The organism is Acinetobacter johnsonii ANC 3681 (assembly GCF_000368805.1).
GTDB lineage: Bacteria > Pseudomonadota > Gammaproteobacteria > Pseudomonadales > Moraxellaceae > Acinetobacter > Acinetobacter johnsonii.
Genome location: NZ_KB849705.1, coordinates 1,672,575 through 1,730,245, shown reverse-complemented (window position 1 = coordinate 1,730,245; position 57,671 = coordinate 1,672,575). Strand labels below are relative to the sequence as shown.

Annotated in this window: 54 protein-coding genes, 6 tRNA genes, 1 other RNA gene and 1 riboswitch (2 of these 62 cut by a window edge); of the genes, 32 read left to right on the top strand and 29 right to left on the bottom strand. The window is 41.3% G+C overall.

Annotation, left to right across the window (positions count from 1 at the left end; all coding sequences use genetic code 11):
* The 3 genes from F946_RS12495 to trhO form a co-directional block, all read right to left on the bottom strand.
* On the bottom strand, positions 1–238 hold the 5' end (the start) of the coding sequence (locus F946_RS12495; protein ID WP_035326997.1) for a DedA family protein. Its footprint begins 377 nt before the window's first position; 238 of the gene's 615 nt are visible here — the first part of the coding sequence; its start codon is at positions 236–238; its stop codon lies beyond the left edge, outside the window.
* Positions 239–316: 78 nt separating this feature from the next.
* On the bottom strand, positions 317–616 hold the full coding sequence (locus F946_RS12490; protein WP_004982809.1) for a hypothetical protein: 300 nt from the start codon (positions 614–616) through the stop codon (positions 317–319).
* Between the two features lie 214 nt (positions 617–830).
* Positions 831–1,763, bottom strand: coding sequence for an oxygen-dependent tRNA uridine(34) hydroxylase TrhO (trhO, locus tag F946_RS12485; protein WP_004982807.1), 933 nt, complete (start codon positions 1,761–1,763; stop codon positions 831–833).
* A 180-nt stretch (positions 1,764–1,943) separates the two neighbouring features.
* On the opposite strand from trhO, the gene F946_RS12480 reads away from it, so the two are divergent.
* Both F946_RS12480 and F946_RS12475 read left to right on the top strand, forming a co-directional pair.
* Positions 1,944–2,429, top strand: coding sequence for a DUF1289 domain-containing protein (locus F946_RS12480; protein WP_004982805.1), 486 nt, complete (start codon positions 1,944–1,946; stop codon positions 2,427–2,429).
* Between the two features lie 79 nt (positions 2,430–2,508).
* Entirely contained in the window at positions 2,509–3,123 is a 615-nt protein-coding gene (locus F946_RS12475) for a LysE family translocator (protein WP_004982804.1), read from the top strand.
* Positions 3,124–3,185: 62 nt separating this feature from the next.
* Here the strand turns inward: F946_RS12475 and ribB are convergent, their stop codons facing one another.
* Entirely contained in the window at positions 3,186–3,845 is a 660-nt protein-coding gene (gene ribB, locus F946_RS12470) for a 3,4-dihydroxy-2-butanone-4-phosphate synthase (RefSeq protein WP_004982801.1), read from the bottom strand.
* Positions 3,846–3,950: 105 nt separating this feature from the next.
* Positions 3,951–4,113: riboswitch (FMN riboswitch) on the bottom strand.
* 264 nt (positions 4,114–4,377) lie between these two features.
* Here ribB and F946_RS12465 point away from each other — a divergent pair.
* The gene (locus F946_RS12465) at positions 4,378–6,162 is read left to right on the top strand and encodes a DUF2157 domain-containing protein (RefSeq protein ID WP_004982800.1); all 1,785 of its coding nucleotides are present in this window, start codon (positions 4,378–4,380) and stop codon (positions 6,160–6,162) included.
* A complete protein-coding gene (locus F946_RS12460) occupies positions 6,159–6,761 on the top strand; it encodes a GDYXXLXY domain-containing protein (RefSeq protein WP_004982797.1) in 603 nt (200 codons plus the stop codon). Before F946_RS12465 ends, F946_RS12460 begins: the two co-directional genes overlap by 4 nt.
* A 64-nt stretch (positions 6,762–6,825) precedes the next feature.
* Here the strand turns inward: F946_RS12460 and panD are convergent, their stop codons facing one another.
* From panD to F946_RS12405, 11 genes are all read right to left on the bottom strand, one after another.
* Entirely contained in the window at positions 6,826–7,206 is a 381-nt protein-coding gene (panD, locus tag F946_RS12455; RefSeq protein WP_004695506.1) for an aspartate 1-decarboxylase, read from the bottom strand.
* A 143-nt stretch (positions 7,207–7,349) separates the two neighbouring features.
* Entirely contained in the window at positions 7,350–7,931 is a 582-nt protein-coding gene (gene pth / locus F946_RS12450; RefSeq protein ID WP_004982795.1) for an aminoacyl-tRNA hydrolase, read from the bottom strand.
* Positions 7,932–7,949: 18 nt separating this feature from the next.
* A complete protein-coding gene (gene rplY / locus F946_RS12445; RefSeq protein ID WP_004695511.1) occupies positions 7,950–8,246 on the bottom strand; it encodes a 50S ribosomal protein L25 in 297 nt (98 codons plus the stop codon).
* 101 nt (positions 8,247–8,347) lie between these two features.
* Complete coding sequence (locus F946_RS12440; RefSeq protein ID WP_004695513.1) at positions 8,348–9,301, bottom strand: ribose-phosphate pyrophosphokinase; 954 nt, start codon at positions 9,299–9,301, stop codon at positions 8,348–8,350.
* Between the two features lie 36 nt (positions 9,302–9,337).
* Positions 9,338–9,412, bottom strand: a tRNA-Gln gene (locus F946_RS12435).
* A 90-nt stretch (positions 9,413–9,502) separates the two neighbouring features.
* A tRNA-Gln gene (locus F946_RS12430) sits at positions 9,503–9,577 on the bottom strand.
* Positions 9,578–9,596: 19 nt separating this feature from the next.
* Positions 9,597–9,671: transfer RNA gene (locus F946_RS12425), tRNA-Gln, on the bottom strand.
* Positions 9,672–9,699: 28 nt separating this feature from the next.
* A tRNA-Gln gene (locus tag F946_RS12420) sits at positions 9,700–9,774 on the bottom strand.
* A 1-nt stretch (position 9,775) separates the two neighbouring features.
* Positions 9,776–10,606: a 4-(cytidine 5'-diphospho)-2-C-methyl-D-erythritol kinase gene (gene ispE, locus F946_RS12415; RefSeq protein ID WP_004982792.1), complete on the bottom strand. Its 831-nt coding sequence runs from the start codon at positions 10,604–10,606 to the stop codon at positions 9,776–9,778.
* Positions 10,607–10,617: 11 nt separating this feature from the next.
* A complete protein-coding gene (gene lolB, locus F946_RS12410; protein ID WP_004982790.1) occupies positions 10,618–11,199 on the bottom strand; it encodes a lipoprotein insertase outer membrane protein LolB in 582 nt (193 codons plus the stop codon).
* A gap of 5 nt (positions 11,200–11,204) precedes the next feature.
* Entirely contained in the window at positions 11,205–12,914 is a 1,710-nt protein-coding gene (locus F946_RS12405; RefSeq protein ID WP_035326991.1) for a tetratricopeptide repeat protein, read from the bottom strand.
* Between the two features lie 78 nt (positions 12,915–12,992).
* Here F946_RS12405 and hemA point away from each other — a divergent pair, with 78 nt between their 5' ends.
* On the top strand, positions 12,993–14,276 hold the full coding sequence (gene hemA / locus F946_RS12400; protein ID WP_004982785.1) for a glutamyl-tRNA reductase: 1,284 nt from the start codon (positions 12,993–12,995) through the stop codon (positions 14,274–14,276).
* Between the two features lie 24 nt (positions 14,277–14,300).
* On the opposite strand, the gene F946_RS12395 is transcribed toward hemA, so the two are convergent.
* Both F946_RS12395 and F946_RS12390 read right to left on the bottom strand, forming a co-directional pair.
* Positions 14,301–16,196 (bottom strand): DNA primase, encoded by a 1,896-nt coding sequence (locus F946_RS12395; RefSeq protein WP_004982784.1) that lies wholly within the window; start codon positions 16,194–16,196, stop codon positions 14,301–14,303.
* A 193-nt stretch (positions 16,197–16,389) separates the two neighbouring features.
* On the bottom strand, positions 16,390–17,373 hold the full coding sequence (locus F946_RS12390; RefSeq protein WP_004695525.1) for an outer membrane protein assembly factor BamD: 984 nt from the start codon (positions 17,371–17,373) through the stop codon (positions 16,390–16,392).
* Positions 17,374–17,444: 71 nt separating this feature from the next.
* Between F946_RS12390 and rluD the strand changes: the two genes are divergently transcribed.
* The 3 genes from rluD to F946_RS12375 all read left to right on the top strand — a co-directional run bounded on the left by rluD (position 17,445) and on the right by F946_RS12375 (position 19,940).
* Positions 17,445–18,497, top strand: coding sequence for a 23S rRNA pseudouridine(1911/1915/1917) synthase RluD (rluD, locus tag F946_RS12385; protein WP_004982781.1), 1,053 nt, complete (start codon positions 17,445–17,447; stop codon positions 18,495–18,497).
* A gap of 30 nt (positions 18,498–18,527) precedes the next feature.
* A complete protein-coding gene (gene pgeF / locus F946_RS12380) occupies positions 18,528–19,268 on the top strand; it encodes a peptidoglycan editing factor PgeF (RefSeq protein WP_004982779.1) in 741 nt (246 codons plus the stop codon).
* Positions 19,269–19,373: 105 nt separating this feature from the next.
* A complete protein-coding gene (locus F946_RS12375) occupies positions 19,374–19,940 on the top strand; it encodes a flavodoxin family protein (RefSeq protein WP_004982777.1) in 567 nt (188 codons plus the stop codon).
* A 32-nt stretch (positions 19,941–19,972) separates the two neighbouring features.
* On the opposite strand, the gene smpB is transcribed toward F946_RS12375, so the two are convergent.
* A complete protein-coding gene (smpB, locus tag F946_RS12370) occupies positions 19,973–20,449 on the bottom strand; it encodes an SsrA-binding protein SmpB (protein ID WP_004695532.1) in 477 nt (158 codons plus the stop codon).
* Between the two features lie 141 nt (positions 20,450–20,590).
* On the opposite strand from smpB, the gene coaD reads away from it, so the two are divergent.
* The 4 genes from coaD (at position 20,591) to F946_RS12355 (ending at position 21,901) form a co-directional block, all read left to right on the top strand.
* Positions 20,591–21,082 (top strand): pantetheine-phosphate adenylyltransferase, encoded by a 492-nt coding sequence (coaD, locus tag F946_RS12365; protein ID WP_004695534.1) that lies wholly within the window; start codon positions 20,591–20,593, stop codon positions 21,080–21,082.
* Position 21,083: 1 nt separating this feature from the next.
* On the top strand, positions 21,084–21,347 hold the full coding sequence (locus F946_RS12360) for a YfhL family 4Fe-4S dicluster ferredoxin (RefSeq protein WP_004695536.1): 264 nt from the start codon (positions 21,084–21,086) through the stop codon (positions 21,345–21,347).
* A gap of 26 nt (positions 21,348–21,373) precedes the next feature.
* Positions 21,374–21,751: RNase P RNA component class A (gene rnpB, locus F946_RS16910), an RNA gene on the top strand.
* Between the two features lie 73 nt (positions 21,752–21,824).
* Positions 21,825–21,901, top strand: a tRNA-Met gene (locus F946_RS12355).
* Positions 21,902–21,953: 52 nt separating this feature from the next.
* Here F946_RS12355 and F946_RS12350 read toward each other — a convergent pair.
* Entirely contained in the window at positions 21,954–22,946 is a 993-nt protein-coding gene (locus F946_RS12350; RefSeq protein ID WP_004982773.1) for an RDD family protein, read from the bottom strand.
* Positions 22,947–23,638: 692 nt separating this feature from the next.
* Here F946_RS12350 and F946_RS12345 point away from each other — a divergent pair.
* Positions 23,639–23,715: transfer RNA gene (locus F946_RS12345), tRNA-Met, on the top strand.
* Between the two features lie 117 nt (positions 23,716–23,832).
* On the opposite strand, the gene F946_RS12340 is transcribed toward F946_RS12345, so the two are convergent.
* Complete coding sequence (locus tag F946_RS12340) at positions 23,833–25,458, bottom strand: NAD+ synthase (RefSeq protein ID WP_004982772.1); 1,626 nt, start codon at positions 25,456–25,458, stop codon at positions 23,833–23,835.
* 203 nt (positions 25,459–25,661) lie between these two features.
* Between F946_RS12340 and F946_RS12335 the strand changes: the two genes are divergently transcribed.
* From F946_RS12335 to F946_RS12320, 4 genes are all read left to right on the top strand, one after another.
* Positions 25,662–26,168, top strand: a complete 507-nt coding sequence (locus tag F946_RS12335) for a hypothetical protein (protein WP_004982770.1) — start codon at positions 25,662–25,664, stop codon at positions 26,166–26,168.
* Between the two features lie 183 nt (positions 26,169–26,351).
* A complete protein-coding gene (locus F946_RS12330; protein ID WP_004982756.1) occupies positions 26,352–27,308 on the top strand; it encodes a metal-dependent hydrolase in 957 nt (318 codons plus the stop codon).
* Positions 27,309–27,323: 15 nt separating this feature from the next.
* A complete protein-coding gene (locus F946_RS12325) occupies positions 27,324–28,169 on the top strand; it encodes an SDR family NAD(P)-dependent oxidoreductase (RefSeq protein WP_004982752.1) in 846 nt (281 codons plus the stop codon).
* 18 nt (positions 28,170–28,187) lie between these two features.
* Positions 28,188–29,780: a flavin-containing monooxygenase gene (locus F946_RS12320; protein ID WP_004982747.1), complete on the top strand. Its 1,593-nt coding sequence runs from the start codon at positions 28,188–28,190 to the stop codon at positions 29,778–29,780.
* A gap of 148 nt (positions 29,781–29,928) precedes the next feature.
* Here F946_RS12320 and gltA read toward each other — a convergent pair whose 3' ends face one another.
* Positions 29,929–31,203, bottom strand: coding sequence for a citrate synthase (gene gltA, locus F946_RS12315; RefSeq protein ID WP_004695551.1), 1,275 nt, complete (start codon positions 31,201–31,203; stop codon positions 29,929–29,931).
* Positions 31,204–32,230: 1,027 nt separating this feature from the next.
* Between gltA and sdhC the strand changes: the two genes are divergently transcribed.
* The 10 genes from sdhC to F946_RS12265 all read left to right on the top strand — a co-directional run bounded on the left by sdhC (position 32,231) and on the right by F946_RS12265 (position 44,973).
* On the top strand, positions 32,231–32,629 hold the full coding sequence (gene sdhC / locus F946_RS12310) for a succinate dehydrogenase, cytochrome b556 subunit (protein ID WP_005400408.1): 399 nt from the start codon (positions 32,231–32,233) through the stop codon (positions 32,627–32,629).
* Positions 32,629–32,994 (top strand): succinate dehydrogenase, hydrophobic membrane anchor protein, encoded by a 366-nt coding sequence (gene sdhD / locus F946_RS12305; protein WP_004695554.1) that lies wholly within the window; start codon positions 32,629–32,631, stop codon positions 32,992–32,994. Before sdhC ends, sdhD begins: the two co-directional genes overlap by 1 nt.
* Before the next feature lie 12 nt (positions 32,995–33,006).
* Complete coding sequence (locus tag F946_RS12300; protein ID WP_004695556.1) at positions 33,007–34,905, top strand: FAD-binding protein; 1,899 nt, start codon at positions 33,007–33,009, stop codon at positions 34,903–34,905.
* Between the two features lie 14 nt (positions 34,906–34,919).
* On the top strand, positions 34,920–35,630 hold the full coding sequence (locus F946_RS12295) for a succinate dehydrogenase iron-sulfur subunit (protein WP_004982744.1): 711 nt from the start codon (positions 34,920–34,922) through the stop codon (positions 35,628–35,630).
* Positions 35,631–36,433: 803 nt separating this feature from the next.
* On the top strand, positions 36,434–39,256 hold the full coding sequence (locus tag F946_RS12290; protein WP_004982741.1) for a 2-oxoglutarate dehydrogenase E1 component: 2,823 nt from the start codon (positions 36,434–36,436) through the stop codon (positions 39,254–39,256).
* 16 nt (positions 39,257–39,272) lie between these two features.
* Positions 39,273–40,487 (top strand): 2-oxoglutarate dehydrogenase complex dihydrolipoyllysine-residue succinyltransferase, encoded by a 1,215-nt coding sequence (gene odhB, locus F946_RS12285; RefSeq protein ID WP_004982740.1) that lies wholly within the window; start codon positions 39,273–39,275, stop codon positions 40,485–40,487.
* 59 nt (positions 40,488–40,546) lie between these two features.
* The gene (lpdA, locus tag F946_RS12280) at positions 40,547–41,980 is read left to right on the top strand and encodes a dihydrolipoyl dehydrogenase (protein WP_004982738.1); all 1,434 of its coding nucleotides are present in this window, start codon (positions 40,547–40,549) and stop codon (positions 41,978–41,980) included.
* A gap of 172 nt (positions 41,981–42,152) precedes the next feature.
* Positions 42,153–43,319: an ADP-forming succinate--CoA ligase subunit beta gene (sucC, locus tag F946_RS12275; RefSeq protein ID WP_004982737.1), complete on the top strand. Its 1,167-nt coding sequence runs from the start codon at positions 42,153–42,155 to the stop codon at positions 43,317–43,319.
* A gap of 11 nt (positions 43,320–43,330) precedes the next feature.
* On the top strand, positions 43,331–44,221 hold the full coding sequence (sucD, locus tag F946_RS12270; RefSeq protein WP_004982733.1) for a succinate--CoA ligase subunit alpha: 891 nt from the start codon (positions 43,331–43,333) through the stop codon (positions 44,219–44,221).
* 377 nt (positions 44,222–44,598) lie between these two features.
* Positions 44,599–44,973, top strand: a complete 375-nt coding sequence (locus F946_RS12265; RefSeq protein WP_228128110.1) for a hypothetical protein — start codon at positions 44,599–44,601, stop codon at positions 44,971–44,973.
* A 299-nt stretch (positions 44,974–45,272) separates the two neighbouring features.
* Here F946_RS12265 and F946_RS12260 read toward each other — a convergent pair whose 3' ends face one another.
* From F946_RS12260 to trpS, 3 genes are all read right to left on the bottom strand, one after another.
* Positions 45,273–46,985, bottom strand: a complete 1,713-nt coding sequence (locus F946_RS12260) for a flotillin family protein (protein WP_004982727.1) — start codon at positions 46,983–46,985, stop codon at positions 45,273–45,275.
* 45 nt (positions 46,986–47,030) lie between these two features.
* Complete coding sequence (locus F946_RS12255) at positions 47,031–47,675, bottom strand: YqiJ family protein (protein ID WP_004982725.1); 645 nt, start codon at positions 47,673–47,675, stop codon at positions 47,031–47,033.
* A gap of 460 nt (positions 47,676–48,135) precedes the next feature.
* Complete coding sequence (trpS, locus tag F946_RS12250; protein WP_004695576.1) at positions 48,136–49,149, bottom strand: tryptophan--tRNA ligase; 1,014 nt, start codon at positions 49,147–49,149, stop codon at positions 48,136–48,138.
* Between the two features lie 197 nt (positions 49,150–49,346).
* Between trpS and F946_RS12245 the strand changes: the two genes are divergently transcribed.
* Both F946_RS12245 and ypfJ read left to right on the top strand, forming a co-directional pair.
* Positions 49,347–50,273: a DUF808 domain-containing protein gene (locus F946_RS12245; RefSeq protein WP_004695578.1), complete on the top strand. Its 927-nt coding sequence runs from the start codon at positions 49,347–49,349 to the stop codon at positions 50,271–50,273.
* Positions 50,274–50,314: 41 nt separating this feature from the next.
* Positions 50,315–51,220, top strand: a complete 906-nt coding sequence (gene ypfJ, locus F946_RS12240) for a KPN_02809 family neutral zinc metallopeptidase (protein WP_004695581.1) — start codon at positions 50,315–50,317, stop codon at positions 51,218–51,220.
* A gap of 50 nt (positions 51,221–51,270) precedes the next feature.
* Here ypfJ and F946_RS12235 read toward each other — a convergent pair whose 3' ends face one another.
* Positions 51,271–51,828: a hypothetical protein gene (locus F946_RS12235; RefSeq protein ID WP_004982721.1), complete on the bottom strand. Its 558-nt coding sequence runs from the start codon at positions 51,826–51,828 to the stop codon at positions 51,271–51,273.
* Between the two features lie 223 nt (positions 51,829–52,051).
* Here F946_RS12235 and F946_RS12230 point away from each other — a divergent pair, with 223 nt between their 5' ends.
* A complete protein-coding gene (locus tag F946_RS12230; RefSeq protein ID WP_004982717.1) occupies positions 52,052–53,551 on the top strand; it encodes a cation:proton antiporter in 1,500 nt (499 codons plus the stop codon).
* A 115-nt stretch (positions 53,552–53,666) separates the two neighbouring features.
* The gene (locus F946_RS12225) at positions 53,667–53,990 is read left to right on the top strand and encodes an MGMT family protein (protein WP_004982714.1); all 324 of its coding nucleotides are present in this window, start codon (positions 53,667–53,669) and stop codon (positions 53,988–53,990) included.
* Between the two features lie 43 nt (positions 53,991–54,033).
* On the opposite strand, the gene F946_RS12220 is transcribed toward F946_RS12225, so the two are convergent.
* Positions 54,034–54,474: a universal stress protein gene (locus tag F946_RS12220; protein ID WP_004982711.1), complete on the bottom strand. Its 441-nt coding sequence runs from the start codon at positions 54,472–54,474 to the stop codon at positions 54,034–54,036.
* A gap of 434 nt (positions 54,475–54,908) precedes the next feature.
* Between F946_RS12220 and F946_RS12215 the strand changes: the two genes are divergently transcribed.
* The gene (locus F946_RS12215) at positions 54,909–56,147 is read left to right on the top strand and encodes a coiled-coil domain-containing protein (RefSeq protein ID WP_004982709.1); all 1,239 of its coding nucleotides are present in this window, start codon (positions 54,909–54,911) and stop codon (positions 56,145–56,147) included.
* Here the strand turns inward: F946_RS12215 and F946_RS12210 are convergent.
* The 3 genes from F946_RS12210 to carB all read right to left on the bottom strand — a co-directional run.
* Positions 56,084–56,764, bottom strand: coding sequence for a CatB-related O-acetyltransferase (locus tag F946_RS12210; protein ID WP_004982707.1), 681 nt, complete (start codon positions 56,762–56,764; stop codon positions 56,084–56,086). The two genes, F946_RS12215 and F946_RS12210, sit on opposite strands and share 64 nt — an antisense overlap.
* Before the next feature lie 253 nt (positions 56,765–57,017).
* Complete coding sequence (greA, locus tag F946_RS12205) at positions 57,018–57,494, bottom strand: transcription elongation factor GreA (RefSeq protein WP_004695598.1); 477 nt, start codon at positions 57,492–57,494, stop codon at positions 57,018–57,020.
* 93 nt (positions 57,495–57,587) lie between these two features.
* Positions 57,588–57,671, bottom strand: partial view of a carbamoyl-phosphate synthase large subunit gene (carB, locus tag F946_RS12200; RefSeq protein ID WP_004982705.1) — the 3' end only. Its footprint extends 3,150 nt past the window's final position; 84 of the gene's 3,234 nt are visible here — the last part of the coding sequence; the start codon falls outside the window, past its right edge; the stop codon is at positions 57,588–57,590.

Genomic DNA, 57,671 nt, shown 5'->3' with positions numbered 1-57,671 from the left:
CTTGTTTAAATTGATAGCCGATCCAATACAGCACTGCCGCGGCAAAGAGTGAACCAATACATCCTGCAATAATGACCCCAACTAACACCAACTCACCTTGTGATGCGGCATAACCTGCAGAAGGCATAATAATTTCAGAAGGAATAGGCGGAAAAACATTATCAAGAAACATCAGAAAGGCTATTCCCCAATAACCCAGTTGTTCCATGACGGAGATGATCCATGCAGTGAGGTTCATATAGACCATAAAAATAAATGCGATAAGTTATCTTAAGGACTTATCGCATGTGGGTAAAGAATTGAAATGTATTGTTTTCTATTCGTCGAAACGAGTGTGGGTCAGCGTGTGAATATAGACTTTACGTAAGCTATAGGCCAGCGCAATCGGGATTAAACTAAGCAACGTATAATTTAAAATATTTGAGCTTAAATGGTAACCAATGCCGAGCGCGATACTTGAACCGATCAACATGCCTAAAACCACGATAAACAAATGCGTGCGTTGTTCAAGCTTGGCTTTGATTTGGTTGAAGCTGGTATTGTGATATTGCTCGATCCGGTTTGCTGCGGCATTGCGAATCAGTGTGCGATGGCGTGGCATGATTATTTTATGCATGGCAATCATCCTATTTTCGTCGTTTAGGCATGTCATTTTTATTGTTATGTGGAGACCTTCAGGGCACCACTTTAGCTTATTATTTATACAGTATGACTCAGATTGAGTTCAATGTTGTGACAAAATTGTTAAATATTTTTAAAAAACGCGAACTGGATAAAAGAATAAGCCCTCATTTGAGGGCTTATTCTTGACTTAAATAATCTGAATGATTTTAAAGGCGTTTACGTTTAGCCGCAGCAATCTGTGATTGGCGCATACGGAAGCCTTCTTTTTGTTTTTCTGTGGTGTTGTCGATACAGTATTTGCATGACACACCATGTTCATAGCTAGCTTCTTCTGCTTCAGCAGGAAGAAGTGGCCAACCACAAGCATGACACTTAATGTTAAGGCCTTCTTCAACACCATGAGTGACTGCAGTACGGCCATCAAAAACGAAACATTCACCTTCCCACATGCTTTGTTCAACAGGGGTTTCTTCTAAGTATTTTAAGATGCCACCTTTCAGATGATAAACCTCGTTGAAACCTTCTTGAAGAAGAAGAGAGGTCGATTTTTCACAGCGGATACCACCTGTACAGAACATCGCAATTTTTTTATCTTTGTGCTGTTCAAGGTTTTGTTTAACGTATTCTGGAAATTCGCGGAAACTTTCTGTTTTTGGGTCAATGGCACCCTTAAATGTTCCGGCTTTGTATTCATAATCATTACGAGTATCGATCAAAATGACGTCATCACGAGCAATCAGGTCATTCCATTCTTTCGGATCAAGGTAGTGACCGACTAAATCACGTGGCTTTACTTCAACGCCTAAAGTCACGATCTCTTTTTTAAGTTTAATCTTCATTTTACGAAATGGTTTGTCTGCACTGTCAGACTCTTTGTATTCCATTTCTTTAAAACCTTCATTCAGAAGGAATTGATGAATCATATCGATCGCGGCACGGTCGCCTGCAACCGTACCATTAATGCCTTCGCCCGCTACAATCAGAGTACCACATAGGTTGATGGTTTTTACCAAGTCTAAAAGACGTTGTTGAAGATCAGCAGGATCTTGAACTTCTTTGAATTGATAAAGTGCGGCAACAACCCAACCAGTCGTCGCTTGCTGTTCTACAGGTGCAAGCTGTTCTACAGTAGCGTTCATGGAGTACTCCAATGTATTTTGATAGATAATTTTAAGGCGCACATTTTACATGGAATTGAATCAAGATGCGAGATAAGTAAACATTTTAAATGGCTTCTCAAGTGGTAGGGGAGCGTGTATATTCAGTTGCCCAAGACAAAATCCGTTTTGTTTTGGTGCGTTTATTAACAGGAGTATGTTTTGAGTACAGATCGTCGAATTGCCTCTTTGACCCCATGTGCAGGGCGTTGTTCAACGGTATTTGGTGATTCTGTGTGTCGTGGTTGTCGTCGTTTTAATCATGAAGTGATTCAGTGGAATACCTACACTTCGGAGCAGCATCGTTCAGTTTGGCAACGCTTAGATGCACAACTAGATCAAATTTTAGTACCAATGTTGCCTTTTGCTGATGTGCAGCAGGTCGAAGCTTTTGTTTTATCTAAACGCGTTCGTTTACGTCCCGATGCATCAAAAGGGCGGAAGCTTTATCATGCGTTAAAAGTATGTGAAAAAAATAAGAACTTTACCGAAGAAAGTGGTTTAGGTATTCAAGCGCACCAAGTGAAACCGATTTGGCAAGAGTTTGAGCGCCGTGTTCTTGCACTTGCTACAGCCAGTTATGATTTGGCATTTTTGCGTGCTGACGCAATTCGACAACATCTCATCCATATGGAAGAGGACGAATAAGTCCTCTTGGTTTGAATAAAAAGAATACTCCGCATACCTAAGCTATTTGCGAGAGTGACTGGGGGAAAAGGGTTTTTCGATGGTGAATGTATTTGAACTGGCGTTGTACTGTACGGCTGTGGTAGTCATGATTGCAACACCTGGCCCAGTGATGTTGTTGGTTGCTAGTGCAGGTCTAAAAGGTGGGTATAAGCAAGCCTTAAAAACCATTTTTGGGACGAATTTAGCCTCTTTGGTTCTTATTGTATTGTCTGTACTTATCTTAAAAGGCTTTTTAAACATTGCAGAGCATTGGTTAAATGCGATTAAGATTTTAGGCTGCGTATATATTGCCTATCTTGGTTTTCAAATTTTAAAAGAAGCCATTGCTCAAGGAACAGAAACATCGCCTGTGCAACTAAAGGCGGTGCAGGGGGGCTTTAAGCAAGGTTTCTTGGTGGGTATTTCGAATCCGAAGGATATTATTTTCTTTGCCTCATTTTTCCCACAGTTTATTGAAGTAACCAGTGATGTCGATGTCAGCCTTGTACTGTTGACCATTCTCTGGATTATTCTAGACTTCAGCACGTTGTCTTTGGTTTATTTGGGTTTTAATAAACTATCGCAGTCCGCTTTGTACAATAAGTTATTAGGCGTTTGTGGTGCGATATTGGTCAGCATTGCGCTCTATGGTATTTATACTGTCTTTGTTTGATGCTGATGGTATTGCATCAAAAAGCCTCCAACATGGAGGCTTTTTGATTAGGAGCCTAAAAATCAAACCCCGTGTTTAATGCGATATTGCACCAATTCTTCAATGGTGATCACAGTCAACTGATGCGTTTGCGCATATGCCAACACTTGAATGCCAGAGGCCATAGTTCCATCGGCATTGGTCAGTTCACACAATACACCTGCTGGTTTTAAGCCTGCTAAACGAGCTAAATCAATCGTTCCTTCGGTATGACCGCGACGGGTGAGCACACCGCCTTGGCGTGCACGAAGAGGGAATACATGACCAGGGCGGTTTAAGTCGCTGGCAACAGCCCGATCTTTAATTGCTGCTTTGACTGTGGTGGTGCGATCTTGCGCAGACACACCTGTGGTCACGCCAGTTGCAGCTTCAATGGTCACCGTGAATGCAGTTTTAAACTGACTTGAGTTATCTGACACCATAGGCATAAGCTCTAAGTGATCGGCCAGTTCATCGGTCAGGCATAAACAGACAATGCCAGAGCCATCACGAATCATGCGTGCCATCGTTTCGACGGTGAGAGTTTCGGCAGCTACAATGAGGTCGGCTTCGTTTTCACGGTCAAAGTCATCCATCACCAAAACAGGTTTGCCTTGGCGGATATCTTCTAAAGCTTGTTGGATACGTTGTTCAGCTGGAGAAAGGGCTGAAAAGAAAATTTCGGGTTGAATCAAACTAGACATTGAAACGCTCGCGTAAAATTGAAGTACGGTTGAACATTTCAGGACTTTGAAAAATTGGCGTAGCAATAAATCCTCACAGGTTTGTACCTGAGATTCTATTGGTCACGTCGTCTTCTTTCATCCGGACTATACCGTCGGCTTTGGAATTGAACCAAATCTGCGAGCCAAACAGATGTTTTTTGCTTGGCTGGCTCGTGGGCTGATTCAGTCTGAGTCATTCAACTGAACTTACCACCGGTGGGGAATTGCACCCCGCCCTGAAGCGATGTAACTCCATTATAGTGCTAAATATTTAGAAAAACAGGGGGAGTTTTAGAATGATCAGTTTTATACATAGAACAATTTTTGCTATAGGGTTGTTTATGTTATTGGTTTGCTAAAGACCAACACTCTCTGTGCATGATTTCATTTAGTATGAGTTTAATGTTCAAAAATGAATATCTGAGAAAAACCATAAACATGAATAAGAAGTTTTTCTATAGTTTGAATGGTTTGAAATGATCAAGATAAAAATAAGAGTGAGGAGTTAGAATTGATCAAAATTCAACAATATGATTATCCTTGGAATGCTGAATCCTTCATAAAGCATCTGCAAGTTTTTGGTTTTACACTCATCGCGGTCAGTATGTTGTATTTGGTTGCTGCTAATTGGTTTATGTTGCCACAGAATATTCAGCTGGCTATTCCTCAGTTGTTATTATTACTTAGTGCGGTTTGCAGCTTGTGGCTGACAAAACATGATTTTCTAGTGCAGTGTTTACATAGTGTCTGTGCTTTGATGATTGGTTTAAGTCTGGCTGTAATTGGTCAAATTTATCAAACGGGTGCTGACAGCTATTTATTATTTCTACTTTGGTCTGTGCTGCTTTTACCGTGGTTATATCGTCCGAATATCGGTGTATTTTTCCTTTTATGTATTACCAGCCAATTGGCGTTGTTTCTGTTTTTTATACAAACCTTTTGGGGGGATCAATATTCAGATCTCTTTTTAATCAGTATTCATGTATTTGCACTGATTCAATTCTATTTCTGCAATAAATATTATTCGAAACTTCGTTATTTATTCTTACTATGGTTTGCCATTCTCTCGATTTGGCATATGGCGATGTATCTCTATGCGGATAAAAGCATTCTTTATTTCATCGTGTCTTTTATCTTGTTGGGCATTTCACTGGCTTACTATTATCAAAATAAAGATCAGTTGTGTAGTGCACTTTCAGCCGTGGGCTTAGGCATTAGCTTTACCTTGATCATTGTGAAGGCGGTAACGGAGTGGTTTGGTCAGAATGAAATTTTTGAATTATTTTTTATCGCACTGATTATTTTTGCGTGGTTTGCTTTCATCACTTACATGTTGATTAAATTTATTCCACATAGTCGGTTCAATGCTATTCCCCTTGCTGTGGGAGCTTGGATTGCGGGTATCGTCTTTGCAACGTTGATGCTGACCTTTTGGGGGAATTTCTCCTTGATTATGGGCATTGTCTTTGTAGTGTTGGCAGCTTATCTGTTAAAAGCCAAACAAAGTTTATTTTTAAGACAATTCGCTTATTGTCTCTGGGTTGCAGGACAAATTGCGGTGATCTTTCACACCGTTGATTTAATGAATCAAATTCTTCCGATTCTATTTTTACAATTGGCGATGCTAGCACTCGCTTATTTCATGCGAACACATTGGTTCTTTATTTTTGTTCAAATTTTCGGTTTATATGCAGCAGGTGTGGCGTGCATTTGGGATATTAATGCACATCTCAGTTGGCGTAATATTGTTGAAAATTTTGTTTATTTAGCACTTTGGAATTATGTTTTCTATCTGGGAATTCTGGCTATAAAATTCATACAGCCAACTGAATATCAACGCAGTTTATTACTTTCTGCACTTGGGATTATTCTATTTTCTATGGGCTTTTATACTTTATTTGGAAAATATGAATTAGCGAAAATTGAGCACATTCAGATATTGGCTTTTGGCTTACCGATTTTATGGTTTGTACTTTTTGTCTTTTTACATATTCAAAAGCAGTTTCATTTATTTGCGCATTTTATTTTGACTGCTTTTGCAGTAGGGCTGTTTTTTTATGGTTATTTCGATATTTTTATTTGTTTGGCCATCATTTCATGGGCATTAAAAACACAAGATAAAGTGATCTATGGATTTGCGCTGGCAACTTTCGCTGTAATTTTAGGGTTTTTATATTATTCCCTTGATGTGACCTTTCTGATTAAAAGTTTAAGCATGTTCTTGTCAGGTCTGATGTTGCTCTTGCTGACATTGAGCTTGATGCTATTTAAGCAAAAAGAGGAGTTCGGCATATGAAGAAAATGATTCCTCTTGCTTTTGCATTACTCTGCATCGCGGTATTTTTAGGCTTAATTTTTAAAAATGAATGGCACTTAAACCATAGTCAAACCATGTATGTGCGTTTGCAACCTGTAGACCCGCGTTCGATTATTCAGGGGGATTATATGGCGCTGAATTATCAACTTTATTTTGCGCCTCAGCATTTGAGTCCAGAAAGTACTAACCAAGCCAACAGCAATCAAGAAGATCAGATTTTTTCAGGTCATTATTTGGATGAAGTGATTAAGAACAAATCTTCGGTACTCACTTATGTTGAACTCGATTCACAGAGGCGCGTGATACATAGCTATTTTGAGTTGCCGAAAAATGTTCGTACAGCTCGACTGATTTTACAAAACCCGAATAATCGCTATAGCGAGCTTTATCCTGCATCGAGAAGTTTTTTGTTTGCAGAAGGTTTAGCGGATTGTTATCAGCAGGCAGAATATGCTGAGTTTAAAGTCGATGAGCAGGGCAATGCGATACTCACGGCATTGAAAGGTAATCAGCTACAAGATTTAGGCTGTGAAAGCAAACGAGATTGGTTGAGTGGGTTTCATACTGCTCAGAATTGATCCAATGGCATTATTCTGCTCATAAAAAAATCCGCACGCAGCGGATTTTTTTAATTTATTGAGCTTAAGCCACTTGTACTGGAATGCAGTTTGCCATGTGACTTACAGTATTGTCTGGATTTGCATAAACTAAACGTGGTTTATGTGCATTTGCTTCAGCTTCTGTAAAATCACCAAAGGTAGCAATAATCATTAAATCGCCTACATCGGCCTGATGTGCTGCACCACCATTGACTGAAATGATGCCAGAACCTTCTTCACCACGAATTGCATAGGTACTGAAACGCTTACCATTAGTCACGTTCCACATGTGAATTTCTTCATATTCGCGGATACCGGCTAAATCTAATAAAAGACCATCGATTGCACATGAACCTTCATAATGAAGTTCAGCTTGGGTAACAACACAACGGTGGATTTTTGCTTTTAATAAACGAGATAGCATGGCTAGCGTCTCCTGAGTGGACCTAAGATCGTTATCTTATGGTTGAATCAATCTGAACTTGCTGGATAAGCAATCAGGCAAGCGCATTTTGCCTTTAAAATGACAGTATGGCAAGCAACATGGTTCAACATTTTTTTGACTTATCAGTTTGGTTTGTAAGCATTGATTTGATTCATGGCAGGCTGAATCTCACCATTCACCAGCATTTTAGTGCGAGCTAATGCGTGATGGATTGCGTCATCCATTAAATTTTGTTCATTGCTTGGTGCTTTGCTTAAGACATGTCCTGAAACACGTTCTTTTGAACCGGGGTGACCAATACCAATGCGTAAGCGATGGAAGTTTGAACCGATATGAGGAACTATGTCACGTAAACCATTATGACCACCATGACCACCACCTGTTTTTAGGCGAATGACACCAGGGTTCATATCCAGTTCATCGTGAGCAATCAGTATTGCTTCTGGAGCAATATTGTAGAATTTTGCGAAGGGAACAACACTTTTACCAACAAGATTCATAAAGGTTGTGGGTAATAGCAGACGGACGTCTTGACCTTCGATATTACCACGCCCACTCATTCCATTGAATTTTGGGTCTTTTTTAAGCGTAATGCCATATTGTTCTGCAAGGCGTTCAACAAACCAAAAGCCTGCATTATGGCGGGTTTGGGCATACTCAGAACCTGGGTTGCCCAAACCAACAATCAGTGAAATATTTGACACTAATTACACCAATAACACTTATGCGCGAACGAAGTCAGCGTGCATAGGCGTGTTTTTAGCTGGGTGACGTTGTAACGCTTTGATTTTAACGCTTTCAACTTTGTCGCCAACTTTGATTTCAACAACTTCTTCGAAGAAAGCGTTGTTTTCTAAAGCTTTAACAAGCTCACGAAGTTCTAAAGTAACAGCTACAGGTTCAGCAGCACCACCGTAGATGATAGCTGGAACTTGAGCAGCGTGACGAAGGCGGCGGCTCGCACCTTTCCCTTGGTTAGCTGCTTCACGCGCTTGAGCGTTTAATACGAAGTTTGCCATGATAGACATCCTTAATTTAAGTTTTAAATAAACTAGATCTGCGACCGACCTAGTGAGACAAAGCCCTGCACTGGGCAGGGCTTTTAAAATTCAGCACTATATTATAGATAAGAATCAAACATTGCGCTAATAGATTCTTCGTTGTTAATACGACGAATTGTTTCAGCAACCATACTCGCAACTGAAACTTGGCGAATCTTACCAAGAGCTTGAGCTTCTTCAGAAAGAGGAATGGTGTCTGTAACAACCAATTCATCAATCACAGAGTTTTTCAAGTTTTCGATAGCTTTACCTGATAAAACAGGGTGAGTTGCATAAGCAACCACTTTGCGCGCACCAAATGTTTTCAATGCATCAGCAGCTTTACATAACGTACCTGCAGTATCCACCATGTCATCTACGATGACGCAGTCACGGCCTTTAACATCACCAATCAAGTGCATGACTTGTGATTCGTTTGCCTTTTGACGACGTTTGTCGATGATAGCAAGGTCAATATCGCCCATTTGTTTAGCAACAGCACGTGCACGAACGACACCGCCAACGTCAGGAGAAACCACCATGAGGTTATCATGTGATTGTTGACGAAGGTCAGCTAAAAGTGCTGGTGTACCGTAGATGTTGTCTACAGGGATATCGAAGAAACCTTGGATTTGGTCAGCGTGAAGGTCGATCATTACCACACGGTCAATTCCTACAGTTGTCAGCATATCTGCGACAACTTTTGCAGTAATTGGAACACGTGATGAACGAGGACGACGGTCTTGACGCGCATAACCGAAATAAGGAATCACTGCGGTAATACGACCAGCACTTGCACGACGCAAAGCATCAGCCATAACGAGGATTTCCATCAGGTTATCATTCGTTGGGGCACAAGTAGGTTGTACGATAAATACGTCTTTACCACGAACATTTTCAGTAATTTCGACAGCAATTTCACCGTCAGAAAATTGACCAATAGATGCAGCACCTAAAGGGATGTGCAAGTGGCTTACGACTTTTTGGGCGAATTGTGGATGTGCAGATCCACTAAAAACGACAAGATTGGGCATGAAGCACCCTTGGCGGTTGGCAATTTAGGAATTAGATGGCAGGGGTAGCTGGATTCGAACCAACGGATGCCGATATCAAAAACCGGTGCCTTACCACTTGGCGATACCCCTAATGCGGCAGAACTTTAATATTTTTGCGTCATTCTGTCAAGGTAAATTAACAGTAGAACAGCAAAGTGTTGTTCTGTCTTTTTTGGAAAATGGCAGGGGTAGCTGGATTCGAACCAACGGATGCCGATATCAAAAACCGGTGCCTTACCACTTGGCGATACCCCTAAATTTGATTACTGTAAAATGGCAGGGGTAGCTGGATTCGAACCAACGGATGCCGATATCAAAAACCGGTGCCTTACCACTTGGCGATACCCCTAGTACAGTCATCTACAGGTGAAATAAAATGGCAGGGGTAGCTGGATTCGAACCAACGGATGCCGATATCAAAAACCGGTGCCTTACCACTTGGCGATACCCCTATCAGGTAACGTGGAAATGTCTTATTGGTGATTCATTCAAGCTGTTGACCAAGTAAGCTTTACATGGTGCATTTGCAAGAATATCATCAATGTTCATATCACTCGTTACTTCAGCAAAAACACAAGCACCTGTACCTGTAAGTTTTGCAACACCGAACTGGTCGAGATATTGCATCGCTTCATCTACTTGTGGATATAAACTTCTTGCCAAAGGCTCAAAATTATTTCCAAAATCAGATGGCTTTAACTGATAGGCGCAAAATTTAGAGCTCTTCGTGTTTCTTGTCAATGTTTTTTGTGAAAAAAGCAATTGAGTGCTGATAAAACAATCAGGTTTTAGCACAATGTATTGTTTTTGATCTAAGTCTATGAATGTTAAGTGCTCACCTATACCTTCAGCCCATGCATTGCGACCATGGACAAAGATGGGAACGTCTGCGCCTAACTGAACACCCAAGTCTGCTAATTGCTCAGTATTTAGCCCGCATTGCCACAGTTGATTGACCACGATTAATGTCGTCGCGGCATCCGATGAACCGCCACCTAAGCCTGCACCCATCGGAACATTTTTTTCAAGACGAATGGATAAACCGGTGGCTGTTTGTGCATACGGCTTAAGTATCTGTGTCGCTTTATAAATCAGATTTTGACTCAAATCGACACTGTTTAAACCTTCAATATGAATCTCTTGATCCGTACGAGGCTCAAATTCCAACCAATCACACAGATCGATCAACTGAAAAATACTTTGCAGTTCGTGGTAGCCGTTTTCACGGCGACCCGTAATGTGTAAAAACAAATTCAGCTTTGATGGGGCAGGGACACGGATCATAACGAGATAAACTAGCGGTTTTGAATGACCATTGTAATACGGTTTTCTGCACCATTTTCAAGTGCTTGTTTTAAAATTAACCGATTTGGCATATGGGCTTGTTCGTTATAGCTCAGCTCAACGCTCCAACCATCTTCAATGATCTGTACTGCTCGTTTGGCACTGTCACGTTGGATTTGTGCTTGAACTGTTGCGGGTTTGGCCTGAACCCAATTGACTAAATGGGTGATGGGTGCCTGCCAACCAGTTGCTGTTTTTAAAAGTTCTTCAGGAGTTTCTGCTTGAATCAACCCAGTTTTAGCACTATTCAGGCTAACTTCACCTGGACGACCGGTAATTTGCGTTTTACCAACGCCTAAAATTCCACTGAGTTCAATATCAAATTCTTGTTGCTGTTGTACCCATGTAAAAAAAGCACTGCCTGTTTGTTCAGGTGTACGCACCCCAATTTTACCCTGTAAGCTAAATTGTTGATCAGATTCGGTTTGTATGGTGTTTGGGTCAAGCTGTGGTTTGGTAAACTGTTGACAGCCTGTTAGTGCCAAGCTACTTGCAGCAAGTAAGCTTAAGCTCAGATTTGAGAAAATACGCATAAAAACTATGAGCTCTTTTTCAGTTGTTGGGGTAACAATAAAGTATTGAGTTGATCCAATTGAGGATCATTTGGATGTTTTTGTTTGAGTTGTTGTAACACAGTGGAGAATTTTTGCAGATCACCGAGCATATAGACTGAACGCGCATAACGCACGCCAATATTGACACTACCACTGATGATGTAGGCTTTTTCTAAGACTTTGGCTGAAGTGCTAAAGTCATTTTGTAAGTAACAAATAAAGCCTAAGGTATCTAAGATGGAGGCTTGTTCGGGGGCATATTCTAAAGCATGTTCAACAAATCTACGTGCATCATCTAAGCGTCTGTTTTGCAAGGCTAGAGTGTATGCATAAGCATTGAGATAGGTTGGGCTATTAGGCTCGATGCTTAACAGTTGATTCAGCAACTTCTCTAGTTTGTCTTTATCCGTATGTGGATCCAACATTAGCACTTCAGAATAGATCAGTTCAGGATCATCCGGTAAGTTTTTAATCGCCTCATCTAACAGTCGCATGGCTGCAGCTTTGTTATTCATGCGCTTTAAAATATCGGCTTGCGCCTGATACAAAAAGCTTGCATGTTGTGGGTAGTTCACGCGTTCTTGGGTTAGGAAGCGTAAAGCATCGTTGGGTTTGTTTTGCTGGGTATAGATACTGATGAGGCTACGACGCGATACGGTATACAGGCTACCATCGACCAGACGATAGTAGGCTTTTGCTGTTTCAAAATGCTGTTTTCGCTCAGCATTCACTGCTAGATAGTAATAGGCTTCATTTTGATATTCGGCCGAATTACGTAGTTCAACCAGATATTTTTCCGCTTTTTCGTACTTCTTTAAGTCAATACTGGTTAACCCCGCAATAAACAAGGCTTCTTCTTGTTTAGGCCATTTTTTAATCAAGCTCTCAAGCTTGGTTAAGGCCTCATTTGACGCATTAATTTTTATTAGATATTTGGCTTCGGCTAAACGGACATCGACATTGTCGCGGTGTTTACGACTCGATTTTGAATACCAATTACGGGTTTCTTCCTCTTGGCCGAGTGCGCTGAGTAAGTTGGCCTTCATCAAAATGTAGCCTGTGACTTTTCCGCGCTTTTTTAGGGCTTTATTAATGGTGGTTAGGGCTTGGTCAAGCTGGCCATTTTGAGCCTCTAAACCTGCAATCAACGCCAAAATAGAGGGATTGTTCCGCTCCTTACTCGAACGTAACGCTTGAATGAGAATTTCTTGATCTTCAGGTTCTTCAGGGGCAATTCCAGCAAGGATTTGCTCTAAATCAGCATTGGCATCAATGTTGAGAATTTTATCGAGCGTTTCAGCCGCGAGTTCATATTCATGTGCTTTGAGTGCAATGTGCGACAAATAAAATAAGGCTGGAACATCGGTAGGCTCTTGCACCACCCAATGCGTTGCAATGTCGAGTGCGGCATGCAAATCATTTTGTTCAAGGGCAATATTTAAAGCGCGTTGTTTAATGGTGGTGGAATTACTTTTAATCGCCAGCACAGTATAGTTGTGCAAGGCAGTCGCGCTGTCTTGGTAAGCCAGTGCAAATTCGGCAATCATACTTTGTTGAATTGCATCATAATTAGATAGCGAAAAATCTCCAGCTGCTCTAAGATGAGCACTAGATGCCATGCTACCGACGAGTAAGAATGTGGTAGAATATTGCTTAATTCTCGCGCCGCTCAGTCGACAATGTGTTTGACGCAATTTTTCTTGATCCAAGTAATGCTTTTTATGACACCGTTATTGCACAATAGCATAAATTTAGCGAAATGATGATCTGATATGTCTTTCTTTGCATTGGGTGTCAACCATCAAACCGCCTCCGTAGAATTGCGTGAGCAAATTGCATTTAACCCTGAAAAGTTAACGCAACTGCTTGAGCAACAAGGCCAAAACCAAGACTTAAATGAAATGGTGGTGGTGTCTACGTGTAACAGAACAGAAGTGTATGCCATGTCTGAAAATTCAGATATGGTATTGAACTGGCTCGCCCAAGCAAATGGCATAGATGTTAAACAATTGTTGAATCATGTATACCGTTATGAAAATGCGCAGGCTGTCACTCACTTGATGCGTGTTGCAAGCGGTTTAGATTCACTCATGCTTGGTGAACCGCAAATTTTGGGGCAGGTTAAATCTGCACTATCTCTAGCGAAGACGGCTCATACTGTTTCTCCTCATTTAAACCGAATTTTTGAATATGCTTTCTATGCGGCGAAACGCGTCCGCTCTGAAACGGCTGTGGGTAGTCATGCTGTATCGATGGGTTACGCGGTGGCTCAGCTTGCATTACAAGTGTTTAGTAAGCCTGAAAAGTTGACAGTCATGGTGGTCGCTGCGGGCGAAATGAATAGCTTGGTGGCGAAGCATTTGGCTGAAATGGGAGTCGCAAAAATCCTCATTTGTAACCGTACCCGTGAACGGGCTGAAGCTTTGGCTCAAGAAATAGCCCATCGTGTAGATGTTGAAATTATTGAGTTTGATCAGTTGGCCAATAACTTAGCGCGTGCAGATGTCATTTCCAGTTGTACGGGAAGTTTACATCAGGTGATTCATTATCCAGATGTAAAAGCTGCCTTAAAAAAGCGTCGTTATCAACAAATGTTGATGGTGGATTTGGCTGTTCCGCGTGATATCGACCCGAAAGTGGAAAGTTTGGATGGCGTCTATTTATATGGCGTAGATGACTTACAGTCGGTGATTGATGAAAACCTTGCTCAGCGTCGTCAGGCGGCGGTTGAAGCAGAGGTGATGGTTAACCAACTAGCAACGGAGTTAGTGACCCAGCAAAAGGTCAATCTGGCGGGTGAAACCATCCATGCTTACCGTCAGCAAGGTGAACAGCTAAGACAAGAAGAATTAGATCTAGCGTTGGCACGAATTGCAAAAGGAGAACAGGCCGAGCAGGTGATGCAAGAATTTGCACATCGTTTGACGCAGAAATTGCTACATCCGACCTCGATTCTGCTGCGTGAAGCAGCCAAGTCAGAAGATCCGAGTCATTTTGAGCAAATGCAAACGTGTTTAAATGAGACTTTTGCTAAACGTCGTAAAACTAAAAAGTAAACCCAGATAAAAAATGCAATAGGTTTAAGTAATCAGTCTTAAGCCTATTTTTTTGGTCAGTTCAAAGAGTTTATGTTTTAAATTTCGTGTCTCAATTAATGAATTTGGGGCTTTAAGTTTAAGTTTTAAATATTTTTCTTCAAGCGAAAGGGCATATTCACTGGCCAGTTTATCCGCCAGTTCTGGTGTTTTAGTTAGTTCTTCAATATTTGTGCGCTGCATAATATCAGCAATTGCGTTGGCATAACGGCTACATGCACCCAAAACATAATAGGTTGCCAGTTCTTGGTCATCAGGTAAATCATCAAAGATGCCATCTAAGACTTGTAGCACATGCGCTAAAAGTTCATCTTCAGGTAGATAGGCGCGTAGAGTTTCAAAGTGAATATACAAAAACGGATGATGGATCAGAACGGCGAGGGCGAAGTCTTCATCTTTGGTACGAATATTAAAAGACAACGAGGCATCGTTGCTGACTTGAGGTGTCCAGCGACGACCAAAACCGAGTTTTTCTTTGAAGGATTGATTCAGCAAATAACGGAAAGAGCCTGTTTTGGGCAATAAATCCGTTAGTTGGCGTAACTCACTCATGACCTGACTTTTACCTTCAGGGCTGCTGATGTCATGGTTCTGCGTCAGATGTGCAAAAACAAAGTCTGACAACAGTGGGGCCTGTTGGAGCAGTTTATTAAAGTTTTCAATCCCTTCGCGACGAATCAGTGAATCTGGGTCATGATCATTCGGTAAAACAAAAAATTTTAGCTCACGACCATCATTAAGTAAGGGGAGCGCAATTTCTAAAGTACGGCGTGCCGCTTTTTGTCCAGCCACGTCACCATCAAAGGCAATGGTAATACGGTTGTTTTGTTTAAACAGAATATTTAAGTGTTCGGTGTTACTGGCAGTTCCTAAGGTCGCCACGGCACCTGCAATCCCATACTGCTGTAGCGCAATCACATCCATATAGCCTTCGACCATCAGCCAGTCTTGGGCTTTTTGTTTACGGCCTTCATATAAACCATAAAGCAATTGGTTTTTATGAAATACTTCAGAGTCTGGCGAGTTGATGTATTTGGGCTTAATTTCGTCATTTAGAGCACGACCACCGAAGCCCACCACGCGACCTTTGGCATCACGAATCGGAAATATGACACGATCCCGCAACAAGTCAAAGTCACGACCGTTATCGCTAGTACGGATCAGTCCGAGTAGTTTTAAGCCTTCGATATCTTGCGGGAAGGCTTTTTCTAAGTGTTGCCAGTCTTCAGGTGCATAGCCTAAACGCCAATACGCAATAGTATCTCGGCTGAGTCCACGCTGTTTAAAGTACTGCTGAGCAGCACGACTATGCGGTAGTTGTTGCTCATAGTATTGCGCAATATTTTCTAACAGGTCGTATAAGTTACCTTCCTGAACGGGGGCGGTGTTGAAGCCTTCGAAGGTATCAAAATCAGCATAACCTTCTTGGTAGTCCATGGACTGAAATTCAGCAAAAGGATCATGCTCAATCTGAAACTCCGGTTGTGCTGGAGCTGGCTCAGCTTTCTTGGCTTCTGCGACATCGACCTGTGGTTTTTGGACAGGTTTAGCTTCGCGCTTATACACCAGTTTTTTCGAGTCACGGTTGTCTTTTGGAAGTTCGATGCCTGTTTGACTCGACAAATCCTTCATCACATCAATAAAGCTACGACTGTCGATGTCCATTAAAAAACGAATGGCATTACCATTGGCCTGACAACCAAAACAGTGAAAATATTGTTTGTCACGATACACGTGAAAAGATGGTGATTTTTCTTGATGGAACGGACAGCAGCCTGAATAGGTGCGACCTGACTTTTTAAGTTTCACACGTTGACCAATCAGGTCGACAATGTCGGTCCGATCTAAAATTTGGTCAATGGTGTGTTGAGGAATAGCCATGTCGAATCGTCAGTCGCTGATGTTTTGAAAACCGTGAGAAGAAGCAGAGATGGAGGTTTTAAAATGCAAAAAACCATCGAATCTAGATTGTTTTGTATACCTTTTAGGCATTTTGATCAAGCAAAAATCGCACAAAACAAAAGGGCAAGTATGATAACTTGCCCTTTCTAAAATAGCGAATATTTCAGAGGAATTATTCGGTTTCAGTATTGATGTTTTGCTGTGTTTCAGGACGATCGAGCAAACCGAAACTGATACGGTTGGTAAAGCTGCGCTCTGTTGTTTGTTTCGGCTGTTCGATTTTTTCTTCAGAACTGTTTTGTTCTTCGCGGCCAAACACACCTAAAGTCGCACGGTTGACCCAACTTGCTTCTTTACGTGCAGCGCGTAAGTTCACTTCACCATTCGATTTCACTAAATTTGGATAATTTAGTTTCAAGACATCGGTATATTGTTGAGCAGTTTGCTTGTCGCCCAATTGGTCATACGAATAAGCAACAGTTGCTAAAGCTTCAGGCACTTGAGGGCTTTGTGGATAATGTTCAATCACCCATTGCGCACGCTCTAGTGCTGCGACCCATGCTTTACGTTTGATATTAAAACGTGCCGCATTCATTTCGCTTTCAGCCAACTCATTGCTGATAAACTTCATGCGCTGTGCGGCATCTACAGCATAAGTGCTTGAAGGGTAACGACGAATAAAGTCTACGAAGTTTTGATACGCCACTTTAAGATAGCTCACATCGCGATGTGCTTGCTTTAAAGATGTATAGCGAATCAAACCATCATAGTTTTGTTCCATGTTGGCTACACCACGTACATAGTAGGCATAGTCCACGTTTGGATGCTGAGGGTTCAAACGAATGAAACGATCAGCCAGTGCAATCGCACCTTCATAATCTTTCTGCTGAAACTTCACATAGAGCAGCTCTAGTTGAGCTTGTTGCGCATATTCACCTGTAGGGTAATAGGTATCTAATGCTTCTAAGTGTTTTGCAGCGTCGGTATATTGACCACTTTGCAGTGCTTTTTCTGCTTTTTGAATATAAACCTGTTCACTCGATTGTGGACCGGTATCTACCACTTCTTTCTTGGGATTGCTGCTACAGCCTACCATTGCAGATGCAATGCCAATCGTTAGAGCAAGCATTGTCATTTTATAATGTGGTAGCGACATAAAAATTCCTCTGTTAATACGGGCAATGAGCTACAATTGCGCTATTAAATCACTTTTATTTGAATGATCAAATGGCTCAAGCACAATCTTCCGATCCAAATTTCCCTGAAACCGATTTCAATTTACTTGAAGATTCTGAGGATGCAGATAACCATACTTCAAGCTCTACTGCAACACGTTTATCGTTGCAATTTCAATTGGATGAAACTTATCTCGGACAGCGTATAGACCAAGTTGCAGCAACGATTTGGAGCGACTTTTCGCGTGAAAAACTCAAACAGTGGCTAAAAGAAGGCCATTTGTTGGTAAATGGTAACAGTGTCAAACCGAAATATAAATGTGAAGGATTTGAACTGTTAACCCTTGAAGTTGAGTTAGAAGCCCAAACTCGTAGTCTGCCTGAAGATATTCCGCTGGATATCGTCTATGAAGATGATGACATTATTGTTGTTAATAAACCTGTTGGGATGGTGGTTCACCCAGGTGCGGGCAACTCATCGGGTACGTTGGTAAATGCATTATTGCATCACTATCCAAAATCGGCAGAACTGACTCGTGCGGGTTTGGTACATCGTATTGATAAAGATACTTCTGGTTTATTGGTCGTTGCGAAAAACTTAGAAGCGCAATTTTCACTGAGCAAGCAATTGGCGAAAAAAACGGTTTATCGTGTTTATGACCTGATTGTGTATGGCAATGTGATTGCTGGTGGCACGGTGGATGAACCAATTAAACGTCACCCTGTAGATCGTGTCAAAATGGCGGTATTACCAGGCGGTAAAGATGCTGTAACACACTACAATGTGAAAGAACGCTTTCAACATTTCACCCGTATTCAAGCTCGTCTTGAAACTGGACGTACGCATCAGATTCGTGTGCATTTTAGTTATATTGGTTTTGGTTTAGTTGGCGATCCTGTGTATATGCCACGTGTGCGCGTGCCAGCAGGTGCAACAGAACTTTTAGATGAGACCTTGCGTAGTTTCAGACGTCAAGCTTTGCATGCAGCAGAGCTCGGTTTGAAACACCCTCGTACAGGTGATGAAATGTTGTTTAAAGCGCCGTGGCCAGCAGACTTGGCGACCTTGGTCGATGCACTCCGTACGGAAAACAAAGCCTACTAAGTTATAGCTGAATCATCATAAGGACAGTATATGCAATTTGTTCAAGGACTTCCGGCAGGTGTTTTTGTGGGGCAAACCCGTGTGCATCATGATCGTGCTTTAGAAACCACTCAAACTGAACTACAAGGCTTTAATTTGGCTTTGCATGTACAGGATGATGCTGCACGTGTGCAACAGCATCGCATGATCTTGCTCGAAGAGTTTGCAGGCTATGGGGTCGATAAAATTACGTGGATGACGCAAACCCATAGCACCATTTGCTGTGTAGTGAATGAGCAAATTGACTTTGATGCTCAAGAAGGGGATGGTTTGGTGACACAGCGCCCGAAGCATGCCCTGATGATGATGACAGCCGATTGTTTGCCAGTGGTTTTAGGCAATGCAGATGGAACTGAAGTGGCCAATTTGCATGCAGGTTGGCGTGGGCTGGCGCATGGCATTATTGAAAATACCATTGCCAGCATGAACACTCAGCCGACATGGGCTTGGTTGGGCGCAGCTATTAGCCAACCTTGTTTTGAAATTGGGGCGGAAGTAAAAGAAGCCTTTTGTTCAAAGTATGCTGAACTTGAGTCTGCATTTCAAACAGCTGAGCAAGCTGGAAAATATTATGCTGACTTATATGCGATCGCAAAATTCATTCTAAAACAGCATGGTGTTGAAGTGGTTTCTGGCGGTGATCAGTGTTCATTTAGCCAGTCGGATGAGTACTTTTCTTATCGACGTCATGCCAAAACTGGGCGTATGGCGACCTTTGTGTTTATGCAATAGTTTGGCTTTTGATGAAGTGCTTGGCTGTTTTAATCCTTGTACTTACTCCCCCTCAGTGATTGGAAGTGTTAAACTTAACTCAATTCTTTGGTCTTAAAAGTTTCCATGTCTGTACCTGATCTTGTTTCTGCTGCACCTGTTCATATGTGTGTGGTTTATCATAGCGCCTATGGTCATACGGCGAAAGTCGCTCAGTATATTGCACAAGGTGCAGAGCAGGCGGGTGCTGATGTGCATTTAATTTCGGTTGCTGCAGTACAGTGGGACTTGTTAGATCAGGCCGATATTATTGTGATGGGTTGCCCAACGTATATGGGCAGTCTTACCGCAGCGCTTAAGCAGTTTATGGAAGATTCCTCTAAGCGTTGGTTAGCACGGGCTTGGCAAGGAAAACTGGCTGCAGGCTTTACCAATGGTGGGGGCTTAAGTGGCGATAAACTGGCGGTATTACAACAGATTAATTTATTTGCTATGCAGCATGGTATGTTGTGGGCTGGTTTACCGTTTATGCCGACGGGACGTAGCCAGCACGATATTAATCGGATGTCGAGCTTTTTAGGCTTGATGACTCAGTCCGACAACGCGAGTATTGAAATAACCCCACCTGAAGGTGACTTGGAAACTGCTCGAAAGTTCGGAAAGTATTTGGTCGAGCTAAAAGCTGATTATTAATAATAAAAAACCTCCACATGGGAGGTTTTTTATTATTTATGCATAATGCGGGCTTTATCACGTTGCCAGTCACGGTCTTTTTCCGTGGCACGTTTGTCATGCAGCTGTTTGCCTTTCACTAAAGCGATTTCTAATTTCGCACGTGGTCCTTTCCAATAAGCAACAAGCGGAACACACGAATAACCTTTTTGATTGACTGCGCCGAGTAACTTATCGAGTTCACGACGGTTCAACAGTAACTTACGGGTACGGGTCGCTTCAGGAACAATGTGCGTAGATGCACTGAGTAAAGGCTGAATTTGAGCACCGAACAGGAAAGCTTCACCATTTTTAAAGGTGATATAACTCTCAGACAGCGTCATACGACCTGCACGTAATGATTTCACTTCCCAGCCTTGCAGTGACAGGCCAGCTTCAAATTTTTCTTCAATAAAATAGTCGTGACGTGCACGTTTATTCTGTGCAATCGTCCCGCTGGTATTTTTTTTAACTACAGTTGCTTTCGCCATAATCAATTACTTCCAACAATGTACCTATTGTGCCTTAAAGCAGGGTTAAGGTGAAGTTTTTTCAAATTTATGGAGTTTCTTCACCTATAAAACAAGTTTTTGCTAAAATATGGCTCTACAAAATCAACAGAGTAAAAATGGATGTCTAAAACTCGCGTCATTTACCCGGGGACTTTTGATCCAATTACCAATGGTCATATTGATTTGGTCACACGTGCATCACGTATGTTTGATGAAGTGGTGGTAGCCATTGCCATTGGTCATCATAAAAACCCTCTCTTTAGTTTAGAAGAGCGTGTGAGCTTGGCCAAAGCATCATTAAGCCATCTTGATAATGTTGAGTTTGTAGGTTTTGATGGTTTGTTGGTAAATTTCTTCCGTGAACAGAAGGCAACGGCTGTACTGCGAGGATTGCGTGCAGTGTCTGACTTTGAATACGAGTTCCAGTTAGCCAATATGAACCGTCAACTTGATTCACACTTTGAGGCAGTATTTTTAACGCCGTCAGAGCAGTATTCATTTATTTCATCGACGTTGATTCGTGAAATAGCACGTTTAAAAGGTGATGTGACAAAGTTTGTACCGCAAGCTGTAGTCGCTGCTTTTGAACGTAAACATCAACAAGGTTGGTAGCGTGTCTTTATATATAACCGATGAATGCATCAATTGTGATGTTTGTGAACCTGTGTGCCCCAATGAAGCCATTTTCATGGGGGAATTGATTTATGAAATCAATCCAGACTTATGCACAGAGTGTATCGGACATTATGATAAACCGCAGTGTCAATTGTTCTGTCCAGTGGATTGTATTCCGCTGGATCCTAATCATGCGGAAACTGAGGATGAACTCATGGATAAATATAAAAAGCTGATTGCTCAAAAAAGCGCAAGCAATTAAGTCTAAGATTTGATACTATGCGCCTCGAAGTGAGCCAGACGATCGCTGCTGTGGAGATCTCCGTGATTGAAGCAGGGGAGGAAAGTCCGGGCTTCATAGGGCAAGGTGCCAGGTAACGCCTGGGCGGCGTGAGCCGACGGAAAGTGCAGCAGAGAGTAGACCGCCTTCATTATGGTTTCGAGCAATCGAAATCGGAGGTAAGGGTGAAAGGGTGCGGTAAGAGCGCACCGCATGACTGGTAACAGTTCATGGCATGGTAAACCCCACCGGAAGCAAGACCAAATAGGGATCCTTTAGGCATGGCCCATGCTGGATCCGGGTAGGTCGCTTGAGCGTATGAGTGATTGTACGCCTAGAGGAATGATCGTTCTCGACAGAACCCGGCTTATCGGCTCACTTCGACAAATTTTGATCAATTAAGCGCGCAAGGTACTTGACGTACTGGTGAGAAAACCACATAATGCGCGCACAGTTTACGGCTATGTAGCTCAGTTGGTTAGAGCACCGCACTCATAATGCGGGGGTCACAAGTTCAAGTCTCGTCATAGCCACCATTTTTATAGACCACGTTCCAAAACGTGGTCTTTTTTTATCCTTATTTTGGGCTTAATATCCACCTCCAATTTGCGTTTGTTGTTGTGAAGAAACTTCCTGAGCAGTAATTTTCTGCTGATTATCTGTTTCAATTAAATAGGTGGAAGAACGTTTTTTTGAAATTAAGCCAAACTGATAGCGAGCGGTGAGTTGAACATAATTTTCTAGATTTTTTGCACGATGACGTGGTTCTAATTTGAAAATATATTGTGCAAATTCTTCAGCATAACTTGGATTATTGAGTAAATTAGGATCGGTAATCGTGGCTAAATAATAATGTTGAGTTGGATTTATACCTTCCTCATTTTTAGGCAGGATGAGATAACCATAATCAAATTGGCTTAATTCCTTAAATTTTAGATTTTGTAAGGAAATAGGAATATAGTCTTGATCACTTGTAATACTGTTCCAAACTTGTAACCCTGAAAAAATTAAAACTAAAATAGTCGCGATGTAAAAATGTACATTCCATGTTGTAGAAATAGTCTTGGGTTCAACCCCATTTTTTATGACAATTGTGTGTGCTAGATAGTCGTGAATAGAGCGGCGATTTTTTCGGTTAAAAATATATAAATAAAGTATAGAAATCAGTAAGCTACCTAAGAGTATCGTAAAGATGCTATTCAATACTGGGTGAAAAAGTAGCGTAAAAGACATTAAGCAGAAAGGGGCATATAAAATTGCCGATCGTAGAAATGAGGCGGATAGGCTGAGATACTGCTGATCTAGTTTGACGACTTTAATGGATTGAAGAATTTTGCCGATTGTTTGTCCATTATTGTTAACGCTATTGCAATAAGTAAAATATAGAACAACGAAAAGATAACCAATTAATGTTATGAGTATAGGGTATTCATAAGGAAATTTACCTAATAGGCTAGAGATAATGTTACAGAAAGCACCGATGAGCAAAGCATCAATGATAAATGCGAAGCTTCTACGCCAAAAGCCTGCAATATAAGGTTGTGTATCAGGTGATACATCATTTTCAATTGTATTATCCAAAATAATGACTCATGCTGTTATAAAATTATTGGTTTTGATGTTAAAAGTAATCAGTAATTAAAAAGTTTTAATCACTTTATTAAATAGTGAGCTGTTTTACAGAATTGTAGAGATGAAATCAATAATTCGAAGAGATTCTTTTTATTTATATTAAGTTGATACTTCTGCAATTTTAATCCTTGGCCGCTGTTTTTTTGGTCTGCATATAGGCAGTACATTGTTCTGCAAAAATTTATTTTTTTAGCCTGTAATTTTATTCTTTGTTCAGTTTAGTTGCGCATAGCATTTAGCATTGCAATTTCAAGTTGCTTATATGGTGATCTTTTTGAACATGATATAAGCGTTGTCAGGTCTTGCTGAGCTATGCCATGTATCGTTTTTTTGTTACATGTTCTATAAGTGTTGATTGATGATTCATTTGGCAACATCCATGTAAGCGTGATTATAATTGACCAAGGCTGGACTCACGAGCTGGCATGCACTTAGTGCTGTTAAGAGTGTAGTAATAAGCAAGGATTTGATCTGAGTAAGGATAATTTTCTTTATGTATTTAGCTATTGTGCCCTATGTTTTTTTACTAAATATGTATTAATTTTAAACATTTAATTATCAATTGTTTAAATGCTGATCATTGGGGTGGGGTGGGGCTTGACGGGTGTTTAATATGTATAGATAATGCCCCCACAGTTTACGGCTATGTAGCTCAGTTGGTTAGAGCACCGCACTCATAATGCGGGGGTCACAAGTTCAAGTCTCGTCATAGCCACCATTTTAAAAGACCAAGCTCTCAGCTTGGTCTCTTTTTTTGTGCTTAAAAAATAGATTTGAATATGTCGATATAAAAAAGCCCAAACACATGTTTGGGCTTTTTTATTGGAGAAAGTGCTTATACGCCAGCTTTCCAGCCATTTATGATAGGGTAGCGACGTTCACGGCTAAATGCACGTGAGCTGATACGCGGACCAATTGCGCCTTGGCGACGTTTGTATTCATTGAAATCGACCAAACGAATTACTTTTGAAACCATTTCAGCATCAAAGCCTTTGGCAATGATGTCATCTTGGCTCATATCTTCTTCGATATAGGCATACAAAATGGCATCCAGTACATCATATGGCGGTAAAGAGTCTTGGTCTTTTTGATCTGGACGTAGCTCTGCTGAAGGTGGGCGAGTAATCACACGCTCAGGAATCACAGGCTTGTCTGAAATGCTGTTACGGTATTTCGCAAGTTCAAACACAATGGTTTTATACACATCTTTCAGTACGGCAAAACCACCGACCATGTCACCATAGAGCGTGCAATAGCCCACCGCCAATTCTGATTTATTGCCTGTAGACAGGACTAAATTACCAAATTTGTTGGATAAACCCATTAGCAGTGTACCGCGGGCACGCGCTTGTAAGTTTTCTTCAGTTGCATCCGCAGGGCTGTTGCCAAAAAACGGATAAAGCGTTTGCATAAAGCTGTTCACAATCGGGTTGATTTCAGCAATCCCAAAAGTCACCCCCATACTCTTCGCTTGTTCAGCTGCATCTTCTACACTGATTTGAGCGGTATAAGTATATGGCATCATTACGGCTTGGACTTTATCGGCGCCAATCGCATCGGCTGCAATGGCAAGAGTTAGAGCTGAGTCGATTCCGCCTGATAAACCCAAAATCACCCCAGGGAAACCTGAGCGCTGTACATAGTCGCGAGTCGCCATCACTAAGCTTTGATAAATCTCTGCCATAGTGTCTAAAGCAGGCGGCAGCGCATTGGCCTTAAAGGCTTGTTGTTCTGCTTCGTATTCAGCGAAATACAGAGACTCTTTAAAGCTTTCAGCTTGAAGTACAACTGAACCATTTTTGGCAATCACGAAGCTTGTACCATCAAAGATCAGGTCGTCTTGACCGCCGACTTGGTTGGCATAAACCAAGTTGAGGTTCATTTGTTTTGCCAGTGCAGACATGGTTTCAACGCGGTGCTGTGGCTTACCGACTTCATATGGTGAAGCATTTAAGACCAAAGCCGTTTCTACATTGAGCTGTGCCAGTTGTTGTACTGTTGAAAGTGACCAAACATCTTCACAAATCAACACACCAAACTTATGTCCCATATATTCAAAAACAAGATGTTGATGCCCTTCGGTGAAGTAACGCTTTTCATCAAACACGCTATAGTTTGGCAAGTTTTGTTTGTTATACACACCCAAAACTTGTCCATCTTTCATGACCGCAGCGGCGTTGTAGCGTTGACCGTCTTCAGTTTGGTTGACAAAACCAAAGACCATCACAATGTCTTTTACTGTTTTAAGTTGTTCAAAAACTTGTTGCGTGCGTTTGGTTAGGCTAGGACGTAGAAGTAAATCTTCTGCTGGGTAACCAATGCTCGAAAGTTCTGGAAAAATAATTAAATCAGCATTTTGTTTTTTTGCTTCATTGGCCTGCTCCAACATTTTTTGGGCATTTGCTTCAAGGTTGCCAATGTGCGGAGAGAACTGTGCAAGTGCAATTTTAAAACTTTTCATTTCCAACTAAATCCTATACCTATAGGGATATACACGACGATTGAGTTTGTTATAGCTATAAGTTCTACGTGGTGTAAGTGACGATAAACAAATAGAAGTATTAATCAATAATAAGTGCGAATACTATATACGAAATGCGATTTTTTTTAAGGGATATTCTAAAAAAAATCCGTAAATGTCCTTAAAAAGAACAAATTATTCTAATGTCTTTATGGAGTGTGATTGTGTGGTTTCAACCGCTTTTACAAAAAATACAGCAAAAGTTTGAACTTAAAAATCGGCCCTTGACTGAAGCGGAGAAAAAGCTCGCCAGCAGCATTTTTGGGAACAGTCTGAACATGGATTCGGTTCGAATTATCGCGCATCGGGCAGTGCTGCCTCATTATGCGATTAGCCCGAATGGACATGTCTATTTTAATATCAAAGACTGGTGCGAAAACTTTGCTGATCAATCCATTCATCAACAAGCTTGGTTGATTCATGAGCTTGCACATGTTTGGCAAATTCAACAGGGACTCGCTGTAGTCCGTAAGGCACTTTTTAACCGTCAATATCGTTATGCATTAAAACAAGGAAAGCAGTTTTTAAGCTATGGTATTGAACAGCAGGCGCAAATGGTGCAAGACTATTTTCTCAAAAAACACTATGGCGAAGAGTGCTCAGCCTATGAGCAGTGTATTCCCTTTGTGGCACACAAAGCCTCGTTCTGACCCCGATAGATAAATCTGTAGAGTGATTGTTAGACAACAGATTTTAAAGTCATAAATTGCAAATCATTTGAAGAAAAATGCCAGTGGCATAGGGGAAGCGGACTCTTATTTTGAATGCAAAGCACTGGTAAAAAATCGTGAGATTGAGCCTGAAAACGATCTAAAAATAAGAAGGAATGTCCTATGCGTATCGCTCTTCCATTGAAAGGCAAAGCCAGTCAAATTTTTGCAGGACCCGTATTCGATGCGGAAAAACAGTCTGCGATTATTCCAATTCGGCATATGAAATTTGACTTTGAAGCGGAGAAAATTGATCCCAAATTCTACTTAAATGCGGAGTTGGCCAGTGCTTACTTTGCATCACTCTCGATCTTTCTGACTTATGGTGAAGACTTGGTGATTGACACCGCCCGTTATCACCGTGATTTCCTCACTGACCCTGTATTAAAACAACGTGTGACGTCTTTGATTGGTCAGGAGGCATTGCATTCAAAGCTACATGAAGAATTGAACGATACTTTTAAACAGGTTGATTTACCCGTTGGCATTTTTCGTTATTTAGCTGAAATCGTTTTTGACTACGGTTTTAACCGTTTACCACAACCGATGAAATTGTCTTTGATGGCAGGCATTGAACATTTTACCGCAGTGCTGTCTGAATACATGATGAACCATGAAGAAATTTTTTTCGATTCTCAAGACGAAAAGCAACGGGCGATTTGGATGTGGCACATGCTAGAGGAATCTGAGCATAAAGACATTGCATATGATGTGTTTCAATCACTTTCCAATAACTATGCCTTACGTATTACAGGCTTTTTTCCAGCCCTTATCACCATTTTGCTATTGATTTCAGTGGCGTCAGTTTTTGTCCCGTTTTATCGCAAACCGTCTAATTTGGTGAGTCTCAGTTATTGGAAGGATGTACCGCGCAGTTTCAGCCTCTTGTTTGGGCTGAAACGAGGTGTTTATGGCAGTAGTTGGAAGCATATTTTTGACTATTTACGTCCGAGCTTTCACCCGAATGACTATGACACTTCTGCATTTTTAGATTATTACAAAGAGCGTTTACTACATCCTGAAACAGGAGTATTAACCCCCTATTTCACCAAAGAATTTACTCCAGTACTGAAATCATAAAAAGGAGGTTATGACATGGGACTGTTGAGTAAAAAAAATAAACCAAGTGAAAAATCCTTCGCAGTTGTAACGGGTGCAGGTAGCGGAATTGGTCGTAGCTTTGCATTGGAACTGGCAAAACGCGGTGGTGATGTTATCTGTGCAGATATTGACTTAAGCTCAGCACAGGAGACGGTAGATTTAATTCAGTCGATGACATCTACGTCAGCCTATGCGGTGCATTGTGATGTTGGATTAAAAGAATCTGTACACGCTTTGGCGGAGCAAGCGGAACAGCTTTTGGGACATCCTGTCACCTTGCTCATCAATAATGCTGGAGTTGGGTTAGGTGGTAAGTTTGATGAGGTGTCGCTGGAGGATTGGCAGTGGTGTATGCATGTCAACCTGTGGGGGGTAATTCATGGTTGCCACTACTTTGTGCCCCAATTTAAACAGCAAGGTTTTGGTGCCATTATCAATGTGGCATCGGCTGCGGGCTATACCGCAGCTCCTGAAATGACAGCGTACAACGTGACCAAGTCTAGTGTTTTGGCTCTATCAGAAACCTTAGCTTCAGAGCTTTATGCCTATAACATTGCAGTCAATGTGCTGTGTCCGACCTTGGTGCCGACCAATATTATGAAGAATGGTCGCTTGCCGAGCCACTATTCCAGACTGGCTGACAAACTGCTGATTAACCATGCGTTTACAACCAGTGATGCTGTAGTCAAAAAAACATTGAATCGCTTAGACGCAGGCAAGCTTTATACCATTCCACAACCCGATGCCAAATTGTTCTGGTGGATGAAGCGTGCATCACCAAGCTTATACGTCAAGCTTTTAGGTTTGGGTTATCCACTGTTTAATCAAATCACAAAATAAGAATAGAGAAAAATGAATATGGAAACGCAATTAGAGATAGAACAAGCAGATGTGCAAGAGTCGTCTGATCAAATGCGAGATCAAACTACGACGCCAAAAAGTGTGGAAGCTCAACCTAAGCAGACCCGTAAAAAGGCTGTGCTTCGTCCTAAAGCTGTACATACTTACGATACCATTGTTGTAGGGGCTGGGATTTCGGGCATTGCTGCGGCTTATAAAATGAAACAAGTCGGCTATCAGGACTATCTGGTTTTAGAAAAAGCGGAGAGGGTTGGAGGTACGTGGCGTGATAATAATTACCCCGGCTGTGGCTGTGATGTACCTTCGGCGTTGTATTCATTTTCCTTTGCACCTAGTCATCAATGGAGCCATTTATTTGCGAAACAACCTGAAATTTTAAGTTACTTGGAACAGGTGGTTGAGCAGTTTGAGCTGCAAGATAAAATCCGTTTTCAGCATGAGTTGCTCAGTGCAAAATGGAATGAAGAGGCGAGTATTTGGCAACTCGAAACTTCTCAAGGGGCATATCAAGCACGAACCGTGATCTTTAGCACAGGGCCGATTACAGAACCGTCCTTACCTAAAATTAAAGGGATAGAGGGGTTTAAAGGAGAAATGTTCCATTCAGCCCGTTGGAATCATGATTATGACTTAACGGGAAAGCGGGTTGCAGTCATTGGAACTGGCGCATCTGCCATTCAGTTTATTCCACAAATTCAGCCGTTGGCGAAAGAGTTGATCGTATTTCAGCGTACTGCGCCGTGGGTCTTGCCCAAAGCGGATATGCAGCTCAATGCTAGCGTGAGGTCGCTGGTCGCCAAATTCCCGATGATTCAGCAAGGCTGGCGGAAGAGTGTTTCCAGTATTTTAAATGGAATCAACTTTGGGCTACGTCATCCTTCACTGCTGGAGCCAGTCAATGTTTTAAGCCGTCAATTATTAAAATTGCAAATACAGGATGACTCCTTACGTAAAGCCGTAACGCCTAGCTTTTCGATCGGCTGTAAGCGACTTTTATTTGCCAATAATTATTATCCAGCACTGCAACAAGACAATGTCACGTTGTTGCCACAAGGTTTGGTCGAGATTGATGAGCAGAGTGTCATTGCGGCAAATGGGGAGCGATTTGAGGTCGATGTCATTATCTGGGGAACTGGTTTTGAAGTGGCACATCCTCCGATTGGCCAACGTGTATGGGATGCTCAAGGTGAGCGATTGGCCGACCTTTGGAAGGGCAGTTCTCCAGAAGCGTACTTAGGTACAAGTTTGGAAAATGTACCGAACGCGTTTTTAGTATTGGGGCCAAATATCTTGGTTTATGACTCTTTTATTGGCATTGCTGAGGCGCAGATTCAGTATATTGTAGATGGTCTACTAAAAATGAAGCAGCAAGGCTTTAAACGTATGATGGTGAAGCGAGATGTTCTGCGTTATCACAATGCCAAGGTACAAACTCATTTGAAAACCACCGTATTTAACCGAGGTGGTTGCTCAAGCTATTATTTAGATCAAAATGGGCGTAACTTCGCGGCTTGGCCGTGGTCCTTGGCCGAGTTAAAGCAACGTTTATCTGCGCTTGAGCTAAAACACTACGATGTTGTTGAAGCTTAAAGTAGCTACATTAAGTATTAAAAACAGCCTGAGTCTGTTCAGGTTTTTTAATACTTAAACTGTGTCACTTGTGAATTATTGATTTAAAATTCAACATATAAAAAAACCACCCATGCGGGTGGTTTTTTGTCTATCAACGCAGACCGAATTAACGGTTGATGTCGCGTTGAACTTCGCCAGTGTAAAGCTGACGAGGGCGACCGATCTTGTACGGACCGCTGTGCATTTCTAACCAGTGGCTGATCCAACCAACAGTACGTGCAAGCGCGAAGATCACTGTAAACATTTCTGTCGGGATACCAATCGCTTTAAGGATGATACCTGAGTAGAAGTCTACGTTCGGGTATAGGTTACGTTTGATGAAGTATTCATCAGAAAGCGCGATACGTTCAAGTTCCATAGCAAGAGCAAGCTGTGGATCGTTGATGCCAAGTGCACCAAGAACTTCGTCGCAAGTTTCTTTCATTACTTTCGCACGTGGATCGAAGTTTTTGTACACACGGTGACCGAAGCCCATGAGTTTAACTTCTTTAGTTTTCACTTTTTCCATGAAGTCAGCAACGTTCTCTACAGTGCCGATTTCATCAAGCATCTTAAGAACAGCTTCGTTCGCGCCGCCGTGAGCAGGGCCCCAAAGTGCAGAGATACCCGCAGCGATACATGCATATGGGTTCGCGCCAGTAGAACCAGCTAAACGTACTGTAGACGTAGAAGCATTTTGTTCGTGGTCTGCGTGAAGCGTGAAGATACGGTCCATTGCTTTAGCAAGGATCGGATCTACTTTGTAATCACGGTCTGCTGGAGTAGCAAACATCATGTATAAGAAGTTTTCAGCGTAGCTTAAGTCGTTACGTGGGTAAACGAATGGTTGACCTACAGTGTACTTGTAGCTCCACGCAGCCAAAGTAGGTACTTTAGCAATTAAGCGAATCGCTGTAATTTCACGGTGATCAACATTTTCGATGTCTAAGTTGTTGTGATAGAACGCAGAAAGCGCACCAACTACACCAACCATGATCGCCATAGGGTGAGCATCGCGACGGAAACCATTGAAGAAGCGGCTAACTTGATCGTGAACCATAGTGTGGTTACGAACTTTAGCATCAAATACTTCTTTTTGTTCAGCTGTTGGAAGCTCGCCATTGAGAAGTAAGTAGCAAGTTTCTAAGTAGTCAGCTTTAGTTGCTAACTGGTCGATTGGGTAGCCACGGTGTAAAAGCACACCTTTGTTACCGTCGATGAAAGTGATTTTAGACTCGCATGCAGCAGTAGCCATAAAACCAGGATCAAAAGTGAAGTGACCTGCGGCCAATACATCCTTAACGTCGATTACATCTGGGCCCAATGTGCCGCTGTAAATTGGTAATTCAATTTCTTTGCCATCAAGCTGTAAAACGGCTTTTTTGCCAGTTGCTTCAGACATTCAATAGATCTCCTGTCCTGGTGAATGATTTATCTGACTCGAAATACTCATCTTTTAATGCACGAATCAGACGGATTAAAAATTTGCTCTAAGAGTAGAGAGTGCTGAAATTTTGTCAATTATACTTATGGATAAAATGATGACTTCCAAAGTTATAGTTAAGATTTAATCCATTAAAATTTGCATAAAATCACAGCACCGACACACTATAATAAGTTAATTCAACGAGCAAGTGCATAAATAAAAAATGTTGCTGGCGCAATTGTAAGCAGTTTTATATTGAAAAAAGCGCTTGAAAAGAAACAGAATTCAAGTCGTCATATATTTACATTTATTATGATTCTCGTAACTTACGCATCATTTTAAAAAGAAAATGCTGCTTTCGTAGTCATTGTTAAAAACAATAAGTGACTCAAAAAAAATGATTTAATTGTATAAAAAATAGCTTATTTGGTATTTCGAAAACGATATATAAGTCACTTTTTTTATTTATACGGATGTGAAAAAATTGTTTTAATTAAAATTTATTACGAGATATTTCAATCTTGTAGGGGATTAATCTGTTGCACCAACATCATGCATATTTATGCCACTATATTAAAATAAAATAATGAACATTTTATATATAAATAAAAAATGCTTAAAATAATGCAGTGAAATTCCCCAGTTTTAAAAACAAGACTTTTTTGTGCATCTTTAGTCTAAAGTCGAATTTTACCGTTTTTGTATAAATTTTAACGCTTGAATTTGGTGTTTATTTTATAAAAACCAACCATATAGCTGAGATTTAAAGCTAAAGTGTTGTAGCGCAAGGTATTTATCTATGTGTTAATGATTCTTATTTAAAGAATTTTTATGCAAAAAGGCAAAGGGCATTGTTTGTATTTTGATAGTTCACGTCTTATAATTCAGTGTCGTTTTAAGTTCAAACGCTATTTAATTTAGAGTTTTAAAGTAGCTGCTGAACAATGCCAGCTTTCCTTCGAATTAATTCCAACAAACTCCGGATGGAGTTTTTACTTACAGGATGCCCGCTGTGAAAAGCAACAGACCTGTCAATTTGTCCATGGGTCAAGTTTTAGAAGTAAACTTAAAATCCCCTGTGGCTATTGCATCAATCTTACACCGTCTATCAGGTGTCATCGTATTTTTACTCGTACCGGTACTTCTATGGATCTTAGACAAGTCATTGTCTTCGCCTGAAGGATTTGCTCAAGTTCAGGCTATTTTTAATAGCTTCATTGTGCGTTTTGTCGTATGGGTATTTGTAGCCGGCTTAATTTTCCACTTTATTGCGGGCGTTAAGCACTTACTTGCAGATATCGGTATTGCTGAAGAACTGCAAAGTGGTCGTATCGCAGCTACTATTTCATTGATCTTGTCTGCAATCGGTATCGTTGCGGCATTTGTATGGATTGTTATCTAATGAAAAGTGCTACTGGTTTAACGGGTTCAGGTTCTCGCGATTGGTTTATCCAACGTGTAAGTGCTGTCGTATTAGCGGTTTATACAGTTGTTGTTTTAGGTTGGATCCTATGCAATGGCGGTTTTAGCTATGAACAGTGGTACGGCTTTATGATGACAGCTCCAATGAAGATTTTATCTTTATTGGCCGTCTTATCTCTTGTTGCACATGCTTGGATTGGTATGTGGCAGGTATTCACGGATTATGTGACTACTCGTCAAATGGGTCCTTCAGCTTCAGGTTTACGCCTTGTACTGACTTCAGCAGTAATTATTGCTGTATTTGCATATGCGATCTGGGCAATCCAGATTTTTTGGGCGAATTGATAGGAATAGATCATGGGCGCTATAACCCCTAAAGAAGATTACACAAATATTCCACACGAAACTTTCGATGCTGTCATCGTTGGTGGTGGTGGTTCAGGTATGCGCGCGTCTTACCAACTTGCTCAAGCTGGTTTGAAAGTTGCTGTTTTAACTAAAGTATTCCCAACTCGTTCGCACACAGTTGCAGCGCAGGGTGGTATTGGTGCATCTCTTGGTAATATGCAAGAAGATAACTGGCACTACCACTTCTACGACACTGTTAAAGGTTCTGACTGGTTAGGCGACCAAGACGCGATCGAATTTATGACGCGTGAAGCGCCACAAGTGGTTTATGAGTTAGAACACTTAGGTATGCCATTTGACCGTAACGCAGACGGTACGATTTACCAACGTCCATTTGGTGGTCACTCTGCAAACTACGGTGAAAAAGCAGTTCCACGTGCATGTGCTGCTGCTGACCGTACAGGTCACGCACTTCTTCACACGCTTTATCAAAGCAACGTGAAAATGGGTACGCAATTCTTTGTTGAGTGGATCGCGCTTGACCTGATTCGTAACGAAGCAGGTGATGTTCTTGGTGTAACAGCAATTGACCAAGAAACGGGTAAAATTGCAGTATTCCAAGCCAAAGCGACATTGTTTGCTACAGGCGGTGCGGGTCGTGTTTACCGTGCATCAACCAATGCTTATATCAACACTGGTGACGGCCTTGGTATGGCTGCGCGTGCAGGTATTCCATTGCAAGATATGGAATTCTGGCAGTTCCACCCAACGGGTGTTGCTGGCGCAGGTGTATTGTTAACTGAAGGTTGTCGTGGTGAAGGTGCAATCCTTCGTAACGATGCTGGCGAGCCGTTCATGGAACGCTATGCACCTACTTTAAAAGACTTGGCGCCACGTGACTTCGTATCACGTTCTATGGACCAAGAAATTAAAGAAGGTCGTGGTTGTGGTCCGAAGAAAGACTACATCTTGCTTGATATGACGCACTTGGGTGCTGAAACGATCATGAAACGTCTTCCATCTGTATTTGAGATTGGTAAGAAATTCGCGAACGTTGACATCACCAAAGAGCCAATTCCAGTAGTACCAACAATTCACTACCAAATGGGTGGTATTCCAACGAATATCCACGGTCAAGTGGTTGTGCCTGAAGGTTCTGAAACGGAAGCATTTGCAGCACATTATGACAAAGATAGCGATATCTATTCGACTAATGCGGGCGATCGTAACTTTACGAAACCTGTTAAAGGCTTCTATGCAATTGGTGAATGTTCTTGCGTGTCTGTACATGGTGCAAACCGTTTAGGTACGAACTCATTACTTGACTTGGTTGTATTTGGTAAAGCTGCGGGTGAGCACATCATCGACTACGTGACTAAACATCACGGTGATGAATACCAACCACTTCCTACGACTGTACTTGAGCAAACTGTTGCACGTATCCGTAAGTTAGATGACTCATCTACAGGTGAAAATGCGCAAGAAGTTGCAGATGCAATCCGTGACATCGTTCAAGACCATGCTGGTGTATTCCGTACAACTGCACTTCTTGAAGAAGGTGTGAAGCAGATTCTTGCGATTGAACCACGTGTACGTAACATTCACTTGAAAGACAAATCTAAAGTATTTAACACCGCGCGTGTAGAAGCTTTAGAAGTTGAAAACTTGTATGAAGTGGCTAAAGCGACATTGATTTCAGCAGCAGCTCGTAAAGAGTGCCGTGGTGCGCATACGGTTGTAGACTTTGAAGAGTCGCCAGATCATCCAGCTTACCCATATGGTCGTCGTGATGATGAGTGGATGAAGCACACATTATGGTTCTCTAGCGATAACCGTCTTGAGTACAAGCCAGTACGTTACAAGCCATTGTCTGTTGCTGCAATTCCACCTAAACCACGTACATTCTAATTGGGAGAAGTAAGATGAGTAGAGGTACTCGTACATTTAATATCTACCGCTACGATCCTGATAAGGATGCAGCGCCGTACATGCAAACTTTTAAGTTAGAATTGACTGATAAGCACCGTATGTTGCTTGATGCGCTTCTTGCATTGAAAGTACAGGATGAATCATTAACATTCCGTCGCTCATGCCGTGAAGGTATTTGTGGTTCGGATGGTGTAAACATCAATGGTAAAAATGGTTTAGCGTGTCTTTGGAACCTAAATGACTTACCAGAAGTGATTACAGTTCGTCCTTTACCTGGTTTGCCAGTGGTTAAAGATTTAGTTGTGGATATGAATCAGTTCTACGATCAGTACAACAAAATTCATCCATTCTTGATTAATAATCAACCTGCGCCACCAAAAGAGCGTTTACAGTCTCCTGAAGAGCGTGAACACTTAGATGGTTTATATGAATGTATTCTTTGTGCTTGTTGTTCAACTTCATGCCCATCATTCTGGTGGAACCCAGACAAGTTCTTGGGTCCTTCAGCGTTGTTGAATGCATACCGTTTTATCATTGACTCTCGTGATACAGCAACTCAAGAGCGTTTGGCTCGTCTAGACGACCCATTCTCGCTATTCCGTTGTAAAGGCATCATGAACTGTGTATCAGTGTGTCCTAAAGGTTTGAATCCAACTAAAGCAATCGGTCATATCCGTAACATGCTTTTAGATGCTGCGGGTTAATCTCTAGGCTGATTTATCAGTTAGAAAAAGCACACCTTTAGGGTGTGCTTTTTTATTTTATAGCTAGATTTTTGCTGTAAAAATAAAGTTGAGTGAAAGCGTGAGCTTGGCACTATTTTTGTTTGTGATAGGTGGCTTTTGTGGAAATTGCACCAGATTGGTGAAAAGCGCGACGATTTAAAACAAATGTCATAAATAAGTGCAAGTATGAGTCTGCAAAAAAAGTTATGAAGATGTTAAGATGGATGTTGTTGATGGGGAGGGCATATTGAAAGATGATGCTCTCTTTTCGTATGTGTTTTTTGGAGTAGACTTTGGTCTACATTGAAACTCGGTTTTATTTAAAGCACCATATATTAGATGAAATTTTGATATGTGTATTTCGCCAATTTATGAAAGGTATGTGTCAAAAAAATCAATTGAAATATGGGGAGTATGTTAAAATTTTTGCACGTTTATATTTAAAAAATGCGCGCTAAATATGTACATTAATTCAACATTTAAGCCGCATTAGAGCGAGTATAAATGAAGGGTTAGTCGCTTTAGAAAAAATAATGCAAAGCCTTATTTTTTCTAAGTCGATTTGCAAAAAATTGCTCGGTTTTGGCCGGGTATGAATGAGTGATGATGCCGCTGAGGGCGTTATGATTCATTGTCACATTGGGTAATTCTAATGTAGTGATAACGCCTCATGGCATCCGCCTTATGGGGACTAATGTCATGTTACCAATTTGACATTACTAATCATGGGTTCGCTTAAAAAGCATCCTGAAATGTTTTTGCAATAGGAAATGGGTCCACAAATGCAAGAAGTTGCTGACGCATTGCGTCTTGACACTGAACTTTCCGCTGATAGTGCAGCGTATATTGAAGAACTTTATGAGCAGTACTTGGCTGCACCAGACTCAGTAGAGGCTGACTGGCGTGCATACTTCGATAAATACCCGAAAGGTGATCAACCACACAGCAATGTACGTGAGCAATTCTTATTACTAGGTCGTAATTCAAGTCGTGTTCAAGCAGTGGTACAAAGTTCTGTTAGTACAGAACATGAACGTCGTCAAATTGGCGTACTACAACTGATTGCAGCGTACCGTAACCGCGGTCACCAAAAAGCGAAGCTTGATCCTTTAGGTTTGGCAAAACGTGAAATCGTGCCAGACCTTGACCTTGCTGCACATGGCTTAACCCAATCTGATTTCGACACTGTATTCAATACAGGTAATCTTTTGATTGGTAAAGACGAAGCAACTCTAGGTGAAATGGTTCAAGCCATGGAAGCAACGTACTGTGCTTCAATTGGTGCAGAATACATGCACATTGTTGATACCAAAGAAAAACGTTGGATTCAACAACGCCTTGAAGGTGCACGTGGTCAATTCAACTTCACTGCAGAACAGAAAAAACACGTATTAGAGCGTTTAACTGCGGCTGAAGGCCTAGAAAAATTCCTGGGTAATAAATACGTTGGTGCAAAACGTTTCGGCGTGGAAGGTGGTGAATCTTTCATTCCAATGGTTGATGCTTTAATTCAGCGTGCAGGTTCTGTAGGTTGTAAAGAAGTTGTCATTGGTATGCCACACCGTGGTCGTTTGAACCTTCTTGTAAACATCATGGGTAAAAACCCAGCAGACCTATTTGGTGAGTTCGAAGGTAAGAGCTTACATAAAAAAGGTTCTGGTGACGTTAAGTACCACCAAGGTTTCTCTTCAAACGTAATGACTCAAGGTGGCGAAGTTCACTTGGCATTGGCGTTTAACCCGTCTCACTTAGAAATCGTCGGCCCTGTGGTTGAAGGTTCAGTGCGTGCACGTCAAGTTCGTCGTAAAGACATTGGTGGCGATGACGTATTGCCAGTAATTGTTCACGGTGATGCTGCATTTGCAGGTCAAGGTGTTAACCAAGAAACCTTCCAAATGTCACAAACACGTGGCTATACAGTGGGTGGTACGGTTCATATTGTGGTGAATAACCAAGTCGGTTTCACAACGTCTGATCCACGTGATGCGCGTTCTACAGAATACTGTACGGACATCGCGAAAATGATCCAAGCACCTATTTTCCATGTGAACGGTGATGATCCTGAATCAGTATTGTTTGTTGCGCAATTGGCACATGACTTCCGTCATACATTCCGTAAAGACGTTGTAATTGACATGTTCTGTTACCGTCGTCGTGGTCACAACGAAGCGGACGAGCCAGCTGCAACTCAGCCAATGATGTATCAAGTCATCAGTAAGAAAACTACAACGCGTGCGCTGTATGCAGACCAATTGGTTCAAGAAAGCGTTTTAGACCGTGCTAAAGCAGATCAAATGGTTGAAGATTACCGTTCGGATCTAGAAGCAGGTAAGCACGTTGCCAATGCACTGGTACTTGAACCAAATACAAAAATGTTTGTAGATTGGGCACCGTACTTAGGGCATGACTATACAGACGTATGGGATACCACATGTTCTGAAGATCGCCTAAAAGAACTTGGTCGCAAAATGCGTGAGCTTCCTGAAGGCTTCGTGATGCAGCGTCAAGTTGCAAAAGTGATTGATGATCGCTTAAAAATGCAAACTGGTGAAATTCCATTGAACTGGGGTGCTGCAGAAACTTTGGCTTATGCATCTATTTTAGATGATGGTTATTTGGTTCGTTTGACTGGTGAAGACGTTGGTCGTGGTACCTTCTCACACCGTCATGCAAAACTGCATAACCAAGTGGATGGTTCAACGTACATTCCACTTTGTCATATCAAAGAAAATCAACCACGTACTGCTATTTATGACTCATTGTTGTCTGAAATGGCGGTGTTAGGTTTTGAGTATGGTTATGCAACGACTCTGCCTAAGAGTTTGATCATTTGGGAAGCACAATTTGGTGACTTCGCAAACTGTGCACAGGTGGTAATCGATCAGTTCATCGCATCAGGTGAAACCAAGTGGGAGCGTGTGTGTGGTTTAACCTTACTTCTTCCTCACGGTTTTGAAGGTCAAGGTCCAGAGCACTCATCTGCACGTTTAGAGCGTTTCTTACAGCTATGTGCTGAAGACAACATGCAAGTGATGACACCGACTACGCCTGCACAGATTTTCCATGCTTTACGTCGTCAAGCGATTCGCCCAATTCGTAAGCCAATGATCATTATGTCACCGAAGTCTTTACTTCGTCACAAGCTTGCAACGTCTACTTTAAGTGAACTTGCAAACGGTACATTCCAAACTGTGATTGATGAAATCGACACCATCAACAAAGCAGACGTAACCCGTTTAGTGCTTTGTGGTGGTAAGGTTTACTATGACTTGCTTGAGAAACGTCGTGAGCAAGAGTTGAATAACACTGCAATCGTTCGTATTGAACAATTGTATCCATACCCTGAACAACGTATTGCTGAAGTTCTTGCTCAATATCCAAACGTAAAAGACATTGTTTGGACGCAAGAAGAGCCGAAGAACCAAGGCGCTTGGTTATTTATTGCTCCTCGTCTATATGATGATGTAATGAAGTCGGCTAAACCAGTACGTATCAGTTATGCAGGTCGTGAAGCTTCTGCTGCACCGGCTTGTGGTTCACCATATTTGCATGCAAAACAACAAGCTCAGCTCGTAAATGACGCTTTAGCGATCGTAGCTGAATAACAGGAGATTCTTAGTAATGGCAACCGAAATTAAAGCACCGGTATTCCCTGAGTCAGTTGCGGATGGAACAATCGCAACTTGGCACAAACAACCAGGTGAAGCAGTATCACGTGATGAAGTGATCTGTGATATTGAAACAGATAAAGTTGTTTTAGAAGTTGTTGCTCCTGCTGACGGTACAATTGCATCGATCATTAAAGGTGAAGGTGACACAGTTCTTTCAAATGAAGTGATTGCACAGTTTGAAGAAGGTGCTGTATCTGGCGCTGCGCAAACTGAAGCAGTTCAGTCTGAAGCGAAAGTAGAACAAGCAGTTACTCAAACTGAAGCGGGTGCTGCACCAGTCGTTGAACGTGCTCAAGTTGCTGATCAAGCGCCTGCTGTGCGTAAAGCATTGACTGAGTCTGGCATTCCAGCTGCTGATGTTGCAGGTACAGGCCGTGGTGGTCGTATCACGAAAGAAGATGTGACAAATCACCAAACTAAACCAGCAGCTCCAGCTGCAGCACCATTAAGTGTTGCCGTGGGTGAGCGTGTTGAGAAGCGTGTTCCAATGACACGTCTTCGTAAGCGTGTTGCTGAGCGTCTGCTTGCTGCAACTCAAGAAACTGCAATGTTGACGACGTTTAACGAAGTGAACATGAAGCCAATCATGGAAATGCGTGCACAATACAAAGACGCATTTGAGAAGCGTCATGGTGCGCGTCTTGGTTTTATGTCTTTCTTTGTTAAAGCGGCAACTGAAGCGCTTAAACGCTACCCAGCAGTTAATGCTTCAATTGACGGTGATGACATTGTTTACCACGGTTACTATGACATCGGTGTAGCAGTATCTTCTGAGCGTGGTCTAGTTGTACCTGTGCTTCGTGATACAGACCGCATGAACTATGCTGAAGTTGAAAATGGTATCCGTGACTTTGCTTACAAAGCACGTGATGGTAAATTGGGCATCGAAGACATGACTGGCGGTACGTTCACAATCACCAACGGTGGTACTTTCGGTTCATTGTTGTCGACTCCGATCTTGAATACACCACAAACTGCGATTTTGGGTATGCATAAAATCCAAGAGCGCCCTATGGCTGTAAACGGTCAAGTAGAAATCTTACCGATGATGTATTTAGCGCTTTCTTATGACCACCGTCTAATCGATGGTAAAGAAGCTGTAGGTTTCTTGGTAACAATCAAAGAATTGTTAGAAGAACCAGCTAAATTGATCCTTGACCTTTAATTCTAAAGAATAAAACATGGGCTTAGAGAGATCCTCTAAGCCCATTTTTGGAGATAAAAATGTCTCAACAATTTGATCTTGTTGTAATTGGCGGTGGCCCAGGTGGTTACGAAGCAGCAATTCGTGCAGCGCAGCTTGGTTTTAAAGTTGCGTGTATTGAAAAACGTATTCACAAAGGCAAACCATCTTTAGGTGGGACGTGCTTAAACGTGGGTTGTATTCCGTCTAAAGCATTGCTTGATTCTTCTCACCGCTACGAAGATACAGTGCATCACTTAGCTGATCATGGTATTACAACAGGTGAAGTGAACTTTGATTTGTCTAAACTCCTTGCACGTAAAGACAAAATTGTTGACCAACTTACTATGGGTATTGATGGCCTTTTAAAAGGTAACGGTATCGAGTGGTTAAAAGGTACAGGTAAATTACTTGCAGGTAAAAAAGTAGAATTTGTATCTCACGAAGGTGAAACTCAAGTTTTAGAGCCTAAATATGTGATTCTTGCAACGGGTTCTGTGCCAATTAACATTCCATCAGCACCAGTTGATCAGAACATCATTGTTGACTCAACTGGCGCACTAGAATTCCAAGAAGTACCTAAGCGTTTAGGTGTAATTGGTGCGGGCGTAATCGGTCTAGAGCTTGGTTCAGTATGGCGTCGTCTAGGTGCTGAAGTTGTTGTATTTGAAGCAATGGACGCATTCTTACCAATGGCTGATAAAGCATTGGCGAAAGACTACCAAAAACTTTTAACTAAGCAAGGTCTTGATATCCGTGTTGGCGCTAAAGTTGCGGGCACAGAAGTTAATGGTTCTGAAGTTACTGTTAAATATACTCAAGGCGGCGAAGAAAAAACTCAAGCGTTTGATAAGTTGATCGTTTGTGTAGGTCGTCGTGCATATGCTGAAGGTCTATTGGCTGATGATTGCGGCATCAAACTAACTGAACGTGGTTTAGTTGATGTGAACGATTGGTGTGCGACGTCTGTTGACGGCGTATATGCTATTGGTGACTTGGTTCGTGGCCCAATGCTTGCGCATAAAGCGATGGAAGAAGGTGTAATGGCTGTTGAGCGTATTCACGGTCATGCAGCTCAAGTGAACTATGACACCATCATTTCTGTGATTTACACACACCCAGAAGCGGCGTGGGTCGGTTTAACAGAACAGCAAGCGATCGAGAAAGGCCACGAAGTGAAAACGGGTCAATTTGGTTTCGCTGCAAACGGCCGTGCAATGGCTGCGGGTGAAAATGCTGGTTTCGTGAAGTTTGTTGCTGATGCAAAAACTGACCGTTTACTGGGTATGCACGTGATTGGGCCTGCTGCGTCTGATATCGTACACCAAGGTATGATTGCACTTGAGTTTGTATCTTCGGTTGAAGATCTACAGTTGATGACTTTCGGTCACCCAACATTCTCTGAAGTGGTTCATGAAGCTGCACTTGCAGTGGATGGTCGAGCGATTCACGCAATTCAGCGTAAACGCAAATAAGACAACGAAAAGAGCGACTACGGTCGCTCTTTTTTGTTTCAGGTGTTGTCTTCTCATGAAGAATCATCTAAAAATAAAGATAAGAAGTTTTAAAAATCCAAAATGTTCACTGTGATAGTAAACAGTTTCGGTGCAACAAAAAGTAAATAAGCAGTAATAAAAAGGTTAGTCGATGAATTTACATGAATATCAAGCTAAAGCGCTATTAAAAAAATATGGTATGCCTGTCCAAGAGGGCGTACTTGCCACCACTCCAGAAGAAGCAGTAAAAGCCTTTGAACAAATAGGCGGAAAATCTGCTGTCATGAAAGCTCAAGTGCATGCGGGTGGTCGTGGTAAGGCGGGTGGCGTAAAAGTTGTAAAGTCAGCAACGGAAGCTGCTGAATATGCAAAAAGCATCATCGGAACCAACCTTGTTACCTATCAAACGGATAGCCATGGTCAACCTGTCAACAGTGTACTTGTCGCGGAAGATGTTTATCCTGTAGAGCGTGAACTGTATTTAGGCGCTGTGGTTGACCGCTCAAGCCGTCGTGTGACTTTTATGGCATCGACTGAAGGTGGTGTTGAAATTGAAAAAGTTGCAGAAGAAACTCCAGAAAAAATTATCAAAGTAGAAGTTGATCCTTTGGTCGGCTTACAGCCTTTCCAAGCACGTGAAGTTGCATTTAAGTTGAACCTTAAAGATGGTCAAGTGAATCAATTTGTGAAAGTCATGTCTGCTGCGTATCAGGCGTTCATTGAAAATGACTTTGCTTTATTTGAAATTAATCCGCTGTCTGTCCGTGAAAATGGTGACATTTTATGTGTCGATGCCAAAGTGGGGATCGATTCAAACGCGCTGTATCGTTTACCTGAAATTGCTGCGCTGCGCGATAAGTCACAGGAAAATGAACGTGAGTTAAAAGCGTCTGAATTTGACCTTAACTACGTTGCGCTTGAAGGCAATATTGGCTGTATGGTTAATGGTGCTGGCCTTGCGATGGCAACCATGGATATTATTAAACTCTATGGTGGCCAACCTGCGAACTTCCTTGATGTCGGTGGTGGTGCAACCAAAGACCGTGTGATTGAAGCGTTTAAAATTATTCTGGCAGATACCTCTGTACAAGGGGTATTGATTAATATCTTCGGTGGAATTGTACGTTGTGACATGATTGCTGAAGCAATTATTGCAGCGGTTCAAGAAGTAAATGTGACCGTACCTGTGGTTGTTCGTTTAGAAGGGAACAATGCTGAATTAGGTGCCAAATTACTTGATGAATCAGGTTTAAAACTTATTTCTGCAAATGGCTTATCGGATGCCGCAGAAAAAATTGTTGCTGCAGTAAAAGCGTAAGGAGTATCAATATGAGCGTATTAATTAATAAAGACACCAAAGTATTGGTACAAGGTTTTACAGGCAAAAATGGTACATTCCACTCAGCACAAGCGCTAGATTATGGAACCAAAGTCGTTGGTGGGGTTACACCGGGTAAAGGCGGCACAACTCATCTAGATTTACCTGTATTTAACACCATGAAAGATGCAGTTGCCGGTACAGGTGCAGATGCGACTGTGATTTATGTGCCGGCTCCGTTTGTATTAGATTCAATTATTGAAGCAGTGGACTCAGGTGTTGGACTGATTGTGGTCATCACAGAAGGTGTGCCAACTTTAGACATGCTCAAAGCTAAGCGTTATCTTGAAACCAATGGTAATGGTACGCGTCTGATTGGTCCAAACTGTCCGGGTATTATTACTCCGGGTGAATGTAAGATTGGGATTATGCCGGGTCATATTCACCAACCGGGTAAAATTGGTATTATCTCGCGTTCAGGTACGTTGACTTATGAGGCGGTTGCTCAAACGACGAAACTGGGCTTAGGACAATCAACCTGTATTGGTATTGGTGGTGATCCAATTCCGGGCATGAACCAAATTGATTGTTTGAAACTGTTCCAAGAAGATCCGCAAACTGAAGCGATAATCATGATTGGTGAGATTGGTGGTACGGCTGAAGAAGAAGCAGCTGAATATATTCAATCGCATGTGACTAAACCTGTGGTGGGTTATATTGCAGGTGTAACAGCACCGAAAGGCAAGCGTATGGGACATGCGGGAGCAATTATTTCTGGTGGTAAAGGTACTGCTGAAGAAAAGTTTGCAGCATTTGAAAAAGCGGGGATGGCCTATACGCGTAGCCCAGCAGAACTCGGTTCAACCATGTTCCAACTTTTAAAGGATAAAGGTTTAGTTTAAGCCTTTTATATTTTAAAAGAAAAAGCCGTATGTCTTAATTGCACATGCGGCTTTTTTGTGGAGAGCATATTGGTTTGCCCTAATACATTTCTCTGTATAAAAATAATATGGGGGTTAGAGTGTTTAATCTCAGCTGAAAACTATATTTAGCCACTTTGAAAAAGCAATATTGGACAAAAGACAAAATGGTTAAATTAGAGCAAGATTTGCTATGTACTTAACAATCTGAGAATTGATAAATATTTGGTGTTCACTGTTTATATAGGAGACTATGCTATATTCATAATTAAAATAATTCTTTTGAAGACATAATATTACAGATGTTAAAGCCTATTCATTTATTGTTTTGTCGTTGCTTATTTTTGTTCGGGCTAGCGATGAATAGCGCTTATGCTGAAAATGAAGATGTCTATTTGGCGGAGTCTTTGAGTGATGATATTTTCCACTATTATCAGCAGTTAGCTGCACAACATGATGAAGCGGAAAACGATTATACATTGATCAATAATGATTTTTATGAGAATGAATATATTCGCGTATTTAACTACTCGGGCTATAACTCGGATAGTTTAAGCCATAAATTGGGGACAGGGGAGTTTGATAGTTCAGATTTGGATGCACTCAGTATTTCATTTGGGTATGGTATTGAAATTAAAATCAACAAACGAAATAAAGTTGGATATGAGTACCTTTCAAATTTTCCTTATGATCGTGGGCAATTGATCCGTTTCTTTTGGGTGCGTTTGCACTAAATGGTTCAACTCAGTTTATTTGTAAAAAAGGTTGTAGCCATATGGTTTAGAATGTTTTCACTCAATTGTAGAGTCTAGGATGTTTACATTACTTTTGGACTTTTCTGATGGTAGGCTAATCGATTACCAAGCTAAAATAACTTAAATTTTTATAATAGATGATAGGCTTACTATGCTGAGTGAATTAGAGGGTCTATCGTTTTAACAGCTTAAATGTGTATTTTATTGAAAGTTGAATATTAAAGTAGATGATAAAAAACGCGACAGATCGTCGCGTTTTTTGCTTGTAAGTCTAACTACTATTGAGCTTTGCTTTGCGGTTTTAAGCTTTGGGTTAAACCATTGATGTCGCCGCCTTGAATTCCCAGTTCATTCATCAAGCTATCAATTAATGGTGCTTGGGTACGATAGCGTAGCGCACTATTCACCACTTGATCAGACAAAGCAACTTGTGAAGATTCCGCACCATCACCTCCAGTTGTGGCTGAGCCGACATTACCTAAACCGTTAACCTGTAGAATTTTGATGTCATCAATGTTTTCCATCGGCTTAACACTTTCACGAATGATTTCAGGTAAGTATTTTAACAATGCTAGGCGAATTTGCATTTCAACTTGCTCAGGAGATAAGACGTTGTTGGCCTCATTCACGGCACGTGTACCATCTGCATCGACTTGGTATTGTTTTTCCATTGCTTGAGCCAACAGTATTTTGGCATCCGCTTCACCTTTGGCCTTTAAGCGAGCTTGTTCGGCTTGAGCTTCCGCTGCAATACGAACTGCTTCGGCATCATCGGCAGCGGCTTGTTTACCTGCTTCAGCGGCAACGGTAATCGCAATTGCGTCTTTTTCAGCAGCTTGTTTCGCTGCAACCAATTCAACTGCTTTTTGACGCTCCGCACGCTGGGTTTCACGTACTGTAATCACTTCTTCTTCAGCTTTCACCGCTTCAGCGCGGGCGCGGTCAGCTGAAGCTTTGGCTTCAGACTCTTCACGTGACTTTTCAGCAATTGCAATGGCACGTGACTGTTCAGCCAGTTCGATGGTTTTCTTTTGTTCAACCTGTGCTTGTTCAATAATTTGTGATTTTTGAATATTTTGGCTTTCGACATCACGTGCTGCACCAATACGCTTCAATTCAACTTCACGTTCAGCTGCAATACGTGCTTCTTCTGCTTCACGTTTTTTCTCCGCCTCTTGAGAGGCAATTTCAGCCAATTGCTCTGCACGGCGAATTGCAATTTCACGTTCTTGTTGTAGTTTGGCGTATTCTTCTTCGCGGATGATTTGTAGACGAGCTTGTTCTGCTTCTAGGTTTTTAGTCTTAATGGCAAGGTCAGCGTCTTGCTCGATGTGATTACGTTTGCGACGACGGTCTTCAATCGTTTCAGTCAGTTTGGTTAAACCTTCGGCATCGAATGCATTTTGAGGGTTAAAGTATTTGAAACCTGTTTGGTCTAAACCTGTTAATGACACAGTTTCTAGTTCTAGACCATTTTTATGTAAGTCTTCGGATACGACTTGTTGGACTTTTTGCACGAAATCGACACGTTTTTCATGTAACTCTTCCATCGCCATTTCAGCAGCCACAGCACGCAATGAATCAACAAATTTACCCTCCACAAGGTTCTTCAGCTCATTGGGAGACATCGTTTTTTGTCCCAATGTCTGTGCTGCAACAGCAATCGACTCTGCCATTGGTTTCACACGGACATAGAACTCGGCCATGACATCGACGCGCATACGATCACGGGTAATGAGCGCTTGATCGTCGGCACGGCGAACTTCTAAACGTAGCGTGTTCATGTTGACAGGAATAATTTCATGTAAGACTGGCAGTACTATTGCACCACCACCTAAAATGACTTTTTCGCCACCAAAACCAGTACGTACAAAAGAAATTTCTTTGCTTGAGCGACGGTACAGACGAGCAATAATAATGCCGATAATGATGAGGGCTGCAAAGATAATTCCGACAAGAATAAGAATGTTATAGAAATTGTTGCTGAGCATAAGGGTCCCGATTTTATTTAAAGTTATAAGTACAAAATGAAAGAATTAAAGTGAAATGGCTTTAAAGCCAATCTTGGTTTTTTGAGTCAAAATGACTTCTTGACCTTGAGAAAAATGAAGGTCTGTTTCAGGTTCAACCAGTACATAATGCGTTTGCCCAAACTGATCTTGGACTCGTGCTTGAGCAGGTGAGTTGACTTTAGCTTCACCTAAAATAATCAGTGCTGTTCGTCCAATCAGCTCTTCACTGTAAATTGCTGTGGTTTCATCTTGTGGCAAAATTTTAGCAATCAGCATGGCACTGTAACGAATCATAGGCATCGAAAGTACGAGGCAAAGAGGTGCCATGATCCATGCACTCCAATAGCTCCCGGTCCAAGTTTGAAGAATGGACTGTAGAATAAAGCCACTTAAGCTATACAAGGTGAGGAAGATAATCAGCCAAACCAAGAGGGGGACACGGCCGATAAACAACCAATCCAGCAGGGCATTGAGCCAACCTTGATCGGCATCTAGTGCAATGTCGACGTCTTTAGTACTGCCTAGGTCATCAGGTAGGAATTGGTCAAGTAGGCCTTGTGAGCCGCCGCCTAACACCAATAAAATCAATTCGAGCAGTCCCAATAAAAACATCAGACTGAGGCAAATACTAAAAATTAAATTGGATGGGTGAGTAAATAATTCCCACATTCTAAAGGTTCTCTATTTTTATGCTGTTATCAATTAAGTGTAAATTTTTAAAAAGAATTGTATTGAAATTGGGCTTTAGCATAGCATTCAAAAAACAGAATGTCTAAGTTTGTTGGAACGTAAAGTGAGAGCAGTTTAATTGGGATTTAGTAAATTTTAGGCAAAAAAATACGCAATGATTGGGGTATTCATTGCGTAGAACTACGAATCTGTTGTTACACAGTTTCGGTAAAAAGGAGAAATGTTATATCTCAGGGTTAATCTAAGCTATGAACTCATCATAAGGTCTGCGCGTTCTTATTTCATGAGTATTCACGTTAAGTACTGTAAATTTAGGTTAACAAACGACACTAAATGTCAGTTTTTGAGATGCATGTAGCTTATTCGTGTTTATTTCGCGATTAAAAAAGCCTTTCTCTGTGAGAAAGGCTTTAAAGAAGCGCATTAGTTTAAGACCGGATTAGAAATGAAACACCCCTAAACCTGATTTAACTTCATCTAGAGTCTGTTGAGTGATATCACGACATTTGTCTGTACCGGTCTTTAAAATATCCATGATGTAATCAGGATCTTTCGCAAGTTCCATTCGACGTTCACGAATTGGCGTGATCAGCTCTTTCAATACGCCTTCAAGACGCTTTTTCACCGTACCATCGCCCAAACCGCCACGGCGGTAATGTGCTTTAAGTTCTTCAACTTCTTCTTTGTTTGGATCAAACGCATCTAAATACGTAAATACGATATTACCTTCAACCTGACCTGGGTCTTCAACACGCAGGTGGTTCGGGTCGGTGTACATCGCATTCACAGCTTTTTTAATGTCTTTATCTGTTGCATCCAACACAATGGTATTGCCTAAAGATTTCGACATTTTGGCTTTACCATCAAAGCCGGGTAAACGGCTCATATTGGAAAGCAGAGCCTTACACTCAGGTAGTAATTCCTGACCAATCTGACGGTTTAAGCGGCGTACGATTTCATTGGTCTGTTCGATCATTGGAATCTGGTCTTCACCGACAGGTACAACCGTTGCTTTAAATGCAGTGATATCTGCCGCTTGTGCGACGGGGTAGCATAAGAAACCAGCTGGAATATCTCGTTCGAAACCACGCATCTGAATTTCAGACTTAATGGTTGGGTTACGTTCTAAACGAGACACGGTCACAAAGTTGAGATACAACATGGTGAGTTCATTTAACGCTGGTAAGCTCGACTGAACGCAAATGGTGGTTTTGGTTGGGTCGATCCCGACTGCTAAGTAATCTGTGGCAACTTCAAGAATATTGCGGCGAACTTTTTCAAAGTTATCTGCATTGTCAGTAAAGGCTTGCGCATCGGCCAATAATAAATGCTGATGGTGTGAATCCTGCAAACCCACACGTGAACGTAAAGATCCGACAAAGTGCCCTAAATGAAGTTGTCCCGTTGGACGGTCGCCTGTCAAAATAACAGGACGGTTGTCTTGATTACTCATTATCTATTTCCAAAGTCGTCGTAGCGACATGCTATTTTCAAAGAATGCAGACATTGTACGGCATAATCTTTTTCAATGTCAGTCTTAAAAAAACTGCAGTGAAAAAATTATAAAATCAGTTAAATTTCAAAAAACAAATATTCAAAAGCTTAGATCACAGATTAAAATGTCAGAATTCTCAAGATGGATAAAAATAAATGGCGAGTAGCTTATTAATATTACTAGATGATATTGCCACGATACTAGATGACGTTGCGGTCATGAGCAAAATGGCGGCAAAAAAAACGGCGGGTGTTTTGGGCGATGATTTAGCACTCAATGCACAACAGGTCAGTGGGGTTCGTACTGACCGTGAGCTGCCTGTGGTTTGGGCTGTGGCAAAAGGCTCTTTTGTTAATAAATTGATTTTAGTCCCTGCGGCGCTGTTGATTAGTGTGGTTGCACCATGGCTGATCACGCCACTGTTAATGATTGGTGGTTTATTTCTATGTTATGAAGGGGTAGAAAAAGTCCTGCATAGTTTGCATCACAAAAAAGCCAAAACCGAAGAGGAAGCCAGCCAAGAATTAACTGCGATTGAAACGGATATGGCGACTTTTGAAAAAGATAAGGTCAAAGGGGCGATTCGTACCGACTTTATTTTGTCGGCAGAAATTGTAGTGATTTCACTGGGGACTGTGGCTGCTGCAACTTTTTCAACCAAAGTCATGGTGTTGTCTGTAATTGCCATTTTAATGACCGTCGGTGTGTATGGTTTTGTGGCGATGATTGTCAAAATTGATGATTTAGGACTGTATCTAACTCAGCAAGCTTCTTCATTTAAGCAAACTATTGGCCGTGGTTTATTGGCTTTTGCACCAAAACTGATGAAGACCTTAACCATCGTGGGCACTATCGCGATGTTTTTAGTGGGTGGTGGCATTATTTCCCACGGCGTGCCTTTATTGCATCATTTCACTGAAGGTTCAGTGGATTATGCTGAACATATTCCAACTGTGGGAAGCATTGTGGGAGCATTAACCCCAACACTGATTAACTTAGTGATTGGTTTTGTGGCTGGTTTGATTGTATTGGCTATTGTGAGCTTGATTAAAAAAGTTTGGCCAAGTTCAAAAAAGGCATAAAATGGATCGGGTCAGCATGAATTAAAAGAAGGAAGAGTGCTATGCGTTGGAAGGGACGTCGTGTCAGTAGCAATGTCGAGGATCGTCGCGGTGGTGGCGGTGTCAAGGCGGGTGGCATCAGTATTTTAGGGCTGATCGTGGCCTTTGTGGCATGGAAGTTTCTAGGTGTCGATCCGCAGCAAGCCTACCAAGCCACTAAACAAGTGACCGCACAAACTGGAGCGGCAGAAACTCAAGGTTTGGATAACCCAACGCCTGATCAGCAGGAAGCGATGGACTTTGTCGGTACGGTACTGGCCGACACTGAAGACACATGGAGTCAAATTTTCCAACAGCAATTGGGACAACAATATGTTCCACCGAAGTTGGTGATGTTTTCAGGGGTGATCAATTCGGGTTGTGGTACTGCTCAGTCTGCAATGGGGCCGTTTTACTGTCCAGCAGATCAGAAGGTGTATATCGACACCGCTTTCTTTAAAGACATGCGGACTCAAATGGGTATTGGCGGTGAGCAAAACCAAACGGAGTTGGCGCGCCAAGATCAAGCGGGTGACTTTGCTCAGGCTTATGTGGTGGCACATGAGGTTGGACATCATATTCAAACCATTTTAGGGATTTCTGAACAAGTACAAAAGGCTCGTGCACAGGGCTCAAAAGCGCAAGGAAATGCTTTATCGGTACGTCAAGAGTTACAAGCTGACTGTTTAGCGGGGGTATGGGCGCATCATAACAATCAACGGACCCAGTTCTTAGAGCAAGGCGATGTTGAAGAAGCGATGGATGCGGCACATAAGATTGGTGATGATTACCTACAAAAGCGGGCAACAGGGCAAGTGGTCCCTGATAGCTTTACCCATGGAACCAGTCAACAGCGTATGACTTGGTTTGGCACGGGCTTTAAGTCGGGGCAAGTTGAAAGTTGCGATACCTTTAATCAAGCCATTTAAGCTATAAAAAAAGAGGCGATTGATCGCCTCTTTTTTTTAACCAATGCATTCTAGCGGTTTAAGAACTGCTTAAAGTTTCGAGCAATACGGACACTCACATATAACGCAATACAGGCAAATAACAACACCCCAAACACCACATATTTTAAGTTGCTCATATCCGCACGGTAAAACTGCTGAATTTGCTCAGGCGTATAACGCAATGTTTTAACATCTTGTGTCCGTGTATCGAGATAACTCACTTGCTGAATGTAGTTAAATTGCCCTGCTTTGAGTAGTTCAATTGACTGAATTTGGCGGGTATGTTGTTCGTTGTAGTCATCTACACAAATGTCGGTTAAATAGTGATCACAGCTGAGTTTGGCGATATAACCCTGATTGGCCACATGCAAATAAATATGATCATCGGGTGCTTTATTGTTTGAAAGTAGAACCAGTGTTTGATCGGGACGAGAGTTCATTTTAAAACTTTGTGCTGAGGCAAAAGTTTGCTCGGCTTGTAAAATTTCTTTGGTTTTTGCAAAGCAGGTCAGAAACAACGCAAAGGTGGTCAGGAAAATAATCAGTGCGAAGAACACCCGAAAGATGGTTTTAAAAGTGAATTGCATAGGAGATCAAACTTGGCCAAAGGGAAAGTTCACGCATAAAAAACATGCATATACGCTATGTTAATTCATCATCAGGAGAAATGTTAAAAAAATTATTTTTTTCGGGTGTTGATGTGAAAAATGATTAAAATATTTCGAGCATCAATGTGTATGAAATGAACTTTTATTCCATATATCAGCACTGAAAGCCGCCGTCTCCCCAACCGCCCAATTTGGAAGTTCAATGGGAAATTATTTTTTTCTACAAGTTTTTACCGTTATTTTTGCATTATCCATTGCAACGACTATTTTCAATAAACGCATTTTAGGTTTTCCTCAAGCCATTGGCGTACCCATCGTTTCTGCCATTTTTGTCTTTATTTTACAGTGGGGTGCGAGCCTGCTGAGTGGTAATCAGTTTATTACCATCAATATTCACAACATTGAAGAAGCGGTTCGTCACATTGATTTTTATGACTTTTTAATCAATGGCGTGATTTGCTTCATTTTGACCTCGTCGGCACTGAAGTTCAAAGTCTCAGATTTACGTAGTTATTGGAAGCCGATCAGCATTTTAGCCAGTATTGCGTTGGTACTGTGCGCCGTGTTCTTTGGGGTGGTGCTCTACGGTTATCAGTTCATTATTGGGCAGCATGTCGATTTATTGGTGCTTTTGCTGTTGGGGGCTGCATTGGGTGCAACGGACCCGATTGGGATCAAAGGCGTACTCAGTTCGGTACGTGCGCCACATCATTTAATGGTCAAGCTCGAAGGCGAATCACTGTTTAATGATGCCATGTGTATTGCCTTGTTTATGACGCTCTTAAACGTCTTACAAGGTGAAAACTTTACCGTCATGGGCGTGTTGCAGACCTTGCTCTATGAAATTTTTGTCGCCGTCATTATTGGTTGGGCCTTTGGTTTAGGGATCTTGCGACTGCTGCGTGGTAAGCACGAAATGGAGTCTCTCATTTTGACCACAGCACTCTTGGCTTGCGGTTCGTACTTGGTTGCACTGTTTGCCCATGCTTCAGCACCGATTGCTTGCGTCATCGGTGGTTTAATTGTGGGGAACAAGTGGAAAGAAATTTTACAAGAGCGCGAAATACGGGAAGTAAACCATTTTTGGCATACGGTTGAAGGGATTATTAACTCGTTCTTATTCACCTTAATTGGTTTGGAACTGTTTATTTTAGATCTCAGCTTTAGTCTAATTTTTGGTGGCATCATCGCGTTTATTATTCTGCATGCTTCACGTTTTGCAGCGAACTATTTATCTTTTGCCTTTTTTCCCTCTTTCCGTAAGAAAAGTTATAACGGAAGTTTGGCGATTTTGTCATGGGGGGGAGTGCGTGGAGGGATCTCCTTAGCATTGATCTTAGCGGTAGCCAACGTGCCTGAGTTAAGTGAATACAGCAGTATTTTGATTGGTTATACTTTTATCGCCGTGTTGCTCTCAGGCATGGTCTGCGGTCTAGGATTACCAGCTGTAATGAATGCGTTTTACTACAACCCGAATGAAGAAAAGACGGGTTTTAAAGGCTGGTATCAACGTCTGTGTAATAAAATGAACCGTAAAGGCTTTAAGTATATTATTGGTGAAGATGCACAGGGTTTTGAGACGATTACTGTCTATCAGCCTGAAGCATTGATCGATGTTAAAGCAGATGATGGCATTGCTGCTGTGCATAACCCTGAGCGAGTTCAGGAAGTAAAACGTCTGGAAAGTCCTGATAATTTTTAGTGATTTGCTCAATCAAGAAGCCCCCTGTATTGGGGCTTTTTAGAATGAATGAGAGGGTTTATTTGAATCATATAATGATGTCATTATGGAATAATTAAAATAGGGCACATTTGAAATGGCAGAATCGATAGTCAAAGAACTGGCACCGATGATTTTTCAGGTGATCGCTCAGATTCCTTATGGGCGGGTAGCCAGTTATGGACAAATTGCACGTTTAGCAGGCATTCCCAAACATTCGCGTTTAGTGGGCTATGTGCTAAAACATATGGATGTAGACAGTACTTTGCCTTGGTATCGGGTAATCAACTCACAAGGAAAAATTAGCCTAAGTAAACTGAATGATCAGGGACAGAACATTCAAGCACAGTTACTTATGGCGGAAGGTATTTTAGTGATTGGGGACAAAGTAAAAATGAAAGAGTTTCAGTGGAATATTTAAAATAGAAATGCTCTACCTCAGTGGAAGTAGAGCACTCGATGTATTACTGACGAACAACTAAAACAGGAATGTGCGCTTCACCTAAAACACTTTGTGCAACACTGCCTAGGAATAAACGTTTTAAACCTGTACGACCATGAGAGCCGATCACAATCAGGTCTGCTTTAGATGTTTCAGCTTCTCTGATAATTTCACGGTGCACCACCTGACCTTCCAGTAGTTTTGCTTCAACAGGAATACCCAGATCGCTAAATTTAGCTGCTGCTTCCTCAAGTGTTTTCAAAACTGAAGTACGCGCACGTTCAATTAAGTCATTGGTTTGAGTTGCAGAAATGTATTCAGCTGCAATGTAAGGGTCAAGTGCAAGTACTTGAACGACTGTAATTTTACCGCCAAATGCTTTAGCAAGTTCAGCTGCTTGCGCAACTGCTGCATATGATGTTTCTGAACCGTCTACAGGGACTAAAATGTTTTGGTATGCCATGGTTGTTTCTCCTTATTATCAACTGATTATACGTGCAGATTTCTGTTCTAATGTATCACGGGTTAAATACAGCTTATACCTTGATATTAGCTGTATTTTTTAAAGAATAAAACCTAGTAAATTCATATGGATATTTGCATATGAAATGCTAATTTCTCACTTCTAAATTAGCACAAAAGCGTGTGAATAATAATCAATTTAACACTAAAGTTGAATGTAAATGTAGCGTTTAAGAAACATAGGCTTTGTCTAAAAAATAGCTTATATTTATGAATAGCTTATGAATATAATGGAAAAGATAAATCGACTAAAAATGGTGCAGGTAATTTTAAAAATTACTTTTATGGAGTTGCTGTTTATGCACTAACAAAGTATTCGTATAATAAGTAATCTAACAATAAGATTTTGTAAACATTTAAAAAAAGGGTTTTCTAATGGGGATATTTGAACTTAAAAGTAAAGATGAAGCACGTTTAAAACATATGTTGAAAGAGTTAGGTGAATTAAATGATTCATTAGGAGCAAAATATTCTCTTCGTGCAGATTTAAGAGATCTAACAAATAGATCATTCACGGTAGGTAAACTACTTCAAGAAGAACTTGATAAGATCAGAGATAAACAACAATTATTAAAAAATGAATGTGATCAGACTTTACAATTAAAGAATAGAATTGAAAATTGTCTCGATATGATAGCTGAACTAGAAAATAGATTTCAGCAGAATGAAAATGGTGAATCTCAATATGATCGTATCTTAGCCTTCACTTCGGATGAAATCATAAATGATCTTGAAAGTCGGAAACAGCAAATTTTAGATAAATATTCTGAACTTTTTGAAGTAGATGAAAGTGGTGTAATTCCAGTAAAAAAACTCTCGGCTCAAATTGATAAAATTGAAGAAAAATATAGAGAACTTTTTGAGAAAGAGAACGAAAGTGGTGAAAATCTTTTTGAGGAGTTAGATTCAAAATTAGAAAGAATATCCGATTTGTGGAATGAATATTTTGTAGAGGATGAAGAGGGAAGTACAAAAAGTAAGCTTATTGATGAGAGATTAAAAAAGCTAGATCAATTTTACTTAAAAGTTTTTGGTGATGAAGTGAAGGAAATTACATCATTAAAACAAGAATTAGAAGACCGGTTGGATAATTTAAAGCAGATTGAAATACAAGCAAAGGCAACTATTGATTTATCAAGTGAAGCGGGCTTAGCGGGAGGTTTTGTTATTAAACGTAAAGAAGCGAATACTGCACGTTTGATTAGCCTAGGTGTATTTATTTCCGCGGTAATTTTTATGTTTGGATTTAACATTTGGCTATTTGATGAAGCTGATTTTAAAAATATGGAACTTTATAAAATTCTTTTTAAAGTCACAATCAATGCGCCCTTAATTTGGATTGCTACGATAGCTAACATTAATTTAAATAGGTTCTCTAAGCTTGAACAAGAATATTCTCATAAAGAAGCTTTAGCTAAATCATATGAACGTTATAGAACCGAGATTGAACAATTAGAAAAATTAGGCGTTAAGGGCGCAGATGAGCTTAAAGTAAAATTATTGGATACAAACTTAGATGCATTTAAATTGAATCCTGCTGAACATTCTAATCAAGCTAAACCAGATTTCTCTATATTAGAATTTGTTAAGTCTAAGTTTGAAGAGTCAAAGTGATTTTTTAGATACAGAATTAATTGATTAACATCATCAGTTTGCATTTGTTCACGCATTTTTAAAATCTGCTTTTCATCTAAGTCGTATAACTTAAGGGAAAGCAGTTTTTGGATGTCTGCTTCGGGAAAGCGATATTTAATAATTTGGGCAGGTACACCACCCACAACGGCATAGGGTGGAACATCTTTGGTCACGACAGCACCCGTTGCCACTACTGCGCCTTCACCTAACTGCACACCTTGCATAATCATGGCACGAGAGCCAATCCAGCAGCCATCTCCAATGATGGTATCACCTGCGGGAATAAAACTACGTGTATCAAAAGGAAAAGCTGAAATCCAGTCAGTACGATGTAGTTGGTTACCACCCATCATAATGACGCATTCTGCCCCAAAACAAACGAAGTTGCCGATATAGAGCTGATCAATCGGTTTATCTACGGTCGAGGGTTTATCATGTAAATAACGCACGACACAACGTTCAAAACCTTGATCCCAATACGCTGAATAGTAAGAGTAATTCCCTTTAATGTGAATATTCGGATTTTTCACCGTTTTAGAGATGAACTCAAACTCACACCAGTGTTTGACAGGAGAATTAATCAGGGGCTCAGACATAAAAAGACAGCGTTGGAGAGTGTGAGAAATTATAACAAATAAAAGTCTTGCTTTGAAAAAGAGGGGAAATGAATACCTTAAATCTATCTCATTCTTGGAGTGAAATTCCCCACGTCCATTTTTGGACTAAAAGGTGTCTACAAAATCTGTGGCTATTTACATAATGAGAGGCAAAGGAAAGGTATTTGGGAAAATATAAAAACAAAAAACCCCTCAATCGAGGGGTTCTTACAGCTGTAAATATCAAAGAAACTTAGATATATGCAACTTTTACAATTTCGTATTCAACTTCACCCTGAGGGGTTTGAATTTTTACTTCGTCGCCTTCGCTTTTGCCCAAAAGGCCACGTGCGATAGGGGAGTTCACTGAAATTTTATTGATTTTAAAATCAGCTTCGTCATCACCCACGATCATATAGGTCTTTTGTTCTTCGGTGTCTAAGTTTTCGATAGTGACTGTCACCCCAAAAACCACACGACCATTTTGTTCAAGTTCTTTTACATCGATCACTTGAGCCGCACCCAATTTACCTTCGATGTCTTGAACACGACCTTCACAGAAACCTTGTTGCTCACGCGCAGCATGGTATTCCGCATTTTCTTTTAAATCCCCGTGCTCACGTGCTTCAGCAATTGCCGCAATAATACGTGGACGTTCAATACTTTTTAATTGATGTAATTCTTTCTCTAAGGCTAATTTGCCTTGGGGAGTCATAGGATAACGTTGCATTGTTGTCCCTCAAGTCTGTGAGTGTAAAAAATATAGGTTTATAAATGAAAAAAGCCCGCCACCGAGAGGTGACGGGACTTCTCGGTAAACGAATTAACCTACAGTTTGTAAATCTTGCAAACGGTATACATCCATTGGCAATTGAATTGCAAAAGCTTGGCATACAGCATCAGCACC

Excerpts from the sequence above, each read along its gene's own strand:
- F946_RS12490 (WP_004982809.1), bottom strand. The coding sequence starts at position 616 with ATGCATAAAATAATCATGCCACGCCATCGCACACTGATTCGCAATGCC.
- trhO (WP_004982807.1), bottom strand. The coding sequence starts at position 1,763 with ATGAACGCTACTGTAGAACAGCTTGCACCTGTAGAACAGCAAGCGACG.
- F946_RS12475 (WP_004982804.1), top strand. The coding sequence starts at position 2,509 with ATGGTGAATGTATTTGAACTGGCGTTGTACTGTACGGCTGTGGTAGTC.
- ribB (WP_004982801.1), bottom strand. The coding sequence starts at position 3,845 with ATGTCTAGTTTGATTCAACCCGAAATTTTCTTTTCAGCCCTTTCTCCA.
- F946_RS12460 (WP_004982797.1), top strand. The coding sequence starts at position 6,159 with ATGAAGAAAATGATTCCTCTTGCTTTTGCATTACTCTGCATCGCGGTA.
- panD (WP_004695506.1), bottom strand. The coding sequence starts at position 7,206 with ATGCTATCTCGTTTATTAAAAGCAAAAATCCACCGTTGTGTTGTTACC.
- rplY (WP_004695511.1), bottom strand. The coding sequence starts at position 8,246 with ATGGCAAACTTCGTATTAAACGCTCAAGCGCGTGAAGCAGCTAACCAA.
- F946_RS12440 (WP_004695513.1), bottom strand. The coding sequence starts at position 9,301 with ATGCCCAATCTTGTCGTTTTTAGTGGATCTGCACATCCACAATTCGCC.
- ispE (WP_004982792.1), bottom strand. The coding sequence starts at position 10,606 with ATGATCCGTGTCCCTGCCCCATCAAAGCTGAATTTGTTTTTACACATT.
- lolB (WP_004982790.1), bottom strand. The coding sequence starts at position 11,199 with ATGCGTATTTTCTCAAATCTGAGCTTAAGCTTACTTGCTGCAAGTAGC.
- hemA (WP_004982785.1), top strand. The coding sequence starts at position 12,993 with ATGTCTTTCTTTGCATTGGGTGTCAACCATCAAACCGCCTCCGTAGAA.
- F946_RS12395 (WP_004982784.1), bottom strand. The coding sequence starts at position 16,196 with ATGGCTATTCCTCAACACACCATTGACCAAATTTTAGATCGGACCGAC.
- F946_RS12390 (WP_004695525.1), bottom strand. The coding sequence starts at position 17,373 with ATGTCGCTACCACATTATAAAATGACAATGCTTGCTCTAACGATTGGC.
- rluD (WP_004982781.1), top strand. The coding sequence starts at position 17,445 with ATGGCTCAAGCACAATCTTCCGATCCAAATTTCCCTGAAACCGATTTC.
- pgeF (WP_004982779.1), top strand. The coding sequence starts at position 18,528 with ATGCAATTTGTTCAAGGACTTCCGGCAGGTGTTTTTGTGGGGCAAACC.
- F946_RS12375 (WP_004982777.1), top strand. The coding sequence starts at position 19,374 with ATGTCTGTACCTGATCTTGTTTCTGCTGCACCTGTTCATATGTGTGTG.
- smpB (WP_004695532.1), bottom strand. The coding sequence starts at position 20,449 with ATGGCGAAAGCAACTGTAGTTAAAAAAAATACCAGCGGGACGATTGCA.
- coaD (WP_004695534.1), top strand. The coding sequence starts at position 20,591 with ATGTCTAAAACTCGCGTCATTTACCCGGGGACTTTTGATCCAATTACC.
- F946_RS12340 (WP_004982772.1), bottom strand. The coding sequence starts at position 25,458 with ATGAAAAGTTTTAAAATTGCACTTGCACAGTTCTCTCCGCACATTGGC.
- F946_RS12335 (WP_004982770.1), top strand. The coding sequence starts at position 25,662 with ATGTCTTTATGGAGTGTGATTGTGTGGTTTCAACCGCTTTTACAAAAA.
- F946_RS12330 (WP_004982756.1), top strand. The coding sequence starts at position 26,352 with ATGCGTATCGCTCTTCCATTGAAAGGCAAAGCCAGTCAAATTTTTGCA.
- F946_RS12325 (WP_004982752.1), top strand. The coding sequence starts at position 27,324 with ATGGGACTGTTGAGTAAAAAAAATAAACCAAGTGAAAAATCCTTCGCA.
- F946_RS12320 (WP_004982747.1), top strand. The coding sequence starts at position 28,188 with ATGGAAACGCAATTAGAGATAGAACAAGCAGATGTGCAAGAGTCGTCT.
- gltA (WP_004695551.1), bottom strand. The coding sequence starts at position 31,203 with ATGTCTGAAGCAACTGGCAAAAAAGCCGTTTTACAGCTTGATGGCAAA.
- sdhC (WP_005400408.1), top strand. The coding sequence starts at position 32,231 with ATGCCCGCTGTGAAAAGCAACAGACCTGTCAATTTGTCCATGGGTCAA.
- sdhD (WP_004695554.1), top strand. The coding sequence starts at position 32,629 with ATGAAAAGTGCTACTGGTTTAACGGGTTCAGGTTCTCGCGATTGGTTT.
- F946_RS12300 (WP_004695556.1), top strand. The coding sequence starts at position 33,007 with ATGGGCGCTATAACCCCTAAAGAAGATTACACAAATATTCCACACGAA.
- F946_RS12295 (WP_004982744.1), top strand. The coding sequence starts at position 34,920 with ATGAGTAGAGGTACTCGTACATTTAATATCTACCGCTACGATCCTGAT.
- F946_RS12290 (WP_004982741.1), top strand. The coding sequence starts at position 36,434 with ATGCAAGAAGTTGCTGACGCATTGCGTCTTGACACTGAACTTTCCGCT.
- odhB (WP_004982740.1), top strand. The coding sequence starts at position 39,273 with ATGGCAACCGAAATTAAAGCACCGGTATTCCCTGAGTCAGTTGCGGAT.
- lpdA (WP_004982738.1), top strand. The coding sequence starts at position 40,547 with ATGTCTCAACAATTTGATCTTGTTGTAATTGGCGGTGGCCCAGGTGGT.
- sucC (WP_004982737.1), top strand. The coding sequence starts at position 42,153 with ATGAATTTACATGAATATCAAGCTAAAGCGCTATTAAAAAAATATGGT.
- sucD (WP_004982733.1), top strand. The coding sequence starts at position 43,331 with ATGAGCGTATTAATTAATAAAGACACCAAAGTATTGGTACAAGGTTTT.
- F946_RS12265 (WP_228128110.1), top strand. The coding sequence starts at position 44,599 with ATGAATAGCGCTTATGCTGAAAATGAAGATGTCTATTTGGCGGAGTCT.
- F946_RS12260 (WP_004982727.1), bottom strand. The coding sequence starts at position 46,985 with ATGCTCAGCAACAATTTCTATAACATTCTTATTCTTGTCGGAATTATC.
- F946_RS12255 (WP_004982725.1), bottom strand. The coding sequence starts at position 47,675 with ATGTGGGAATTATTTACTCACCCATCCAATTTAATTTTTAGTATTTGC.
- trpS (WP_004695576.1), bottom strand. The coding sequence starts at position 49,149 with ATGAGTAATCAAGACAACCGTCCTGTTATTTTGACAGGCGACCGTCCA.
- F946_RS12245 (WP_004695578.1), top strand. The coding sequence starts at position 49,347 with ATGGCGAGTAGCTTATTAATATTACTAGATGATATTGCCACGATACTA.
- ypfJ (WP_004695581.1), top strand. The coding sequence starts at position 50,315 with ATGCGTTGGAAGGGACGTCGTGTCAGTAGCAATGTCGAGGATCGTCGC.
- F946_RS12235 (WP_004982721.1), bottom strand. The coding sequence starts at position 51,828 with ATGCAATTCACTTTTAAAACCATCTTTCGGGTGTTCTTCGCACTGATT.
- F946_RS12230 (WP_004982717.1), top strand. The coding sequence starts at position 52,052 with ATGGGAAATTATTTTTTTCTACAAGTTTTTACCGTTATTTTTGCATTA.
- F946_RS12225 (WP_004982714.1), top strand. The coding sequence starts at position 53,667 with ATGGCAGAATCGATAGTCAAAGAACTGGCACCGATGATTTTTCAGGTG.
- F946_RS12220 (WP_004982711.1), bottom strand. The coding sequence starts at position 54,474 with ATGGCATACCAAAACATTTTAGTCCCTGTAGACGGTTCAGAAACATCA.
- F946_RS12215 (WP_004982709.1), top strand. The coding sequence starts at position 54,909 with ATGGGGATATTTGAACTTAAAAGTAAAGATGAAGCACGTTTAAAACAT.
- F946_RS12210 (WP_004982707.1), bottom strand. The coding sequence starts at position 56,764 with ATGTCTGAGCCCCTGATTAATTCTCCTGTCAAACACTGGTGTGAGTTT.
- greA (WP_004695598.1), bottom strand. The coding sequence starts at position 57,494 with ATGCAACGTTATCCTATGACTCCCCAAGGCAAATTAGCCTTAGAGAAA.